This is a genomic window from Streptomyces sp. NPDC127119 (assembly GCF_042677425.1).
Classification (GTDB): Bacteria; Actinomycetota; Actinomycetes; order Streptomycetales; family Streptomycetaceae; genus Streptomyces.
In genome coordinates this window covers 1-57,671 of sequence record NZ_JBHXTO010000044.1, presented here as the reverse complement: position 1 = coordinate 57,671, position 57,671 = coordinate 1, and the positions used below count along the sequence as shown (strand labels likewise).

Sequence of the window (57,671 nt, the reverse complement as noted above, 5' to 3'; positions counted from 1 at the left end):
CGACGCGTCCGACGGACTCCCGCGGCGGGTGCGCCAGGCCAGCCTCGCCCCGCAACTGCGTGCAGAACGCGCCGAAGAGCCCGCGCACCCGGCACGTCACCGGGACGACGCCGAGCGCACCCCCGAAGCGGTACGGGACCGGATGACCGCGTACCGCGCCGGTTGGGCTCGCGGCGGCGGCCGTTCCCCCGGTCCCCGCGCCACGCCCGGCCCCGCAGAGGGCAGCGACAGCAGCGAAGGAGACCTCGCATGATCCAGGATCCGGATACGGGGGCCGCGGCACAGTCCGGCGAACTCGACTGGCTGCTGGACGACTTGGTGCTGCGGGTCGCCGAGGTGCGGCATGCTGTCGTGCTCTCCAACGACGGGCTCGCGGTGGGCGCGTCCACCGGCCTGGGACGCGAGGACGCGGAGCACCTCGCTGCGGTCTCCTCCGGTTTCCACAGCCTGGCCAAGGGCGCGGGCCGCCACTTCGGCGCCGGCGGAGTACGCCAGACCATGGTCGAGATGGACGACGGTTTCCTGTTCGTGGTGGCCGCCGGAGACGGGTCCTGCCTCGCCGTCCTGAGCGGCGTGACGGCCGACATCGGCCTGATCGCCTACGAGATGGCACGCCTGGTCAGACGGGTGGGTGAGCATCTCCACTCGGCTCCCCGCGCGGGCGTCCGTCCGCCCGCGGCAGGGTGAGCGGGGGACGGAGTTCATGACCGAGGACCGGGCAGCCACGCCCGAGCAGCCGGGCAGCCAGTGGTACGACAGCGAGGCCGGGCCGCTCGTCCGCCCCTACGCCATGACGGGCGGACGCACCGAGTCGCGACCCGCGGGGGTGCGCTTCGACCTGATAGCGCTTGTCACGCTCGACACCGGGGCGCCCGGGACCGGCGCGGACACCGCGCTCGGTCCGGAGCACCGGGCCCTGGTCGAACTCTGCCGGGCCGAAACCCAGTCCGTCGCCGAACTGGCCGCGGACACCGATCTGCCCGTGGGCGTGGTGCGCGTGCTCCTGGGCGATCTGCTGGAACTGGGCTGCGTGACGGTCAGCCGCCCTGTGCCGCCCGCGCACCTGCCCGACGAGCGCATTCTGCGCGAGGTCATTGACGGACTGAGGGCCCTGTAGCCGTCGACCGATACCGGCTGATCCGAGAGAAGTGAGCGATGGTCCCTGAACACTCCGATGACACCAGCGATGACACCAGCGATGACAACAGCGATGACACCAGCGGTGAGACGGCCGCCCTGGCGCTGAAGATCCTCGTCGCCGGCGGCTTCGGCGTCGGCAAGACCACCCTGGTGGGCGCGGTCAGCGAGATCAGACCGCTGCGCACCGAGGAACTGCTGAGTGAGGCCGGCCGGTCGGTCGACGACACCGGCGGGGTGGACCGGAAGGTGACGACGACCGTCGCCATGGACTTCGGGCGCATCACCATCAGGTCCGGCCTGTCGCTCTACCTGTTCGGAACGCCGGGCCAGGACAGATTCTGGTTCCTGTGGGACGAGCTGGCACAGGGAGCCCTCGGTGCCGTCGTCCTTGCGGACACCCGCCGGCTTGAGGACTGCTTTCCGGCGGTGGACTACTTCGAACACCGGCACATCCCCTTCGTGGTGGCGGTCAACTGCTTCACGGACGCACGCACGTACGGCGCCCACGAAGTGTCACGGGCTCTCGATCTCGACCGGGGAACCCCCGTGGTGCTCTGCGACGCCCGTGACCGCGACTCAGGAAAGGAGGTGCTGGTACGTCTCGTCGAGTACGCCGGGCGGATGCACACCGCCCGGCTCCTCGACTCGGTCGGCTGACGGACTCGGTCGGCCGGAGAACCTGATCGGCTGGAGGACCTGGAGGACCTGGAGGACTTCGAGGACTTGGTCGGTCCGGCCGGAGGACTTGGTCGGCCGACGCGCGGCCGCCCAAGCGCTCAAGCTGCGCCACTCAACCCATGAGCCTCAACCCGTGGGACTCAGCCCTGTGCGACTCAACCTGTACCGGGGGTCAGTCGGAGACCGAGCCCTCCGCGAGAACCTTCTCGATTCTCACCCTTACGAGGAGTTCGCCGGGTACGCCGTTCCGGGCCGCGAACTCCTCGGCGCGCTCCTCGCCCATGTACCGGCTGCCGATCCGTCCTGCCCAGAGCCGGACGTCGTCGAGGTCCTCCGAGATCTGGGCCTGCCCTTGTACGACGACGTACGCGAACGGCGGCCGGTCGTCGTCCACGCACAGGGCCACCCGGCCGTCCCGAGCCAGATTCCGCCCCTTGACGGTGTCCTTCCCCGTGTTGAAGACCAGGTCGTCGCCGTCGAGCACGAACCAGATCGGCGCCACATGCGGGCGCCCGTCGGCCCGGACGGTCGACAACTTGCCAGTGCGGGTTCCGTGCGAGACGAACGCCCGCCATTCCTCATCGGTCATCTTGTGTGCCATGCCCCTATCCTCCTTGCCCGGACGGCGACGGTGGTGAAGGCTGGTCGATCGGATCCTCCGGCCCAGGGGGACCACACATCACGGGGAGACGGATCATGGCGGAGAATCGGGGACTCGACTGGCTGCTCGACGATCTGACCCAGCGTGTCGAGCACATACGCCACGCACTCGTGCTGTCCAACGACGGGCTGGTGACCGGGGCGAGCACAGGTCTGCGGCGGGAGGACGCCGAGCATCTTGCCGCCGTCTCTTCCGGACTGCACAGCCTGGCCAAGGGCTCGGGCAGGCACTTCGGCGCGGGCCGGGTCCGCCAGACCATGATCGAATTCGATGACGCGGTCCTCTTCGTCACGGCGGCCGGCACCGGCAGCTGCCTGTGCGTGCTCAGTGCGGCGGAAGCCGACATCGGCCAGGTCGCGTACGAGATGACTCTGCTCGTCAATCGCGTCGGCGAGCACCTGCACGTCGATGCCCGACATCCGGAACACTCGCCCTCCATAGACATCTGACCGGCACAGACGTCATCGCGCTCGAAGTTATCCACAGGCTCGGCGCAAGGCGCGGCGGACCGGCTACGGTTTTTCTCGAAGCAAGCGCACGCAAAACACAGGCGAAGCGCACACCGCTGCACGGGGGAGAACCATCATGTCCGGCAACACCATCACGCAGTCCGTCATGCCAACGGTCACGCAGTCCGTCATCTCCGGTCCGAACGGGCCTGTCGGTGTGGCCCCTACACAAACCTCGACACTCGCTCAGAGCCGCGCCGCGCGGGAGCTGGGGTTCAAGCGGGGCGAGTTCGACCTCGCCGTACGGCTCGGGCGCATCCGCACAGTGCCTGACGAAGGCGGCGGAGGCCATCGCGTCACCCGCGCGGAGATCGACAGGGTGCGGGCCGCGGCAGGCTTCCCAGAGGCTCTGCGGGAACGCGTCAAAGCAGTCGGCACGTCGGAGGGCGCGGCCCTCATGGGCGTCACGACCGCCCGGTTCACGCGCTTCGCCCGCCTGGGCCTCGTAGTGCCCGTAAAGTTCTATTTGAACCGGTATCGCGCAGTCGTGTGGCTGTATCTGGCTGAAGAACTGCGGCAGTTCGCCAACGACAAGAAGCATGCGTCTCTGCTGAGCGGCCGTGTGCCCGAGAACCTGCGCGGCCAACTGGAGACGGGTCTGGACCTGCGGGCCCGGAACTGGCGAGGCCGGCACCTCGGGTTCCTGCTTCGCCAGAACGAGGACCCGTGGGCACGTGCCGCGGTCGTGGCGTCGCTGCTCGACCCCGTCCAGGTGGCCGAGATCGTTCCCGACCCGTACGAGCGGGCCTACATGGACCGGTACCGGCCCGAACAGACCACCCACGGTGCGCCCGACTCGCCTGCCGCGCACATCACGGCCCGGATCATGACAGCGACGGATCCGGACGAGATCAGCTGGCTCCGCGCCGATCTGGCGAACGGGCTGGAGGAGGCACGCGACCGCCGGGCCGCCCCGCGGCCGACGACGGAGCCCCGGACTTCGGAGGTGCAGTACGACCGTCCGGCGCTTCTTGGCGAACACCGCACGCCGGTCGATCAGCGCACGCCTGTCGATCACCGGCAGCCCGTCGACCTGCGAGAGGCCGCCAAGCTGCGGCACCCGGCCGGAATGCGACGTCCGGCCGGGCAGCGGCGCCCGGGCGAGCGGCTGCGTCCGGCCGAAGCGCGGCAGCATCCGGTCGGACGGCATCCGGTCGGACGGCATCCGGCCGAAGAGCGACACCCGGCCGAAGTGCGGCGTCCGGCCGAAGTGCGGCAGTTGACCGACGCGCGGCAGTTGGCTGACGCGCGAACTCGGGCAGGAGCAGTACGACAAGCAGGAGCAGTACGGCAGGCAGGACCACGACAGCAGGCAGGCTCACGGCGACCTGCCGAGGCACGGCCCGTGATCGATGAACCGGGACGCCCCGGACGGCTCCTCGGCTGGCTGCGGCGCAGAAACCTCTGACCGGCCGGTACCCGGTCAGTCCTCCAGCTTGCGGAACAGCCCTTCCTGGACGACGGAAACGAGCAGGCGTCCCTCCTGGTCGTAGATGCGCCCCCGGGCCAGCCCTCGGCCACCCGTCACGATCGGGGACTCCTGGTCGTACAGGAACCACTCGTCGGCGCGGAACGGCCGGTGGAACCACATGGCGTGGTCCAGGGAGGCCATGTCGAAACCGCGCCGGCCCCACAGGGGCTCCACCGGGATACGGACGGCGTCCAGGAGCGTCATGTCGCTCGCGTAGGTGAGCGCGCAGGTGTGGACGAGCGGGTCGTCGCCCAGAGGCCCGACGGCGCGCATCCATACGGCGCTGCGCGGCTCGGCGTTCTCGATCTCCTCCGGTGTCCAGCGCAACCGGTCCGCGTAGCGGATGTCGAAGGGCTGGCGCCGGGCCATGCGCTCCAGCGTCTCGGGGAGCGCGCCCAGATGTTCCTTGATCTCCTGAGTGACGCTCGGGAGCGACTCGGGATCCGGGACCTCACGAGCCGGCGGCAGCTGGTGCTCGAAGCTCCCTTCCTCAGGCTTGTGAAAGGAGGCGGTCAGATTGAAGATCGTGCGGCCCTGCTGCACGGCGGTGACGCGGCGCGTGGTGAACGACCGCCCGTCCCGTACCCGTTCGACCTGGTACACGATGGGCACGCCCGGCCGGCCCGGGCGCAGGAAGTACGCGTGCAGGGAGTGCACGGGCCGTTCCGGGTCCGTGGTGCGGCCGGCGGCGACGAGGGCCTGGCCCGCGACCTGCCCGCCGAAGACCCGCTGCAGCGATTCCTGCGGGCTGGGGCCACGGAAGATGTTGACCTCGATCTGCTCCAGGTCGAGCAGATCGACGAGTCGTTCCGCTGGGTTCGTCATGAGTCACGTTCTCCTGTGGTCACAGCTGGCCGACGGCGGTGACCTTGACGATGGCACGTCCCTCGGCGTCGGAGGCCACGAGGTCGATCTCCGCGCTGATGCCCCAGTCGTGGTCGCCGTTCGGGTCGGCGAACGTCTGACGGACCCGCCACAGACCGTTCTCCGGTTGCTCGTCGATGATCAGGAGCTTGGGACCGCGTGCGTCGGGGCCGGTGCCGAGGTCGTCGTACTCGTCCCAGTAGTCGTCCATGGCCGCGCCCCAGGCATCGGCGTCCCAGCCCGCCTCGGAGTCGAGCTCTCCGAGTTCGGCGACGTTGTCGAGGGCGGCGAGTTCGACGCGCCGGAACATGGCGTTGCGGACGAGTACCCGGAAGGCGCGCCCGTTGGCCGTGACCGGCTTGACCTGGTCGGCCTTCTCCTGGGCCTCCTCGGCCGTCATCACCTCGGGGTTGGCGAGCTGCTCCCACTCGTCGAGGAGGCTGGAGTCGACCTGACGCACCATCTCGCCGAGCCAGGCGATCAGGTCCTCCAGGTCCTCCGACTTCAGGTCGTCCGGGACGGTGTGGTCAAGGGCCTTGTAGGCGCTCGCCAGGTAGCGGAGCACGATGCCCTCGGTGCGGGCGAGTTCGTAGTGGGACACGAACTCGGTGAAGGTCATGGCCCGTTCGTACATGTCACGGATGACGGACTTCGGGGAGAGCGGATGGTCGCCCACCCACGGGTGGCTCTTGCGGTAGGTGTCGTATCCGTGGAAGAGCAGCTCTTCCAGCGGCTTGGGGTACGACACGTCCTGGAGCCGCTCCATGCGCTCCTCGTACTCGATGCCCTCCGCCTTCATCGCCCCCACGGCCTCGCCGCGGGCCTTGTTCTGCTGGGCGGCGAGGATCTGCCGCGGGTCGTCCAGGGTGGACTCCACGACGGACACCATGTCCAGGGCGTACGAGGGCGATTCCGGGTCCAGGAGGTCGAACGCGGCGAGAGCGAAGGTCGACAGCGGCTGATTGAGGGCGAAGTTCTGCTGCAGGTCGACGGTCAGACGCACGATGCGTCCTTCGGCGTCCGGTGTGTCGAGCTTCTCCACGACTCCGCCGTCGAGAAGCGACCGGTAGATGGCGATCGCCCGCCTGATGTGCCGCAGTTGCTGCTTGCGCGGCTCGTGGTTGTCCTCCAGCAGATGACGCATCGCGGCGAAGGCGTTGCCGGGCCGCGCGATCACGGACAGAAGCATCGTGTGAGTGACCCGGAAACGCGAGGTCAGCGGCTCCGGATCGGACGAGATCAGCTTCTCGAAGGTGCCGTCCGTCCAGCCCACGAAACCTTCCGGGGCCTTCTTGCGCACCACCTTGCGACGCTTCTTCGGGTCGTCGCCAGCCTTGGCAAGGGCCTTCTCGTTCTCCACGACGTGTTCGGGGGCCTGCGCCACGACGAAGCCCGCCGTGTCGAAGCCGGCCCGCCCGGCCCGGCCCGCGATCTGGTGGAACTCCCGCGCGCGCAGGGTCCGTACGCGCGTGCCGTCGTACTTCGCCAGAGCGGTGAACAGCACGGTGCGGATGGGCACGTTGACGCCGACGCCCAGAGTGTCCGTGCCGCAGATGACCTTCAGGAGACCGGCCTGCGCCAGTTTCTCGACCAGTCGGCGGTACTTGGGCAGCATGCCGGCGTGGTGCACACCGATGCCGTGCCGTACGTAACGGGAGAGGTTGCGGCCGAACTTGGTGGTGAACCGGAAGTTGCCGATCAGCGCGGCGATCTGGTCCTTCTCCTCGCGCGTGCACATGTTGATGCTCATCAGCGCCTGCGCCCGCTCCACGGCCTGCGCCTGGGTGAAGTGCACGATGTAGACGGGCGCCTGCCTCGTCTCCAGGAGCTCGGTGAGCGTCTCGGTGAGCGGCGTCAGCTTGTACTCGTAGGAGAGTGGGACGGGACGGGTCGCCGAGCGGACCACCGAGGTGGGACGCCCGGTCCGCCGGGTCAGGTCCTCCTCGAACATGGAGACGTCGCCGAGCGTCGCCGACATCAGGATGAACTGCGCCTGTGGCAGTTCGAGGATCGGGATCTGCCAGGCCCAGCCGCGGTCGGCCTCGGCGTAGAAGTGGAACTCGTCCATCACGACCTGGCCGACGTCGGCACGCTTGCCGTCGCGCAGCGCGATCGAGGCAAGGACCTCGGCGGTGCAGCAGATGACCGGGGCGTCGGAGTTCACGGACGCGTCGCCGGTCAGCATGCCGACGTTCTCGGTGCCGAACATCTTGCACAGCTCGAAGAACTTCTCCGAGACGAGTGCCTTGATCGGCGCGGTGTAGAAGGTGACCTCGTCACGGGCGAGCGCCGCGAAGTGCGCACCCGCGGCGATCATGCTCTTGCCGGACCCGGTGGGGGTCGACACGATCACGTTCGCACCCGAGACCACCTCGATCAGCGCTTCCTCCTGGTGGGGATAGAGCGTGAGACCGCGTTCCCCGGCCCACGACTCGAAGGCTTCGTAGAGGGCGTCGGGATCTGCGGTCTGCGGCAGCTGATCGATAAGGGTCACACCCCCATCTTGCCTGTCATCCCACCCGATGAGGGAATCGGATGCGAGGCCGAAGATCACGAACGCTACGCTGTGTCGCCGACCAGGTGTCAGCTCACGGGGACAACTGGCAGTCAGTACATGAGGAATGGGGCGGGGCACGGCCATGATGGGACCAGCACACTCACTGTCCGGGGCGGCGGCCTGGCTGGGCGTCGGAGCGGCGGCGGCGGCCTCGGGCCACACGATGCCGTGGCCGGTGCTCCTGGCCGGGGCGCTGATCTGCGCGGGCGCCGCCCTCGCCCCGGATCTGGACCACAAGGCCGCCACCATCTCGCGGGCCTTCGGACCGGTGTCACGGGGCCTGTGCGAGATCGTCGACAAGCTCTCGTACGCCGTCTACAAGGGCACGAGGAAGCCGGGCGATCCGCGGCGCTCGGGTGGGCACCGGACGCTGACACACACCTGGCTGTGGGCGGTGCTCATCGGCGGCGGAGCCTCGGTGGCCGCGATCACCGGAGGCCGCTGGGCGGTTCTGGGACTTCTGTTCGTGCACATGGTGCTCGCCATCGAAGGGCTGCTCTGGCGGGCGACGCGTGGGTCCAGCGCCGACGTCCTGGTGTGGCTGCTGGCCGCGACGAGTGCGTGGATCATCGCGGGGGTGCTGGACAAGCCGGGCAACGGGGCCGACTGGCTCTTCACCGCGCCGGGCCAGGAGTACCTGTGGCTCGGCCTGCCGATCGTCCTCGGTGCGCTGGTGCACGACATCGGGGACGCGCTGACTGTGTCGGGCTGCCCGATCCTGTGGCCGATCCCGGTCGGCCGCAAGCGGTGGTACCCGATCGGGCCGCCCAAGGCCCTGCGGTTCCGGGCCGGCAGTTGGGTGGAGCTGAAGGTGCTGATGCCAGCGTTCATGGTGCTGGGCGGAGTGGGCGGCGCGGCCGCGCTCAACTTCATCTGAAGCCGACGCGTCGGAGCGGCCGCGCCACCGGGACGAGTGGCGCGGCCGGTGGACGGGGCGCGGAAGGCGGACAGGCTGCGGCTGTCATCCGCCGCCGGGAGGCACCCGTTCCGGCCGGGTCAGGAGGCGTCGCCCTCGCCCGACGCCTTGTCCTGGCCTCCGCCGCCGTACCGCTTCTCGAAGCGGGCGACCCGTCCCTCGGTGTCCACGGTCCTGGCCGTGCCCGTGTAGAAGGGGTGGCTCTCCGAGGAGATCTCCACATCCACGACGGGGTACGTCCGGCCGTCGTCCCACTCGATGGTCTGGTCGCTGGCGGCCGTGGACCGGGTCAGGAAGGCGTATCCGGCGGCGCGGTCGCGGAAGACGACGGAGTGGTAGTCGGGGTGTTTGTCCTGCTGCATGAGTGCTCCTTGCGTGGGGGAGGGGTGCGCGGACAGGGCAGCGGGAAGGACGCGGTCAGCCGGACAGGGAGTCCTCGTCGACGATGTGCATGGCGGCCTCCTCCGCCGAGGCGGCGGCTCCGTCTATGCCCACGTCGGTGGCGATCAGCCCGCTCTCCCCGTCCTCGTGCGCTCCTTCTCCGGGGGCCACGAGACGTCCGGAGCGGAGGGCGCCCACTTCGTTGTCGAGGGGTTCGCCGTCCGAGTCGGGGCAGTCTCCGATGCCGTCGCCGTCGGGTGCCGCGACATCCGGGAGTTCTTCGGCGAGACGTTCGTCGAGGGTTTCGCCGCGGTGGCGCTCGGCCGCTGTCACGTCTTTGCGTTCCACCGCCCAGGGGCGTTCCGGAGGTGACCAGCCGCGGTCCAGAGGGTCGCTCACACCGTCGGTTTCGAGTGTGTCCTCGGCGTCGAGCAGTCCGGCGTCGTCCTGAACCTCGGATCCGTCGGGCTGGTAGACATCGTCTCCCCAACCGTCGGCGCTGTCCACGGGTACCTCCAGGTGGTGCGGGCCGGCCTGCTGTCACCGCGTTCGGCGGCGGGTACGCGGACCGCTCGGCCCCGGCCTCGCCCGTACGGAACACGTGGAACCGGGCGGTTCCCGGGCGCTCCCCGAGCCGGTGCCGACCTCCACACTTCCACCCACCTGCGACACCGCGCAACGTCACGGAGCCCGACCGGGCGCGTCGGCCCGCTCGGGCACCCGGCCGGCCAAACCCGCCCGACGTCGGCCCGCAGGCCCGGACGGACCACCTGTGGACGGATCACCCCCGGACAGCCCGTCCCCGGACAGCCCGTCCACGGACAGCCCGTCCACGGACGGGCCGGCCGTGGGCGGACCTCCCACGGCCGGCCCGCCCGCGTGCCCGTTCACCCGTGCCAGGACCGCCACAGCGCCGCGTACGCGCCGTTCGCGGCGACCAGCTGGTCGTGGCTGCCGAGCTCGCTGATGCGGCCGTTCTCGACGACGGCGATGACGTCCGCGTCGTGGGCGGTGTGCAACCGGTGGGCGATGGCGACCACCGTGCGGCCGTCGAGGACCCGGGCCAGGAAGCGCTCCAGGTGCCGGGCCGCCCGCGGGTCGAGGAGCGAGGTGGCCTCGTCCAGGACCAGCGTGTGCGGGTCCGCGAGCACCAGGCGTGCGAGCGCGATCTGCTGGGCCTGGGCGGGCGTGAGTGCGACACCGCCCGAGCCGACCTCGGTGTCGAGACCGTCGGCCAGCGCCCGCGCCCACCCGCCGGCGTCGACCGCGCCGAGGGCGGCCCACAGCTCGGCGTCATCGGCACCCGTGCGGGCGAGGAGGAGGTTGTCGCGCAGGGCGCCCACGAACACGTGGTGCTCCTGGTTGACCAGGGCCACGTGGGAGCGGACCCGTTCCGCGGACATCCGGGAGAGTTCGGCGCCACCCAGGGTGACCTGGCCCGTGCGGGGTGCGTAGATCCCGGCGAGCAGCCTGCCCAGCGTGGACTTGCCCGCGCCGGACGGGCCGACCAGGGCCATCCGGGTGCCGGGCGCGACCTCCAGGGAGACCTTGCGCAGCACGTCGACGCCCGCCCGGTAGCCGAAGTGCACCTCGTCGGCGTGCACGTCACGCCCGTCGGGGGCCAGCGCCTTGTCACCCGCGTCCGGCTCGATCTCGCGGACGCCCACCAGCCGTGCCAGCGACACATGGGCCACCTGCAGCTCGTCGTACCAGCGCAGGATCAGGCCCACCGGGTCGACGAGCATCTGCGCGATCAGGGCGCCCGTCGTCAGCTGGCCCACGTCGATCCAGCCCTGGAGGACGAAGTATCCGCCGATCATGAGGACCGAGCCGAGGACCGTGGTGTGGGTGGCGTTGATGGCGGGGAAGAGCACCGACCGCAGCCAGAGGGTGTACCGCTCCCAGGCGGTCCACTCCTTGACCCGCTGGTCCGACAGGTCGATGCGGCGTTCGCCCAGGCGGTGCGCCTCGACGGTGCGCCCGGCGTCCACGGTCTCGGCGAGGACGGCGGCCACGGCGGCGTAACCGGCGGCCTCGGAGCGGTAGCCGGACGCGGCGCGCTTGAAGTACCAGCGGCAGCCGATCACCAGGATCGGGACGGCGACCAGTACCGCGGGCGCGAGCGGTGGCGCGGTCACGACCAGGCCGCCGAGCAGCAGCGCCACCCACACCACGGCGATGGCCAGCTGGGGCACGGCCTCGCGCATGGCGTTGGCCAGCCGGTCGATGTCCGTGGTGATGCGGGAGAGCAGATCACCCGTACCGGCCCGTTCCAGGACGCCGGGCGGCAGCCCCACGGCCCGTACGAGGAAGTCCTCGCGCAGGTCGGCCAGCATCCGCTCGCCGAGCATGGCCCCGCGCAGTTGCACCTGGTGCACGAACACGGCCTGGACGACCAGGGCGACGGCGAACAGTGCGGCGGTGCGCTCCAGGTGCAGTTCGCGCGCGGCGGTCGCGCCTTCGGAGACGTGCTGGACCAGGGAGCCCAGCAGATAGGGGCCCACCATCGAGGAGACGACGGCGACCGTGTTGACGGTGACGAGCACCAGGAAGGTCCGGCGATGTCGTTGGAACAGTTCGGCCACGTAGGCGCGTACGGTCGCGGGGGCTCCGACGGGCAGGGTCTCCGCCGTCTTCGGGGCCGCCGGATCGTAGGCCGGTGGCGCCACGCCGATCATGCCGTCTCCTCGATTTCTTCCAGTTCCTGCAGCTGGTTCAGTTCCTGTTCGGCGGCCTCGTCGTCGGTCTCACGGGTCACCACGGCGCGGTATCGCGCGTCGCTGTGCAGCAGTTCGCGGTGCACGCCGACCGCCGCGACCTCGCCCTCGTGGACGAGCACGACCCGGTCCGCCCGGTCCAGGAGCAGCGGCGACGAGGTGAGGACCACCGTCGTGCGTCCCTGTCGCAGGGAGCGGATCCCGTCGGCGATCCGCGCCTCGGTGTGCGAGTCGACCGCGGACGTCGGTTCGTCCAGGACCAGTACGCCCGGGGCGGTGACCAGCGACCGGGCCAGCGCGAGACGCTGGCGCTGGCCGCCGGACAGGGACCGGCCGCGTTCGGTGATCCGGGAGTCCATCGGGTCGTCGGCGTCCAGCGAACCCTGGGCGAGCGCGTCCAGGACATCGCCGCACTGGGCCGCCGACAGTGCCTCCTCGGGGCTGACGTCTCCCGACGAGGGCACGTCGAGCAGTTCGCGCAGCGTGCCGGAGAGCAGGACCGGATCCTTGTCCTGGACGAGGACGGCACTGCGGGCGGAGCCGAGGGGCAGTTCGTCGAGCGGTACGCCTCCGACCAGCGCGGACGGCAGTTCCGAGGACTCCGCCGTATGACCGCCGAGCCGTTCGGCCAGTTCACCCGCGGCGTCCGGGTCACCGCACACCACGGCGGTGAGCCGTCCCGCGGGCGCGAGCAGACCGGTCGCGGGGTCGTACAGGTCCCCGGTCGGTACGACGGCCTCGCGCGATCCCTCGCCGTCCGTGGCCCGTTCGAGGGACAGCACCCGTGCCGCGCGCCTGGCGGACGGCCGGGAGAAGGAGTACGCCATCGCGATCTCGGTGAAGTGCCGCAGCGGATAGGTGAGGATCATGACCGCGCTGTAGACGGTGACCATCTCGCCGACGGTGATCCGGCCCTCGCGGGCCAGGTTCACGCCGTGCCAGACGACGACGATCAGCAGCAGCCCGGGGAGGAACACCTGGATCGCGTGGATCAGTGCCCACATGCGGGCGCTGCGCACGGCGGCGTGCCGGACCTCCTGCGAGGCACGGCGGTAGCGGTCGAGGAACAGTTCCTCGCCGCCGATCCCGCGCAGTACGCGCAGGCCAGCGACGGTGTCCGAGGCCAGTTCGGTGGCGCGTCCCGCCTTCTCGCGCTGGAAGTCGGCGCGGCGGGTGGCCCGGGGGAGCAGCGGCAGCACCGACAGCGCCAGGACGGGCAGGCCCACGGCGACGACGACGCCGAGCGCCGGCTGGTAGACGACGAGGGCGACACAGACGAGCACGACGGTCACGGCGGCCGCGGTGAACCGCGACACGGCTTCCACGAACCAACCGATCTTCTCGACGTCGCCCGTCGAGACCGCCACGATCTCGCCGGCCGCGACGCGGCGCGTCAGCGCGGAGCCCAGCAGAGCGGTCCGGCGGGCCAGCAACTGCTGCACGCGCGCGGCAGCGGTGATCCAGTTGGTGACCGCGGCCCGGTGCAGCATGGTGTCGCCCAGCGCGATACCGAAGCCGCACAGGGCGAGCAGCCCGCCCGCGAGGGCCAGCCGCCCGCCGGAGCGGTCCACGACGGCCTGGACGGCGAATCCGACGCAGAAGGGCAGTGCGGACACGGACAGGAAGTGCAGCAGCCCCCAGACCAGGGCCTTCATCTGTCCGCCGAGCTGATTCCGGCCGAGCCATACCAGGAATCGGGGCCCCGAGCGTGCGTCCGGCACACCCGGGTCGGGATACGGAAGGTCTTGAATCTGCATGACGTCCCAAAGGGCTCGTAGTACGGAGGTGGGGAGACAACAAACCGTGCAAGGTTCGCGTCGCAGCGTGTCCGCAGGCAAACGCTTTTCCGCCGTGGGGCAAAGATTCGGCCCGGACCGCCCGGATATGACCGGTAGGTCGAGGGGGTGGGCACGGTCGTCCGCGTCGTGGTGCGACGATGGACGGTATGCACATCAGCGGAGGGATGCGGACGACGGCCATAGCCGCGGTTCTGGGCGCCGTGGTCATGCCACTGGCGGCCTGCGGCGGTTCGGACGACGGCGGCGGGAAGAAGAGCAACGGGCAGGCGGGGGACGGGTCCCGGCCCGAGCAGGCGCGCACGGTCGACCTCAAGCGCATCCCCGACGTGGGGAACACGCTGCAGAAGCAGATCCCCGCGAACTCCCGGCAGGTCGTCGCGGTCTACGGACAGGGCAAGGACTCGGCGAAGTCCACGATCGTCCTCTACACCAAGTCCGGATCCACCTGGGACAAGACCCGCAGCTGGGAAGGGCACAACGGCAAGAAGGGCTGGACGACCGACCACAACGAGGGCGACAAGCGCAGCCCTGTCGGCGTGTTCACGCTCAGCGACTCGGGCGGTGTCCTCGACGACCCCGGCGCCAAGCTCCCGTACACGCAGTCCTCGGGCTTCCAGGCCCCGCACTACTGGGCCAAGTCGCACTGGAACGACTTCGACTACGTGATCGCCATCGACTACAACCGCGTCAAGGGCACCTCGCCGAACGACCCGACCCGTCCCCAGGGCCAGTCCAAGGGCGGCAGCATCTGGCTGCACATGGACCACGGCAGCGGTACGTCGGCCTGCGTGAGCCTGTCCAAGTCGGGCATGCAGTACCTGCTGCGCACCCTCGACCCGGACCGGCACCCGGTCGTCGTGATGGGCGACAAGGCGGACCTCAAGGCCTGACAGCCCCTCACCACGGGCCCGCCCCTCAGTAGTAGGGGCGCAGCGAAGGCCATAAGCGGGACCACGGTTTCGTGGTCCCCGAACACAGCAGTACCGCCGCGCCCTGCTCCTCGTTCTCCACCTCGTCGTTCTCCACCTGCACGCCGTCGCCGTCCGGAGCCCCGTCCCCGTTGTCCACGCGCGCGATCTGCCGGCAGTCGGTGAAGTACCGCTTCGTGCCGCCCGCGTCCTCCTGACGGACGACGAGCACCGGTCCGTCCATCGAGTCGGACGGCGGCCCCCAGTCGGCGTAGTTCATATGGCCGGCCGGGACCCGCAGCCCGGCCACCGAGTCCCCGCACCGTTCGGTGGCGGCCTGTGTGATCAGAGGCGTCAGCGGCGGCTGGCGACGTACCCCAGGCCCGCCGTGCCCCGAGGCAGCATTGCGGGCCGGGCCGACTCCCCGTAGAACACCGCTCATGAGAAGACGGATCATCATGTCCATGCTCGCCGGGGCGACCCTCGTGGCGAGCACCCTCCTCGGAGCGGGCCCGGCCCAGGCCGCCCGGCCGACGGAAGCCCCGCCGACGCACTCCCCGACGGCCACCCAGCTCGCTGCCCCGCCCGCCGATCCGCCCGCCGAGTTCGGCAGCGACTGGCACGACCCGCTGACCGCCGCCCCGCCCGCCACCAGGCCCGCCGGCGCGTCCTGCGAAGTGACCGTCGCCGAGGCGCAGTTCCGCGACTTCACGCCGTACAAGGGCACGTACGCGCCCCCGCGCGGCTGCGGCGACCGCTGGAGCAAGGTCGTGCTGCGCCTCGACGGCAAGGTCAAGGGGCGCCAGTACGACCGGCTGGGGTATCTCCACATCGGCGGTGTCGAGGTCTTCCGCACGTCCACTCCGCAGCCCTCGCCCGACGGCATCGAGTGGTCGGTGGAGAAGGACGTCACGCGCTACAGCGACACGTTCCGCGGCGGTCACGACGTCGAGATGCTGATCGGGAACGTCGTCGACGACACCTACACGGGCGTCTTCGACGTCAAGGTGACCCTGACCTTCTACCCCGCCCCTCCCTTCGAGAAGTCGGCCGCGGGCAGAGCCACCGCGACCCCCGACCGCGTCCTCACCCTCCAGGACGGCACCCTCACCACGCCCCGCAACAGCGAACGCATCGTCGCCGAGGTGTACGCCACCGGGTCGGGCGGCGGCTGCGAGGAGTACTGGTATCTGACCGTGCCCGATGCCGCCCCGTACTCCTGCAAGGCGGACGGCGGCCCCTACCGCGAGGTGCAGATAGCGGTCGACGGCAAACTGGCGGGCATCGCCGCGCCGTTCCCCACCGTCTGGACCGGCGGTTGGTCCAACCCCTTCCTCTGGTACGTCGTCCCGGGCCCGCGCGCCTTCGACATCAAGCCCGTCGAGTACGACCTGACCCCGTTCGCGGGGCTGCTCAACGACGGCCGCCCGCACCGGATCGACGTCTCCGTGGTGGGCGTTCCCGAGGGACAGAGCGGCTGGAGCACCCCGGTGAACGTCCTCGTCTGGCAGGACGCGAAGAGCACGCACGTCACCGGGAAGCTCACCGCCCACAGGACCGGCGCCCTCACGAACTCCGCCACGTACACGCCCGGTTCCGAGCACCGGCTCGACACGGACGCCGGGCACCGGCTGACGGTGTCCGGGTACGTCGACACCTCGCACGGCCGTGTCGCGACCACGATCGACCGTGAGCTGGCCAGTACCTCCGTGCACCGCTGGACCGACGGCGAGAACACGGACGCGCTCGACGGGACCTGGACCGACGACGAGAAGGTCACCGTGGACGGGCGCGGGCCGGCCGTGACGACCCGTACGGACCGCACGTACACCATGGACGGCACCACGACGCTCGGCGCGGGCGACCGGCTGCGGACCGTGCTGTCCCTGGGGGACCGGGCATCCGTCGTGGAGACCCGCGGTGGCCGGCGCACCGCGTGGTCCCGGCTCGACGACAGCTACACGGGCGACGCGACCTACACCGCGAACGTGCCGCGCGACCAGCGGCACGCCGTCGCCACGACGAGCGAGCGCTACCGGCTGTCCGGCTCGGACGGGTGCTACGACCGGCGCCTGACGACCGTGCAGGGTGTGCTCACCGGCCGCGCGGACCTCACCCGTTCTGCCGAAGGCCGTCCTGAGGCTTCGGCGAGTCCATGCCCGGCCGCTTCTTCTTCCACAACCCGCGGGTGAAGTCCGGGATCGCCTGCGGTGCCCCGTGCGCCTTGATGGAGGCGTGGCTCAGTGGCACCGGAGCGGTCCAGGTGGCGGCGTCGTAGACGTCGAAGTCCGGTACCAGCCCGAGCCGGATGGACTGCATCAGCCGGAACAGCATGATGTAGTCCATCCCGCCGTGTCCGCCGGGCGGGTCGGAGTGCTCCTTCCACAGCCAGTGGTCCCACTCCGTGTACGCCGAGAAGTCGCCCCAGGCGTCGTCTGTGTGGTCCGGCTCTATATAGATCCGCTCCGGGTAGTCCTCGAACACACCCTTCGTGCCACCGAGGCTGTTGATCCGCGAGTAGGGATGTGGCGTCGACACATCGTGTTCGAGCCGGATCACCCGTCCCTTGGCGGTCTGTACGAGGCTGATGGTCCGGTCGCTCTCGATGTACGTCTCCTTCCAGCTCGGGTCGCCCGGCGGCATGTGCTCGGCGCGGTACTCGGCGAGGCCCAGCGAGGGTGTGCCGAAGCTGGAGATGTGGGTGACGCGGTCACCTCGGTTGACGTCCATGTAGTTGGCGACCGGGCCGAAGCCGTGGTTCGGGTAGAGGTCGCCGCGCAGCCGGGTGTGCCACAGCCGCCGCCAGGGACCTTCGTAGTAGTCCGGGTCGAACATCAGGCCGCGCAGATCGTGGTTGTAGGCCCCGGCGCCGTGCAGCAGCCGGCCGAACTTCCCCGCGTGCGCCATGCGCAGGACCCGCATCTCGTTGCGGCCGTAGCAGCAGTTCTCCAGTTGCATGCAGTGTCTGCGGGTGCGTTCGGAGAGGCCGACGAGTTCCCAGAGCTGGTCGAGCCGCATCGCGACCGGACACTCCACGCCGACGTGCTTGCCGTTCAGCATGGCCGTGCGCGCCATCTCGAAATGCAGGTCCCAGGGCGTCGCCACGTACACGAAGTCGAGGTCACCGCGCGCGCAGAGGTCGACGAAGTCGTGCTCGCCCTTCGTGTACGTCGCCGGGGCGGGCTGTCCCGCGGCCACCACCTTGGCCGCGGCTCTCGCGGTCTTGTCCTTGACCGGATCGCACAGTGCGACGACACGGACGCCGTCGAGGGCCAGGAACAGGTCGATCATGCCGCCGCCGCGGTTACCGAGCCCGATGATCCCGACCCGCACGGTCCCGCGCCCCTCGAACGGCACGCCGATCATGGTTCTGCCCTGCGCGGTGGGTGCGGCGGGTTCGCCGTCCGCGGTCGCGGCCACCGGTGTCCCGGACGCGGCGGCGTGCGCCGTGCCGCCACCCGCCGCGAGCGTACCGAGGCCCAGCCCCAGCCCGAGGCCCAGTCCCGTTCCGGTGACGCCCGCCGTGCGCAGTACCGAGCGCCGGGAGCGGCCCCCGCGATTCTCGTCGGCTTCGGCTTCGGCTTCCGCTGCGAGTTCCGCTTCTAGTTCGGCTTCGGATTCCGGTGTCGCGTTCTCGTCGTGCATCGGACCTCCTCGGTGGGGGGAGCGCGGGTTCACCGCGCTGTCACCCTCCTAGGGGGTCGGCCGGGGGACAAGGGACGGAAGTGGCCAGGGAGTTGGACTTTCCGCACCGGGCCGTCAGCAGTCGCGCCCCGCCCCTCGGGCAGTGGCGTCGGCAGCGGCATGGGCGGCGGCGTGGGCGTCGGCGGCGGTATCGCCCCCGTCGGCTGCGGCGGAAGTGCCGTCGACCAGGGTGTCCAGCAGCCCGCCCAGCACCGCGCGCTGCTCGTCCGAGAGGGGCGCCAGGATGTCCTCCGCGGCCTCCCGGCGTGCGCCGTGCAGCTCCCGCAGCACCCGCCCGCCGTCCTCCGTCAGCTCGATGCGGATGACGCGCCGGTTGGTGGGGTCCGGTACGCGCCGTACCTTGCCGCTCGCCTCCAGCCCGTCGACCAGGGTGGTGACGGCCCGCGGCACCACCTCGAGCCGCTCGGCCAGGTCGGCCATGCGCGGCGGTGAGCCGTAGTGGGCGAGGGTGCGCAGCAGCCGGGACTGGGCCGGGGTGATGCCGAGCCCCCGCGTCTGGAGATGGCGCTTCTGGATGCGGTGCACACGGCGGGTCAACCGCAGCAGCTGCTCGGCGAGCAGGCCGTCGGCGTCGGGGGTGTCCATGCCGGGAACAATATCAGGACCTAGTTCATTGTGAGTATAGGTAACAATGAGCTATGCTCCGTCAATCCTCTTCTTCTCACTTCCGTAGGAGCCCATTGCCCCGCGACGACATCACCTGGACGCCGCCACCCGTCGAGGCAGGACAGCCCCGGCAGGTGCGCCGCATCCTCGCACTCTTCCGTCCCTACCGCGGCCGGCTGGCCGTCGTCGGCCTGCTGGTCGGCGCGGCGTCCCTGGTCTCGGTCGCCACGCCCTTCCTGCTCAAGGAGATCCTCGACACCGCGATCCCGCAGGGTCGCACCGGCCTGCTGAGCCTGCTCGCGCTGGGCATGATCCTCAGTGCCGTGCTCGGCGGTGTCTTCGGTGTCCTGCAGACCCTGATCTCCACCACGGTCGGCCAGCGTGTCATGCACGACCTGCGCACGGCCGTCTACGACCGGCTGCAGCGCATGTCGCTCGCCTTCTTCACGAGGACGCGTACCGGCGAGGTCCAGTCGCGCATCGCGAACGACATCGGCGGGATGCAGGCGACGGTCACCTCGACCGCCACCTCCCTGGTCTCCAACCTCACCAGCGTCGTCGCCACGATCGTCGCGATGGTCGCCCTCGACTGGCGGCTGACCGTCGTCTCGCTGCTCCTGCTGCCGGTGTTCGTGTGGATCAGCCGCCGCGTCGGCAACGAACGCAAGAAGATCACCACCCAGCGCCAGAAGCAGATGGCGGTCATGGCCGCCACGGTCACCGAGTCGCTCTCCGTGAGCGGCATCGTGCTCGGGCGCACGATGGGCCGCTCCGACTCCCTCACCCGCTCCTTCGCGGAGGAGTCCGAGAGCCTTGTCGACCTGGAGGTGCGGTCGAGCATGGCCGGCCGCTGGCGGATGGCCGTCATCGGCATCGTCATGTCCGCCATGCCGGCCGTCATCTACTGGGCCGCGGGAATGGCCCTCCAGCTCGGCGGCCCCTCGGTCTCCATCGGCACCCTGGTGGCGTTCGTCTCGCTCCAGCAGGGACTGTTCCGTCCGGCCGTCAGCCTGCTGTCCACGGGCGTCCAGATCCAGGCCTCGCTCGCGCTGTTCCAGCGCATCTTCGAGTACCTCGACCTGCCCATCGACATCACCGAGTCCGAGCAGCCGGTCCACCTCGACCGGGTCAAGGGCGAAGTGCGCTTCGAAGGCGTCGAATTCCGGTACGACGACAAGAGCGGCCCGATCCTCGACGGCATCGACCTCACCGTGCCCGCAGGCACCAGCCTCGCCGTCGTCGGCCAGACCGGCGCCGGGAAGTCCACGCTCAGCCACCTCGTCCCGCGTCTGTACGACGTCACGGGCGGCCGCGTCACCCTCGACGGCGTGGACGTGCGCGACCTGGACTTCGACACCCTCGCGCGGGGGATAGGCGTCGTCTCGCAGGAGACGTACCTCTTCCACGCCACGGTCGCCGACAACCTGCGGTTCGCCAAGCCGGACGCCACCGACGAGGAACTGCGTGCCGCCGCGAAGGCCGCGCAGATCGACGACCACATCGCGTCCCTGCCCGACGGCTACGACACGGTGGTGGGGGAGCGCGGGCACCGGTTCTCCGGTGGTGAGAAGCAGCGCCTCGCCATCGCCCGCACCATCCTGCGGGACCCGCCGGTCCTGATCCTCGACGAGGCGACCAGCGCCCTGGACACCCGCACCGAGCGAGCCGTCCAGGAGGCCATCGACGCGCTGTCGGCCAATCGGACGACCATCACCATCGCGCACCGGCTGTCCACCATTAGGGGCGCCGACCAGATCGTGGTCCTCGACCGCGGGCACACCGCCGAACGGGGCACGCACGAGGAGCTGTTGGAGCGGGACGGGCGTTACGCCGCCCTGGTCCGCAGGGACGCCCAACTGGAGCCAACAAGATGAAGATATGTCGAGTTTAGGACGATATGCGGGTTAACGTGCCCGCATGCAGAACTACACTCCGCCCACTCCGCCACGGAGAACGATCCGACTGACGCGCCGGGGCCGGACCGCCCTCATCGCGACCGGCGCCGTCGTGGCGGTCACCGCCGTGGCGGTGCCGCTGCTGAGCACGGACGACAAGAAGGAACCCCAGGCCCTGGTGATCCCGGAGGGCTGGCGCACCGGCCAGGTCTACACGGCCATGGACAAGGCCCTCGCCCTGCCCGCGGGCTCCAGCAAGAAGTCCCTGGAGAAGGCCCGCCTCAAGCTGCCGAACGACGCGAGCGGCAACCCCGAGGGCTACCTCTTCCCCGCGACCTATCCCATCGACAAGAAGTCGACCCCGGTCTCCCTGCTCTCGTACATGGTCGACACGGCGAACAAGAAGTTCGGCGGGGGCACGGTCACGGCCGGGGCCGAGCGCAACGCGATGAACGTCTACCAGACCGTCACCGTCGCGAGCATCGTGCAGGCGGAGGCGGCCACCAAGGCGGACATGGGCAGGGTGGCCCGGGTGATCTACAACCGGCTCGACCGGGGCATGCCGCTGCAGATGGACTCCACCATCAACTACGCGCTCAACCGCAGCACCCTGCGGACCAGCGAGAACGACACACAGCTGGAGAGCCCGTACAACACGTACGCGCGGATGGGGCTGCCGCCGACGCCGATCGCGAATCCCGGTGAGGAGGCCATGCGTGCCGCGGTCGCGCCGACCCAGGGCGACTGGCTGTACTTCGTCACGGTCAAGCCGGGCGACACACGCTTCACGGCCGACTACGAGGCGCACAAGAGGAACGTCGCCGAGTTCAACCGTGCGCACAAGGGCGCCTCGGCGTCATCGGGCTGAGCCGGGCCGCGACCACGGCGTGGTAGGTGCTCACGGGGCCCGCCGCGCCCCTCCGGGGGCGCGGGAAGTCGTCGCGGGACCGCTCACGTCGTCGCACGGACGGAGCCGACCCATGAACAGGCCGACTCATGTACGCGGCCGACCCATGAACAGGCCGACTCAGTCGCGCGGCCGACCCGTGTACGCGGTCTGCCCACGTACGCATCCTGCGGCGGGTCAGCCGGTGGCTTCCACCGCGACGGGGCCGGCCGGGGCGTCCGCCAGCAGCCGCCTGATGTCCCGGACCGCCGCCCGCCCGGCACGGTTGGCGCCGATGGTGCTCGCCGACGGCCCGTACCCGACCAGATGGATCCGTGGATCGACGGCCGCCCGGGTCCCTTCGATACGGATGCCTCCGCCGGGCTCACGCAGCCGCAGCGGGGCCAGATGCTCGACCGCAGCGCGGAAACCGGTCGCCCACAGAATGACGTCCGCGGCCACGTGCCGTCCGTCGTCCCACTCCACGCCGTCCGGGGTGATCCGGTCGAACATCGGGAGTCGGTCCAGGACCCCGTCCGCGAGTCCCTGCCGGATCGCGTCGTTGAGCGGCAGCCCGGTCACCGAGACGACACTCCTCGGGGGCAGCCCCTGACGGACCCGCTCCTCCACCATGGCGACCGCCTCCCGGCCCACGTCCTCGCTGAACGGCCCCTCCCGGAAGACCGGCGGCCGTCGCGTCACCCAGGTGGTCCCGACCGCGTACGGGGCGATCTCCAGCAGATGCTGCGTACCGGACGCGCCCCCGCCCACCACGACGACGCGCTGCCCGGCGAAGTCCTGCGGGCCGGCGTACTGGGCGGTGTGCAGCTGCCGCCCCCGGAAGGTCTCCTGGCCGGGATAGCGCGGCCAGAACGGCCGGTCCCAGGTGCCCGTCGCGTTGATCAGCGCCCGCGTGGACCACGTACCGTCCGACGTCTCGACGAGGAGCCGGCCCGCGTCGCCCTCGCGTACGGCCTTTACGTCGACCGGCCGCCGTACGCGCAGGTCGAAGGCGTGCTCGTAGGCGTCGAAGTACTCGGCGACGACCTCGGAGGACGGCCGGTCGGGATCCGCGTCCGTCAGTTCCATGCCGGGCAGCGCGTGCATGCCGTGCACCTTGCCGTACGTCAGGGACGGCCACCGGAACTGCCAGGCGCCGCCCGGCCGCGGCGCGTGGTCCAGGACCACGAAGTCCCGCTCAGGCTTGAAGCCGGTGCGCCGCAGGTGGTAGGCGCTGGACAGACCGGCCTGGCCGGCGCCCACGACGACGACATCGACTTCCCGTACCTGGTCCTGAACCTGGTCCTGAACCTGGTCCCGTACCTGCGCTCCGGTGTTGTTCACGCTTCTACCAACTGTGCGGGCGGCGCGGATCTTCCCGGGCGGGCCGGTTCAGGCGGCCGGTTCGGTGTCCAGGCGCTCCAGCAGTCCGGCGCACAGCTCGGCGAACCTCGGATCGGTGCGGTCGCGCGGCCGGTCCAGCTCGACCGGGATCTCGTACGCGATGACGCCCGCGTCCATCACGAGGACACGGTCGGCGAGCGACACCGCCTCCTCCACGTCGGACGTGGCCAGCAGGACGGCACAGCCGTGCCGCTGCCACAGTTCGCCGACGAGCCGCTGTGCCCCGGCCCGGGCGGGCGCGTCCAGGGCGCCGAACGGCTCGTCCAGCAGCAGGAGATCGGGGTCGCCCGCCAACGCGCGCTCCAGCGGCACGCGTTGGACCTCGTCGCCGGAGGGCGCTCCGGGACGGGAACCGGCACGGCTGGGGAGACCGACCTCGGTCGCCGTCCGTTCGGCGGCGGCGCCTCGGCGTCTGCCGGGTCGTCCGAGCAGTACCGTGCGGCACACCTTTCTCCACGGCGTCAGCGGAGGCGCCTGGGAGGCGACGACCTTGCGGCGCGGTACGAACACGGTGCCCTCGATGGCACGGTCGAGCCCGGCGAGGATGCGCAACAGGGTGGACTTGCCGCAACCGCTTCGGCCCAGGAGCACCACGAACTCGCCGGGGCCGATCGAGAGTTGAAGGCCGTCGATGACCGCCCGGCCGTCGAAGGCGCGGGTCAGTCCTTCCACGCGTACTGCCGGGACGGATGTCGTCGCCCTGTGCTTCCGGTCGCCTGTCCATGCGCTGCCGGAGCCGGAGCCGGAGCCGGAGTCGGAGTCGGAGTCGGAGTCGGAGTCGGAGTCGGAGTCGGCGGAAGCCTGTTGCGGGCCCACCGCCCGGTGAACGTCGGTCGCCATCGCGGCACCAGCCTTTCGAGAGGAACCGAGGAATCGAGGAACCGAGGCTCCAGGGGGAGCGCGCCCGGACCGTCAGGGGCGGTGGGACCGCGCTTCAGCGGACCGGCTTCCGGCCCAGGTCAGGCGGGCGCAGGGAAGCGGAGGCGCGCTGTGGCGCGGCGGGGGGAAAGCGGGTGGGAAGGCGTCAGCGGCCGGTGCGACACGCGGCAGAGGCCACCCGCAGCAGGTCGATGTGACCGCGCGTGGTGAGCAGAGCTGAACGCAACATGCCGCCGAACGTAGCCAGCTCGGTCGCTCACGGTCAATGGCGTCTTGCGGAGTAAGCATCCCGTCTCAAGGGCCGGTCGGCGGAGGCGTCATGGGTGTGGAGCCCTGCCCATGGGTGCGGAATGGGTGAGGATTGGTTCATGTCCGATGCCTTCACCACCCGTGTCCTGAACATCTCCTCCGGCTCCACGGAAGCGGTCGTCGACCTCACCCGTGAGTGCGAGGCCTTCCTGCGGGAGGCGGCGGGCGGCCGTGACGGCCTGCTCAATGTCTTCGTGCCCCACGCCACCGCCGGCGTGGCCGTCCTGGAGACGGGAGCGGGCAGCGACGAGGACCTGCTCGCCGCCCTCCACACCCTGCTCCCCGCGGACGACCGCTGGCAGCACCGTCACGGGAGCCCCGGGCACGGCCGCGACCACGTCCTCCCGGCGCTCGTCCCCCCGCACGCCACACTGCCGGTACTGGCCGGGCGGCTGGAACTGGGGACGTGGCAGTCGGTGTGCCTGGTCGACACCAACAAGGACAACCCCGACCGCACGGTCCGGCTGAGCTTCCTGGGATGAGATTCCCGGCGCGCCCAGTGTCAGGGTCGCGTCGCGAGTGATCGCGGCCCGTCTCAGAAGTGTCTCAGGGCTGTCATGGCGTGAGCTGTGCCGTGAGGGCATTCCGTGTTGTGGGTGACGGACCGCGAAACAGCCGCGGTCGCAGCACGGGGAAGGGCACAACTGCCATGAAGAGCAAGCGCTTTGCGATGATCGCCGTATCCGCTGTCACGGGTGCGCTTCTGCTGACCGCCTGCAACGGGGAGGACAGCGTGAACGGCGCCGACCCCGCCGGGAGCGCCGAGGCCAGTGCCCCGGCCACCGGTGGGCACGCCTCGTCCGGTACGGAGCACGGCGGAGCGCAGGGCGTCGGCAAGTGGGAGAAGAACGCGGAGGACGCGACCTTCTTCGGTTCGGTGATGACCGGTGCAGACGAGGTCCCCGTCGAGGGCGGTCCCGCGGTGGGGGACAAGGACGGGCACGCGCTCGCCCTGATGCGGATCCAGGGCGACCAGGTGTCCTACGCGTTCACCTTCAGCGGGGTCCAGACGCCGACCCTGGGCCACCTCCACAAGGGTGTCAAGGGGGTCAACGGCGATGTGAAGATCCCCTTCTTCACGAAGAAGCTGGAGGACGGCAAGAAGTTCGTCTTCGGCACGGTCACCGTCGACGACAAGGACTTGCTGGCGGGCATCAAGGCCAACCCCGGGAACTGGTACTTCAACCTCCACACCGCTGAGTTCCCGGGCGGGGCCGTCCGCGGCCAGGCCTACAAGCTCCCTTCCGGTGTCGACGTTCCCGACACCATGAACGAGGACACCCTCACCGCTGTCATCAAGGACGCATAGTCGTTCGGAGGCGAGGGCCTGGGGTGGTTCGGGAGCGAGAGCCCGGGAGCCTTTCGGGGCCCCGGGCCCTCGCCGACCGCGCGCGGAGGGCGCCCACGCCGCGCCGCACGCGAGGGGTGTCGGTATCGCGCCGCGCGCGGTGTGCGTCCCCGATGGCCGGGCAGGGGAGAATGGGGCGGTACGCAACGGACCCAATGGTCGACCTTGCTGATGGCTTAAGGAGCGGGACATGCAGGACGCGCGAGCAGGGCAGGTCGCCGGACCCGGTGACCTCGTCGATGTGGCCCGCCTGGTCACGGCGTACTACGCGCTGCACCCCGACCCGGCCGAGCCCGGGCAGCGGGTCGCGTTCGGGACCTCGGGGCACCGCGGCTCGTCGCTCGCGACGGCGTTCAACGAGGACCACATCGCGGCCACCAGCCAGGCCATCTGCGAGTACCGCACCGCACAGGGCACCGACGGCCCCCTCTTCCTGGGCGCCGACACCCACGCCCTGTCCGAGCCCGCGCGGGTCACGGCCCTTGAGGTGTTCGCCGCCAACGACGTGAGCGTCCTCATCGACCAGGGCGACGGCTACACGCCCACCCCGGCCGTCTCGCACGCCATCCTCACCCACAACCGGGGCCGCACCTCCGGCCTCGCCGACGGTGTGGTGGTCACCCCCTCGCACAACCCGCCCGCCGACGGCGGCTTCAAGTACAACCCCCCGAACGGCGGACCGGCCGGCTCCGAGGCGACCTCCTGGATCCAGGACCGCGCCAACGAGATCATCTCCGCGGGCATGAAGGACGTACGCCGCATCCCCTGCACCCGCGCCCTGGCCGCACCCGGCACCGGCCGGTACGACTTCCTCGGCACCTATGTCGCCGACCTGCCGAACGTGCTGGACCTGGACGCGATCCGGGCCGCCGGCGTGCGCATCGGCGCCGATCCGCTGGGCGGCGCCTCGGTCGCCTACTGGGGCCGGATCGCCGAGCAGCACCGGCTCGACCTGACAGTGGTCAACCCGCTCGCCGACCCCACCTGGCGTTTCATGACGCTGGACTGGGACGGCAAGATCCGGATGGACTGCTCCTCGCCGTACGCCATGGCCTCGCTCATCGAGCAGCGCGACCGGTTCGACATCGCCACCGGCAACGACGCCGACGCCGACCGGCACGGCATCGTCACCCCGGACGGCGGTCTGCTCAACCCCAACCACTACCTGGCCGTGGCGATCTCCTATCTGTTCTCGCACCGCAAGGAGTGGCCCGCCGAGGCAGGGATCGGCAAGACCCTCGTGTCGTCCGGGATGATCGACCGGGTCGCGGCGGACGTCGGCCGGACACTGGTCGAGGTCCCGGTCGGCTTCAAGTGGTTCGTGGACGGCCTGTCCGACGGGACGCTCGGCTTCGGCGGTGAGGAATCGGCGGGCGCGTCCTTCCTGCGCCGCGACGGCTCGGTGTGGACCACCGACAAGGACGGCATCATCCTGGCCCTGCTCGCCTCCGAGATCACGGCCGTCACCGGCGAGACACCCTCCCAGCACTACGCGCGGCTCACCGAGCGTTTCGGTGCCCCCGCCTACGCGCGCATCGACGCCCCGGCCTCCCGCGAGGAGAAGGCGCTGCTCGCGAAGCTGTCCCCGCGCCAGGTCACCGCCGACACCCTCGCGGGCGAGCCGGTCACCTCGGTCCTCACCGAGGCACCCGGCAACGGCGCCGCCCTCGGCGGGGTCAAGGTGTCCACCGCCAACGCCTGGTTCGCGGCCCGCCCTTCGGGCACCGAGGACGTCTACAAGATCTACGCGGAGTCCTTCTCGGGCCCGGACCACCTGAAGCAGATCCAGGAGGAGGCCAAGGCCATGGTGCTCGCGGCCCTGAACACCTGACACCTGGCACCCCACACCTGGCATCTGACACCTGCTCGGGCTCCCGCTGCCCGACTTCCAGTGGTGCGCGCTCACTCCCACACCACGATGTTCCGCCGTACCGGCACCGACGTCGCGTCCGTGGCGAACAGTTCGGGGGAGTGGGCGCGGATGCGCTCGATGTCGTCGAAGACGGCTCGCAGGTGCGTGCGCATGGCCGTGCGGGCGAGCGGGACGTCCCCGCCGACGATCGCGTCGAAGATCTCGCGGTGCTGGGCGACGAACACGGCCGGTGACACGTTCTCGTGGAGGCCGAGCCGGCGGGCCCGGTCCAGATGGCCCTTGGCGGCGGCGACGGTCGTCCAGACGTTCCCGTGTCCGCTCAGCCGCATCAGGCCCTGGTGGAACGCCTCGTCCAGATCGAAGAACTCCTCCAGGCCGAGGTCCGCCCGCCGCTGCCGGCCGAGGTTGTCCCGCAGTTCCTCGACGACCGCGGGGTCGAGCTCCGCGGGCAGATCGTCCAGCGAGGCGAGTTCCACCGCCTCCCGCAGGAACTGCGCGTCGGCGACCTGTCCCGGGTCGACCCGGGACACGAACGATCCGATCTTGGGGAAGACCTGCACCAGGCCCTCCTGGGCCAGCAGGATCAGGCTCTCCCGCACCGGCGTGCGGCTGACGCCCATCGACGCGGCGAGTTCGTTCTCCGAGAGGGCCGCGCCCGGAGCGAGTTCGAGGGTCAGGACCATCTGGCGCAGTTTCAGATAGATGTCGCGCCGGTTCGTCCGCCCGTTCGTTTGAGCCATGGGCCCATCGTACGTAGAACTGCGGCACAAGTATTGCCGTACTGCGATACGGATGCTTGTATACAAGTACTTCGCGACCGATCGCGACCAAGGAGTGCCTGTGAGCAGCATCGAGAACGTCGAGGTCTTCGTCGCCTCCCCCGGCCGGACCTTCGTCACGCTCCGGATCACCACCACGGACGGGGTGACCGGCCTCGGCGACGCCACGCTCAACGGCCGGGAACTGGCCGTCGCCAGCTATCTCCGCGACCACGTGGTCCCGCTGCTGATCGGCAAGGACCCGTCCCGTATCGAGGACATGTGGCAGTACCTCTACAAGGGCGCCTACTGGCGGCGCGGGCCCGTCACGATGACCGCGATCGCCGCCGTGGACACCGCCCTGTGGGACATCCTGGGCAAGACCGCGGGTCTGCCCGTCCACAAGCTCCTCGGCGGCCGGTCGCGCGACGGCGTACTCGTCTACTCGCACGCCAGCGGCACCGACGTGCCCTCGCTCCTCGACGACGTCCAGCGCTATCTGGAACTCGGCTACAAGGCCGTACGCGCCCAGTGCGCCGTGCCCGATGTCGGGGGCACGTACGGGGTGCGCAAGGGGAAGGTCTACGAGCCCGCCGCGACCGAGCTGCCCGACGAACAGCCCTGGGACACCGAGGCCTATCTCGACTTCGCGCCCAGGTACCTGGAAGCGGTGCGGGAGCGCTTCGGCTTCGGCTTCCACCTCCTGCACGACGTGCACCACCGGCTCACCCCGAACGAGGCCGCCCGGTTCGGCAGGAGCGTCGAGCCCTCCCGGCTGTTCTGGATGGAGGACCCGACCCCGGCCGAGAACCAGGAGTCCTTCCGGCTGATCCGGCAGCACACCACGACACCCATCGCGGTCGGCGAGGTGATGAACTCGATCTGGGACGTCCAGCACCTCATCACCGAGCAGCTCATCGACTACGTGCGCACCACCGTCGTCCACGCGGGCGGCATCACGCATCTGCGCCGGATCTTCGACCTCGCCGCGCTCCATCAGGTACGGACCGGCTCCCACGGGGCGACCGACCTCTCGCCCGTGAGCATGGCCGCCGCCGTGCACCTCGACGTCGCCGTGCCGAACTTCGGCATCCAGGAGCACATGGGCCACCCCGACGAGACCGCCGAGGTGTTCCGCACGGGGGTGACGTTCGCCGACGGCATGCTGTACCCCTCCGACGAGCCCGGCCTCGGCGTCGAGTACGACGAGAAGGCGGCCGAGCGCTTCCCCTACCAGCGGCGTTACCTCCCGGTCGCCCGCCGGCTCGACGGGTCGGTGCACGACTGGTGAGCGCCGACGACCAGTTGAGCCGCACGGCACTGCCCCGGCTCGCGCCCGGACTGCGGCCCGCCGTCGACCCGGCCGAACTGCGCACCCGTGTCGTCCACTTCGGTCTCGGCGCCTTCCACCGGGCCCACCAGGCCGTGTACACCGAACAGGCCGCCGCCCGCTCCGGTGAACCCTGGGGCATCACCGCGGTCGCGCCCCGCTCGGCCGACACAGTGCGCGCCCTGCGGGACCAGGACTGTCTGTACTCGCTCACCGAACGCCGTCCGGACGGACACCGCACACGCGTCGTGGGCTCGGTCGTCGGCGCGCTGGCCATGGGACCCGACGCCGGGGCCGTCGACGCCCTGCTCGCCGACCCCGAGGTGACGGTCGTGACGCTGACCGTGACGGAGAAGGGCTATCACCGAGCGGCGGCGACCGGCGGTCTCGACCTCACGGCCGGGCCCGTCGCCGCCGACCTCGCGGCCGGTCCCGACGGGCCGCTCACCACGGTCGTCGGGCGGCTCGCCACCGGCCTCGCCGCCCGGATGCGGGCCGGTGCGCCCCCGGTCGCCGTCGTGTCCTGCGACAACATGGCGGGCAACGGCGCCGCACTGGCCCGGGTCGTCCACGACTTCGTCCGCGCGTCGGCCTGGCCCGACCGCTCGGAGATCCTGGACCGGATGGCCGTCGCCGTCGCCTTCCCCGCGACCGTCGTGGACCGGATCGTGCCCGCCACCGGCGAAGCCGACCTGGCGACGGCCGCCGCCGCGCTCGGCGTTCGGGACGCGCTCGCCGTGACGGGTGAGCCGTACCGCCAGTGGGTCCTTGAGGACTCCTTCGACGCTCCCCGGCCGCCGTGGGAGCTCGACGGAGCCCTGTTCGTCCCGGACGTGGCGCCCTACCAGCTCACCAAACTGCGGCTGCTGAACGGCTCCCACTCCGCCCTCGCCCACCTCGGCCTGGCCGCCGGACTCACCACGATCGCCGACACCATGGCGACGGACTGGGGCGAACGTCTCGTACGGGCGCTGTGCGCGGAGGTCGCACCCACGCTCCCCGCGGGCGGCCCGGACCCCGTCGCGTACGCCGACGACCTCGTCGTACGTTTCCGCAATCCCGCCATGCGCCATCTGCTGCGGCAGATCGGCTCCGACGGATCGCTGAAGGTCACGGAACGCTGGCTGCCCGCGCTGAGGGAACTGCGCGCCCGGACCGCGACCGCCCCGGGCGGCCGGGTGACCCCGGTGCTCGAACTCGCCCTCGCCGGCTGGGCGCACGGCACCCGCCGGGCCGCCGCGGACGCCTCCACCGGTACCGGTGACACCCCCCGCTCCAGTGCCCCCTCGGATCCCGCCGCCGAAGCGCTCGCCGCCTGCTGGGCGCCCGCGACCCGCCCCGCCGAGACCGTACGCGCACTGCTGCGCGTCCTCGGCGCCACGGATCTGGCGGACGACGACTCCCTCACGTCGGCCGTCGCGGACCGGCTCCCCGCCCTGGCCGCCGGACGCGTCGAGATCTGACCGCGAAGTCCCACGTACCGCCCCCGTACGTGTTCCCCGCCCCCCGTCCCCAACAGCTTCCTCGGTTACGAACAACGGAGTTCACGATGAAGGACAGCGTCATAGCCGCTCAGCAGACGCCTTCCGCCCAGCGCAGCACCCGCGATCTCACCCGCGCCGCCGTCTCGGGCTGGCTCGGTACGGCCATGGAGTTCATGGACTTCCAGCTCTACTCGCTGGCCGCCGCGATCGTCTTCAACAAGATCTTCTTCCCGGACGTCAGCCCGGCCATCGGACTCATCGCCGCGATGGCCACGTACGGCGTCGGATACGTGGCCCGGCTCGCCGGAGCCGTCTACTTCGGGCGGATGGGCGACCGGCTCGGCCGCAAGAAGGTCCTGTACATCACCATCCTGCTGATGGGTGCCTCCACCACCCTGATCGGCGCCCTGCCCACGTACGCCACCATCGGCATCCTCGCGCCGATCCTGCTCGTCGCCCTGCGGCTGGTGCAGGGGTTCGGCGCGGGCGCCGAGATCGCCGGGGCCACCGTCATGCTGGCCGAGTACGCGCCCGTCAAGCGGCGCGGCCTGATCTCCTCGCTGGTGTCGCTCGGCACGAACTCCGGGACGCTCGCCGCGTCGGGCCTGTGGGCCATCCTGCTCGCCGTGCTCAGCGAGGATCAACTGCTCTCCTGGGGCTGGCGGTTGCCCTTCCTGCTGAGCTTCGGCCTGATGATCTTCGCGGTCTGGGTGCGGCGCAGCCTCAAGGAGAGCCCGGTCTTCGAGGAGCGACCCGATGTCGTCGACGGTGTGGCGCTGGCGCGTGACGAGGTCGAGTCCGTCATCGCCACGGCCGACGAGCAGCAGGGCAGTGTCCTGGCGGCGGGCATCCGGCAGCGCAAGGGCAAGGCGTTCTTCCTCGCGCTGGGCCTGCGCTTCGGCCAGGCGGGCAACTCCGGTCTGATGCAGACGTTCCTCGTCGGCTACATCGCCACCAACCTCGCGGTCGGCCGGTCCGTACCGACGGACGCCATTGTGTACGGCTCGCTGGCGGGCTTCGCCACCGTGCCGCTGATCGGTCTGCTGGGCGACCGCTTCGGACGCCGTTCGATCTACCTCGCGCTCTCCGCCCTGACCGTCGTCCTCGCCTTCCCTGTGATGCTCCTCATCACCTCCGGATCGACCCCGGGCGTGATGCTCGGCATGGTCCTCGGTCTGAACGTCGGAGTCCTCGGACTGTTCTCGCTCGAAAGCGTCACGATGGCCGAACTCTTCGGCTCCCGCACCCGGTTCACCCAGCTCGCGCTCTCTAAGGAGATCGGCGGCATCCTCGCCACCGCGATCGGCCCGGTCCTCGCGGCCACGCTCACCGCCGTCACCGACAGCTGGTGGCCCATCGCCGCCATGCTCATCGTCTACTCGCTCATCACCTTCGTCAGCGCGTACCTCGCCCCCGAGACACGCGGACGCGACCTGGTCCGGCTGGAGGACGCCGTATGAAGACGATCACCCCCCGCATGAGGGCGGTCGTGGTGCACGGCCCCGACGACGTACGCGTCGACGAGCGGGCCCGGCCCGTACCCGGCGCGGGCGAGGTGCTGCTGGCCGTGGAGTGGGGCGGGATCTGCGGATCCGACATCGCGTACTGGAAGAAGGGCGCGTCCGGCACCGCATCGCTCGCCCATCCGCTGGTGCTCGGGCACGAGTTCGCCGGCCGGATCGCCGCACTCGGCGACGCAGTCACCGGACTCGGCGTGGGACAGGCGGTCACCGTCCACCCGGCCCGCCTCGTCGGCGACGGCGTCCTGCCCGAACGGCTCGCCGGACGGACGAACCTCTACCCGCGCGTCCGCTACTTCGGCTCGGCCGCCTTCGACCCGCACACCGACGGCGGCTTCAGCGAGTACCGCACGGTCGACGCGGCCCAGATCCGGCCGCTGCCGGCCGGCGTCAGCACCGAACAGGGCGCCCTCGCCGAGCCGTTGGCCGTCGCGCTGCACGCCGTCGGCCGGGTCCCGGAACTGCGCGGCCGTACGGTCCTGGTCAACGGCTGCGGTCCGATCGGCTCGCTGGTCGTCGCCGCGGCCCGCTACCGCGGTGCGGGCCGGGTGATCGCCGCGGACCTGTCGGCGTCCTCGCTCGCCGTGGCCCGCGCCATGGGCGCCGACGAGACACGCGACCTCTCCGCAGGCGAGGTGCTGCCCGAGGACGTGGACGTGGTCTTCGAGGCGTCCGGTGCCCCGGCCGCGCTCGGCCCGGTGCTGAGGGCCACCGCCCGCGGCGGCACCCTCGTCCAGGTCGGCAACCTGCCCGGTACGGCCGTGGCGGCGGCCCTCGGCGACCTGGTGACCCGCGAGATCACCTGGATCGGTTCGTACCGCTTCGTCGAGGAGATCGACGACGCGCTGCGCGCACTCGCGGACGGGCTGGACGTGACTCCGCTGATCACCCACCGCTTCCCGCTGGAACGGGCCGAGGAGGCGCTCACCGTCGCCGCCGACCCGGGCAGCGGAAGCAGCAAGGTCATGCTGCGGCTGAGCTCCGCCTGAGCCGCTGAGGCGCTGAGCCGCCCAACCGCTGAACCGCAAAACCGCTGCCTCGCTCGAACCGCCAACCATGGGCGCCGTACGCCACAGCCGCCCCCTTCCGGCCCCCTCCACCCCTCCCAGTGCGTTCCCAGCCCTCCGAGCCCTCCCAGCCACGTCCGCCGTCCCCCGTCCGCCATCCGCCAGGAGAAGCCCGTGTCCCTGCCGCCCCCTCCCCGCGCCGCCGACCGTCATGAGCGGGCGGCCGACGTCATGTGCGTCGGCGAGACGATGGCCGTCCTCGGCCCGCCGGACGCCGGCCCGCTCGCCGAGCAGTCCGTGCTGAGCATGGCCGTCGGCGGTGCCGAGTCCAACGTCGCCTGTGCCCTCGCCGGACTCGGGCGCCGGGCCGCCTGGCTGAGCCGGCTCGGCGACGACCCGTTCGGCCGCCGCATCCTGGCCGAACTGACCGCGCGCGGCGTGGACGTGAGCGCCGTGGAGACCGATCCGGAGCGACCGACCGGCGTCTACTTCAAGGACCCGGCCCCGGACCCGGAATCCGGCCCGGGCCACACCCGTACGTACTACTACCGAGGCGGTTCCGCGGCCTCCGCGATGGGGCCGGACCTCGCTCGGCATCCCGCGCTCCGCCGGGCCCGGATCCTGCATCTGTCGGGGGTGGCCGCGGCCCTCTCCGACAGTTGCGCGCGTCTGCTGGAGGCGCTGCTCGTCGGCCGGGACGGCCGTGCCACGCCCGGTCCGCTCGTCTCCTTCGACGTGAACCACCGCCCCGCCCTCTGGCGCCGGGGAGGGCACGACGCCACGGACGCCGCACGCAGTCTGCTGGCGCTCGCCCGTGCCGCGGACATCGTGTTCGTCGGCCGGGACGAGGCCGAGGAACTGTGGGGCACCGCCCGCCCGGACGACATCGCGGAACTGCTCGCGCCCGCACCCGCCGTGGTCGTCAAGGACGCCGAGCACGGAGCGACCTCGTACGCGGGTGGTCTGCGGACGTTCGTGCCTTCCCTGCCCACCAAGGTGGTCGAACCGGTCGGCGCGGGCGACGCGTTCGCGGCCGGCTATGTGACGGGAGTGCTGGAGGAGCGCGACGAACGCTCCCGGCTGCGCCTCGGCCACCTGGCGGCCGCCGCCGCGCTGCGGACCCGGGACGACGTGCCCGACATGCCGTCGCGTACGGAGACCGACCGCTGCCTCGCCCTGGACGAGGACGCGTGGGCCGCCACGGTCCGACGCTGAGAAGACACCGAATGAGCCAACGAGTGGCCGAACAGAGTGCGTTGGGGCCGGTGGTGCACATGAGCCGAGGTGTGAGGAATAACGTGGGCGCCCAGGACCGGCGTTCGACGGTTCCGTGATCCGCACCCCGCCCGCGCACACGTACGCACAGGAGCGTCCATGACTGACCAGGCAGAGAACTCCGAGCCGGAGGCGCTCTCCAGGATCGACACCTCCGTGCCGCAGTCGGCCCGGATCTGGAACTACTGGCTGGGCGGGAAGGACAACTACGAAGTCGACCGCGTGGCCGGCGACGCGTTCCGCGCCGTCTTCCCCGGTATCGAGACCGGAGCGCGTGCCGCCCGGTACTTCCTCGCCCGTGCCGTCCGTCATCTGGCCGCGGAGGAGGGCATCCGGCAGTTCCTGGACATCGGCACCGGGCTGCCCAACGTGGACAACACCCACCAGATCGCTCAGCGGGTGGCGCCCGAGAGCCGGATCGTCTACGTCGACAACGACAAGCTGGTGCTGGCCCACGCCCGCGCGCTGCTCACCAGCACCCCGGAGGGTGTCACCAACTACGTCGACGCCGATCTGCGCGATCCGGGCACGATCGTGCGGGAAGCCGCCAAGACGCTCGACTTCGACCGGCCGGTCGCCCTGATGCTGATGGGCATCCTGGGCCACATCGAGGACTACGACGAGGCCCGCTCGATCGTGCGGCAGCTGGTGGACGCGCTGCCGTCCGGCAGCTACCTCGTGCAGTACGACAGCACCGACACCAGCAAGGCGTACGTCGAGGCCATCCAGCAGTACAACGAGGGCGGCTCGATCCCGTACATCCTGCGCAGCCCGGAGCAGATCGAGGGCTTCTTCGACGGTCTGGAGCTGCTCGAACCGGGTGTGGCGTCCTGCTCGCGCTGGCGTCCCGACACCGAGGCCCTGGGCCTGCCCGCCGAGGTGCACCAGTACGGCGGTGTCGGCCTCAAGCGCTGAGCCGGACCCGTCGGCCGGTGAGCGCCGGCCGACGCCGACGAGCGCCGGCCGACGGCTCACCGGCGAGGTCAGGTCTCCTGGAGGATGCGGTGGAGGAGCGTGGGCGTCTCCTCCGGTGACTCGGCTTCGAGCCCCAGGCGGTTCATGACGTCCCAGTAGCGCTCGATCTCGGCCGGCTTGTCGGGATAGAGAGCGGTGGCCAGCTGTTCGAGGCAGACCACGTCGGGCAGTTGACCGCCGGGCAGGCGCAGGACGGTGACCGGACCGCCCTCGGCCGCGTAACCGCCGGCGAGGAACGGGATGATCTGCACGGTGACCTGCGGGAGCCGGCAGATCTCGATGAGATGCCTGAGCTGGGCGCGCATCGTGTCGAGGCCGCCCACCGGGCGCCGGAGCGCCGCCTCGTCGATCACCGCCCACAGCTGGGCGGGCGGATTCCGGTGCAGAACCCGCCGGCGCTCCATGCGCAGCGTGACGCGCCGCTCGATCTCCTGCGCGTCCGCGTCCGGGTGGCCGAGCCGGAGGGAGGCGCGCGCGTAGGCGGGGGTCTGCAGGAGAGCGGGTACGCGCTGGACCTCGAAGCAGCGGATGACGCTCGCCGCCTGTTCGGCCCCCAGGTAGGTCTGCAGCCACGGGGGCACCACATCGCTGTAGTAGTGCCACCAGGCGGGGGTGTTGGCCTCTTCGGCCAACGCCAGCAGGGTGGCGCGCTCGTCCTCGTCCGTCACTCCGTACTGCGTGAGCAGATCGGCCACGTCCCGCAGTTTGCAGCCGTGCCGGCCCGCCTCCAGACGGCTGATCTTGGACCGGGAGGCGCGGATGACGTGCCCCGCGGCCTCACGGGAGATTCCCTTCTCCTCCCGCAGTGAGCGCAGCCGTGCGCCCAGCAGCAGACGCGGCATCACGGGACCGGCCGACTGGCCGTCCTGAACTCTGTGGTCGGAGACACTGCTGTCGAACGGTGAACCTACGGCCTCTGTGGTGCCCATGGGCAGTCTCCCTGCGCTGAACGCAACTCTGCGCGCATCCGAACACTGTGCCCGGCCATCTTAGAGGCTGTCCTGTACATGATCTTGAACTCGGGAGTCGGCTCCTGTCTCACGCGCACCTGCCAGGGGGTCCGGTCCGACGGTGTGGCCGAGCAGGTGCAGGGGCCCCGCCGTCACGCCCGCACGTTCGGTGGCCTGCCAGTAGGCGAGGGCCGCCGCTTCGTCCACCAGGCCCTGTACGAGCGGTAGTTGAGGATCTGCCGCGCGCAGGAGGGATTCCGTGCGGCAGGAGGCGAGGGTTCCTGCCAGCCATGGCTGGGCGAGGTATCCGGCCGCCGCCGCTGCAGGCAGCCCTTCGGCGGTCTCGCGGGTGAGGTCGCCGAGGTGGAGGAGCCCGCCGCCCAGGACGAGTACGTCCCGGCGCTCCCGCATCCGGGCCAGCGCCCGCCCGGTGTCGAAGCAGTGCGGGAAGGAGTCGTCGACCACGATCGTGCCGGGTGCCAGCCGGTCGACGTCCAGGAGCGTGTGGGTGCTGCTCACCGCTGTGACCAGCAGGTCGGCCCCGTAGACGGTGTCGGGCAGTCCGGGCCGGGAATCCACCACCTCCACCGCGACGGCCAGGCCGCGCTCCTTCAACTGCTCTGCCAGTTGCCGCAGCCGTGGACCGCTGCCGGGCGCGTCGCAGAGCAGCAGGCGCCGTTGCGGGCGGGTGGCCCGGGTGAGCAGCAGGTCCAGGGAGGCCGTGCCGATCGAGCCCAGTCCGACGAAGGCGACGTCGAGGTCCGCGAGGCCCTTTCCGGTGGCGTCGAGTGCCGCGTGCACGGTCCGGACGACCGAGACGACGGTCGCCGCGTGCCCGGTCGTCACGGCGGCCGATCCCGGTCCGAGGTTCGCGGACCGCAGTACGTCGAAGCCGTAGCCGGTCAGCGAGGGGATCATGCCCGCCAGGGAGACGCACCGGGCTCCGCGCGAGGAGGCGAGCGCCACCGCGCGGGCGGTGTGCGCCACGAGGGCCGGGTCGCGGGCGAGTTCGTCGGAGAAGAGGGGTACGCAGACGAAGCCCGACCTGCCGAGGGGGGTGTGGACCGTCTCCAGCAGGCGTGGGGCGTTGTCGGGGAACAGCATCGCGCGCAGGTCTTCCCGGGGCAGGGCGTCCTCGGGCAGGCCCGCGAGCCGGGCGAGGTGGCCGGGGGTGGGCAGGTAGCCGACCAGGGCGGCGTCCATCGATCCCGGGGACCCTGCCGGCCGGCTCGCGCTGCGTGGCCGCACGGCATGCGGGTTCGCGGCGCGGGTGAGGCGTTCCCGGAGCGCCCCTGCGAAGTCCTCCAGCGCGGCGAGGGAAAAGGCCGCGGCGGCCCCTCGTACCGTCACACGCAGTCCGGCGCCCTCCGGGCGTGCGGCCAGGAACACGTCCGTCGCGGACGACGGCGGGGCGAACGCGCCGTCCCCGTCCTCCCACGACGCCGTCAACGACTGCCCGTGCGGAGCGGCGAGGACGGAGAAGTCGAGATAGGTGAAGAAGAACTGCGAGGTCAGGGGCAGTCCGTCGGCGTTGCGGGGCACGATGTCCTCGTGCCTGCGCGCCTGTTCGGCCTCGGCGACGATCCGCTTCAGGGCCGCGCCGAACTCCTCCGCCTGTCCGCCGGCCCGTGCAACCGCCGGCCGTACGGGAACGGCAGTGGCGAACGGACCGAAGACCCGGTGCGCGTCGAGGGTCAGACCCCGGTCGCGACCGCTCACCGCCAGGCCGACGATCAGGTCCGCCTGACCCGTGAGCTGCGCCAACTGCTGGTGGTACGCGGTCAGCAGCGGCGCGTACAGGGTGGCTCCCGCCTTCGCCGCAAGCGCCCGCAGGGCCGCTGTCTGCCCGGCGTCGAGTGCGAACCCCGCCGACACGAAGTCCGTGCCGTCGTCCTTGTCGGTGACGCGCAGGACGGGCTGACGGTAAGGGGCGTCGACCAGGGCCCGGCGCTCCGCCGCATCCGGCGCGGTGCCGGTCTCCGGCTCTGCCGACAGCAGCGCGTGGTCACGGAAGGTCGCGCGGGGTGCGGGTGGTCCGGGAGCGTTCCCCGCGGCCAACTGGTCGTAGACCGACGTCAGTTCCTGTACGAGGAGTGCGGCGCTGTATCCGTCGCCGATGAGGTGGTGCGCGTGGACGAGGAGGACGTGTTCGTGCTCGGTGAGGGTGAGGACCCGGAGCCGGAGCAGCGGCCAGGCCCATGGTTCGAAGCGCCGCCGCGCCTCGGCCGCCGCGCGTTCGTCGACCTCGGTGGGGCCGGTGAGGGTCTCGAAGGTGACCGGCAGGCGCAGGGAGGGCGGGAGTTCCTGCTGGACGGGCGGTCGGGCGCCGGCGGGGAAGACGGTACGCAACATGCCATGGCGTTCCACCAGCAGGTCGACCGCCGCCTGGAAGACCTCCGGGTCGAGCGGGCCGGACAGCCGCAGCCGTGCGGGCCAGGAACCGCTTCCTCCCGGTGAGAGGGCTTCGGCGAGGAGGAAACCGCGCTGGGCCGGTGTGACGGGGAAGGGCGCCGCGTGGCCCGTTGTGGCGGTCGGTGCGGTCGGTGCGGTCGGTGCGGGCGCCGGGTGCCGCTCTGTGCCGCTCGCGTCCACCGCGGCGGCCAGCTTCACGAGGGTGCGGTTGTCGTAGACCACGGTCGGGCGCGGCAGGTGGGGCCTGACCTCGCCGAGCCGGACGAACACCTGGAGGATGAGCAGTGAATCGCCGCCCAGGTCGAAGAAGTCGTCCTCGCGGGAGACGGAGTCGACGTCCAGCAACTCGGTCCATATCGCGGCCAATTGACGCTCAGTGTCAGTGGCGGGGAGAGCCTTGCCGCCGACGTCAGGCACCGGAGCCGTGGGGGAATCGGCAAGCGCACGGCGGTCGATCTTGCCGGTGCCGCTGAGCGGCAGTCGGTCCATCACCGTGATCCGCGCCGGGACCATGTACGGCGGCAGGAGACCGGCCAAGTGGCGTCGCACGTGCGGCGGTTCGGGCTGTCCGGCGCCCGGTCGGGCGGTGACGAACGCCAGCAGCCGCCCCTCGCGTGCGACCACCGACGCCTGTGCGATCCCGGGATGCGTCTGGAGAGCTGCCTCGACCTCTCCTGTCTCGACGCGGTTGCCGCGGATCTTCACCTGGTCGTCGGTTCGTCCCAGGAACTCCAGAACGCCGTCCGCGCGCAGCCGGACCCGGTCGCCGCTGCGATACCAGCGGTGTCCGTCCCGCACGGTGAACGCCCGTGCGGTCAAATCGGGTTGGCCCAGATAGCCGGGGGTCAGTCCGATTCCCCCGATCAGCAGTTCGCCCGGTTCCTCCGGGCGGCAGGGTGTGCCGTCGGCGTCGACCACCGCCAGGTCGGTGCCGGTGACCGGCCGTCCGATCGGCAGGGTCCGCACGTCGTCGGCCGGACGCGTGGTGATGAGGTGGCAGGTGGCGTTGACGGTCGTCTCGGTGGGGCCGTACAGGTTGGCGATGCGCTGTCCGTCGCCGAACAGGTCGAACCACCGGCGTACATGCGCGGCGGACAGGGCCTCCCCGCCGACGTGCACCCACCGCAGCGCCGACAGGTCCGGCCGCCCCGCTCCCCGCCGTACGCGCTGCTCGGCGGCCGACAGCAACTGCTCCCACAGCGTCGGGACGGAACTCCACACGGTGATCCGTGTCCGTTCCGCGTACGCCAGCAGCAGCTCGGGATCGCGCAGCAGCTCCCGGGGTACGGGCACCACGGTGCCGCCGACCAGCAGGGGTGCGAGAAGTTGGCGTACCGAGGCGTCGAAGCACGGCGACGCGGTCTGCGCGAGGCGGTCGTCGGGGCCGTAGCCGAACGTCCCGATGGCCCAGTCGAGGTAGTTCTCCATCGCCTCGTGGGTGATGGGCACGGCCTTGGGGCGGCCGGTGGAGCCCGAGGTGAAGATGACGTACGCGATCGCGTCGGGAGCCGAGACGGGCGCGGGGACGGGCACTGCGGTGTCGGTCCGCGGGTCCGGCGAGCCGTCGGCGCGGACCGCACGCACTCCGTCGTTGCCGAGCAACTTCGTTACTCGCACGGTCGGTTCATGGCACACCACGGTGGAGACGTCCGCGCGTTTCAGCTGGTCCGCCAGGCGGGCGGGCGGGTACGTCGCGTCCAGCGGGACCCAGCCGGCCCCGGCGCGCAGGATGCCGACCACACCGATCACGGTGTCCGGGCCGGGCTCGGTGAGCAGCCCGACCAGGTCACCCGCGCGTACACCTTCGGCGTGCAGGCGGGTCGCCAGGAGCTGGGAGGCGCGGTCGAGTGCCGCGTAGGTGAGGATCGTGCCGTCGGCTTCCACCGCGGTGGCGTCGGGTGTGGAGCGGGACTGGCGGAGGAGTCGGCCGACGACACCGTGTGATGTCCCGGCCACCCGAGGAGACTCGGTGAACGGCGTGCACATTGCGGCCAGTTCGTCGCGGTACTCCCCGTCCAGACGCGCCACCGTGCTCGGCGCGAACAGGGGCAACGGGAAGTTCCACGACATGCGCAGCGTCGACTCGTCCGCCCAGCACAGCAGGCTCAGCCGGGTCGCGGCCGAGCCGGTACCGGCCGCGTCGGCCCGTACCTCGACCGGGCAGTCGGCCGCCATGCGTGCCGGGAAGCGGGCGAAGCTGAAGCCCGCCGGGCTCGCCGTACGGGGGCCGCCGCCCGGCAGGAGGGCGGCCAGGTCGAGGCTGCTCAGCCCGGAGTGCTGTTCGCTCTCCAGCCAGATCCGGCGCAGCCGTTGCGCGAGCGCGACGACCGGTTCGTCGGGGGTGGTGTTGCAGAGCAGGGGGAGAGTGTCGGCGAGCGGGCCGATGAGCCGGTCGACGTCGGGGAAGCGATCCTCGCGTCGGCCGCGGGCCACGTTGACCGCGATGTCCCGCCGGCCGGTCCAGCGCGACAGGCAGCGCACGTACGCGGCGAGCAGCAGGTGGAACAGGGACACGTCGTGTGCGGCGGCCAGCCGTTCCAGTCCGGCGGTGAGGGCCGCGTCGAGTGAGCCGTAGTGCTGTACGAGCGGGCCCGACGGGGGTGCGTCGGGATCGCCGTCGTAGGGCAGCCGCAGCCGGTCGCCCCGCCCGGCCCCGTGTGCCGCCAGGCGCCCGGTCCAGTAGCGGCGGTCGGCGTCCGACGCGGTGGTCACGGAAGAGCGAGTGGTGCGGGCGTACTGCGCGAAGCTCGGCGCGTCCGGCGTCGGCCGCGGGTGTTCTCCTCGCCACAGCGCGGTGTACGAGGCCCACAGTTCCTCGGCCAGGACGTTGAGGCTGTATCCGTCCGCCGCGGCGTGGTGGACCACCAGCAGCAGATGGGCGACACCTGCTTCCTGAACGAGCAGCACGGCCCTCACGGGCGGCTCGGTCGCCAGGTCGAAGGGCCGGTTGCAGAGGGCCGTTTCGAGGTCGGTCACCTGCTCGGCGGCGCACTCGCGGACCTCGTACCAGGTCGACAGCGGAGCGGCCGGAGCCAGCCGCTGCACGGGACCTGTGGATCCCGTGCCCGGATCGTCGATGCGCAGGCGCAGCATGCCGTGCCGGTCGGCCAGACCGGCCAGCGCCTGACCCAGTACGTGCGTGTCCAGAGGACCGCGGACCGTCAGCCGCAGATGACCGCGGGCCGGGACGCCGGGATGCAGCCGGCTGCTGGTGTGCAGGGCCAGTTGTACGGGGGTGAGGGCGAAGGGGGCCGAGTCCGTGACGGGTACGGGGGCGGACGCCTCCGCCTCCGCCTCTGCCTCCGTGGCAACCGGGGCGCTGTCTGCGTCCAGGTGGGCGGCCAGCTCCCGTACGGTCCGGTACTCGAAGAAGAGCGTGGCGGGCAGCGACCGTCCCGTCCTGCGTTCGAGTCGCTTGACCAGGTCGACCGCGCCCAGCGAGTCCAGCCCCAGGGAGAGGAACGGCGCGTCGTCGTCGACGCTGGACGCAGGGACGCTCAGCGACTGTGCCAGGAGTTCCCGCAGCGTTGCGGCGGTGCCGGACAGGGACGGGACGGTGTCGGCAGCAGGACGTGGCTCGTCCAATGGCGTGCGTGTACCCGGCAGTTGGGCGCGAGATCGGTTCGGCCTGTCCGTCGGCCGGTCTGTCGGCCGGTCGGCGAGGACCAGTTGGGCCTGATCCGTGCCGCACGCGGTCCGCAGCGCCGCCAACGCCGGGGCGGTCGCCAGGAGTCGGCCGCCTCCGTCGGGAAGGGCATCGGCCGCGAACGCGGCGGCCAGACCCGTCCCGGCGAACGGTCCGAAGTTCACCGACAGCCACGGCCGCCCCGCCTGCCGCTCGGCGCCCGCGAAGGAGTCGAGGAAGGCGTTGGCGGCGGCGTAGGCGCCGAGCGCTCCGGCCAGCCCCGGCAGTACCGAGGAGACGGAGGAGAACGCCACGCACACCTGGGGGCTGTGGCCGTGCCTGGTGAGGGCCTCGGACAGCAGCAGGGTGCCGAGCGTCTTCACGCCCAGCGCCTCCATCGTCTCCTCCACCTTGGTCCCGCGCAGGCTTCCGGGACGTACGACTCCGGCCGCGTGGAAGACGGCGTCCGGCGCGGGCAGTTCGGCGATCAGCGCCTCGACGTCGTCCCGCGAGGTGAGGTCGGCCCGGTGGTAGCGGGCGTCGGCGCCGAGTTCGGTGAGGTCTTCCAGCAGGCCCGCGGGCGGGTGCGGGGAACGGCCCGTGAGCAGCAGTACCGGTCGGCCGCGCCCGGCGAGTTCACGGGCGAGCGCGGAGCCGAGGCCCCCGGCGCCGCCCGTGATCAGGAAGGTGCCGTCGGCGGGCAGCCGGTCAGGGACGCCGGACGGTTCCGCCGCTCGCGGGGCGATGGTCCGTACCAGCCGCTGTCCGTCCCGCCAGGCGACGGCACCGGCCGCCCGGGGTGCCGTCACCTCGCTGAGGACGGCTTGCAGGCGCTGCTCGGGGTCGTCGAGGGAGGAGAGGTCGACCCAGTTGGCCAGGGCTCCGGTGGACTCCGACGGCACGGCCGACGTCAGGCCGCCCAGTACCGCCTGGACCGGGTTCGGCCGTTCGCGACCGTGCCCGGTGGCGTGCGCGTCCTCGGTCACGACGAGCAGACGACCGGCCCCGGTCAGGTCGAACAGGGTCAGCGCCTCGTGGAACGCCGTGACCAGCTCGCGCTGGATCCGCTCGATGTCGGCGGACGTGCCATGAGCGGCGGGCCCGGCCAGCAGGATCACCGCCTGCGGACGGGCTTCGGGGTCCGCGTCCGTCTGCACACCCTGGTCCGCGAGGCGCTGGGTGAGGTCGTACACGGCCGTCGAGTCCGGGCCGGTCACCAGTACGGGGCCGCACGCGTTCTGCGGCGACCGGGGCGTCTCCTGCCAGGTGACGTGATGCAGCAGGCCGGGCCGCGCCGCCTCGGGCCAGTGGCGGCGCCGCTGGTAGGGGTAGGGCGGCAGAGGAATCCGCCGACGGCCCGCGGCGCTGTCGAGTGGTTCCGTACGGTCCGGTGACGCGCCGCGTGCCCACAGGTGTGCCGTGGTCTCCAGCAACTGGCGTGCCCCGCCCGGGACATCGCCCTTCCGTGCTCCGGAACGCTCCGGCCCAAGAGGCGCGGAGATCACGAGGACGTCCCTGCCGGAGCCGTTCCTGCCCGCGGGCTCCCGCGCGGCGGCGGTCGCCCGTACGAGACCGGCGAGGTCGTCCCGCGACCCCAGTTCCACGAACGTGTCGTAGCCCTCGTCGAGCAGCCGGGTCACCGCCTGCCCGAACAGCACCGGCCGCAGGGCGTGTGCGCGCAGATGGTCCGGGTCCAGGCGTGGCTGCCACTCGGCTGTGAGCGTGCTCAGCACGGGAGTGCCGGGAGCTGTGACCTTCAACCGGGCTGCTGCGGTAACCAGTGCGGCGGCGATCGGTTTCATCAGCGGTGAGTGGAAGGCGCGGGAGACGTTCAGCGCGCGTACGGAGGCGCCTCGCGCGGAGAGTTCCCGTGCGGCCCGCTCGACCGCGTCGGGGCCGCCGGAGAGCACCAGCCTGCCGGGGCCGTTGTACGCGGCGACCGCCAGTTCCTCGGGAGCCGCCGCGAGCAGCGCCGCCACCTGCTCCTCGTCGGCCCCGCGCACCGACGCCATCGCGCCCGGCGGGGTCGCCGTGCCCATGAGGCGTCCGCGTTCCGCCGCGAAGGCGAGCGTGTCGGCGAACGACAGCGTTCCGCCGACGCACGCTGCGGTCAGTTCCCCGACGCTGTGTCCGACCACCGCGTCCGGCCGTACGCCCCAGGCACGCAACTGCCGGGCGAGCGCGACCCCGTGGGCCACCAGCAGCGGCTGGGCCACCTCGGTGGCGGCCTGGGCGCCTGCCTCCACCTCGGGGTCGACGCACCAGGCCGTCAACTCCCGCCCGTGCACCGCGCCGACGTGGGCCGACGCCTCGTCGAGCGTGTCGCGGTACACCGGTGCGGTGGCGTACAGGGCATCACCCTGGCCCGGTCGCAGCGAGCCCTGGCCGGGGAACACGAAGACGGTCCGCGGCCGGTTCGTCACCGTCCCGCCGACCACGCCCGGCAGCCGGTCGCCACCGCGAGCCGTGGCAGTGGCGACGGCGTCGGCGAGGCGTTCGCGCAGGTCACCCTCGGCCACGACGGCGAGGCGATGCACACCCTCGTCGCGGGCCATGGCCGCCGCCCGGCACACGTCACCCTCGTCCGACTCCGGGTGCTCGTGGAGATGGTCGAGGAGCCGGGACGCCCAGGCGTCCAACCCGGCCGCGCTGTTCGCCGAGAGAGCCAGCAGGTGCGGGCCGCTGTCGCCGCCGGTCGGTTCGTGGGCCGTGCGGGGCGATGCCTGTTCCAGGACGGCGTGCGCGTTGGTGCCGCCGAAGCCGAAGGCGTTGACACCGGCCCTGCGAGGGCCGGCCGACCACCACGTGTCTGCGTCAGTGACCAGCGAGAATCCGGACCGGGCGACGGCGGGCGAGGGCGGCGAGTGGTGCAAGGAGGCGGGCAGCCGGCCGTGCCGCAAGGCCAGGACCACCTTCACCAGCGACGGCAGGGCAGCCGCGTTCAGGAGGTGTCCGACGTTCGTCTTCACGGAGCCCAGCAACCGCGGTCGGCCGTCCGCGCGGGGCGGGAAGGCGTGGGCCAGGGACCGCAGTTCGATGGGGTCCCCGACGGCCGTCCCCGTCCCGTGCGCCTCGACATACGTCACCGATGCCGGATCGACGCCGCAGACCTCGTACGCGCGCGTGATGACCTCGCGCTGGCGCAGGGGATTGGGGGCCATCAGGCTCAGTGAGGTGCCGTCGTTGTTGACGGCGGTGCCGCGTACGAGGGCGAGGACGTCGTCGCCGTCCCGGTGGGCGTCCTGCGCGCGCCGCAGGACGAGGGCCGCGCCGCCCTCGCCGGGTACGAATCCGTCGGCGGCCGTGCTGAAGGCGCGGCTGCGGCCGGTGGGGGAGAGGGCCTGGGCGGCTTCCAGGGCCTCGTACCCGTCGGGGGTGAGGTGCAGGTTGACTCCGCCGACGACGGCGAGGTCGCACTCGCCGTCCGCGAGGCTGCGACGGGCCAGGTGCAGCGCCACCAGGCCCGACGAGCACGCGGTGTCCACGGCGAGGGCCGGGCCGTCCAGGTCGAGGCAGTGCGAGACGCGGGCGGCGACGAGGTTGGGGAGATTGCCCGTCAGCGCTGTCGCGGACGGGACGAGGGCGGGGGAGGAGTCGGCGAGGACCTGGCGGTAGCCGCTGTCCCCGACCGCGGCGAAGACGCCGACCCGTACGCCGCGTCGGCGGGGTCCGGCGTAACCGGCGCGTTCCAGGGCCTCGTGGGCGAGTTCGAGGAAGATCCGGGCCTGCGGGTCGAGCGTACGGGCCTCTTCGTCGCCGATGCCGAAGTGGGCGGCGTCGAAGGCGTCCGGGTCGTCGAGGAAGGCGCCCCAACGGCCGGGCCGGGCGGTGCCGGCGGTGTCAGTAGTGGTGCCAGTGGTGTCAGTGGTGCCCCAACGGTCCTGTGGCAGCTCGGTGACGACGTCACGGCCTGCCGTCAGCAGCTCCCAGAACTCCTCCGGCGTGCTCGCGCCGGGAAAGCGGCAGGCCATCGCCACGATAGCTGTAGCCGTCGCGGACGACGCGTCGTGCGGCGAGGGCGGAACCGACGGCTCGTCCGTAGGCGACGTGTGCGGCGCCCTGGTTTCTTCCGCCGTGTCCAGCAGATGGTCGGTGAGCGCCGCGACGGTGTCCTGGCGCATCACGGTCGGGCCCAGGGTGACCCCCAGGGACTCTTCCAACTGGGCCAGTGCCTCCATGGCCTTCAGCGAGGTGCCGCCCAGCTCGGAGAAGCGGTCCCGGTCGCGGAAGGACGCCTCCGGCAGACGCAGTGCCTGGGCCCAGGCACTGCGCACCACTTGCCGCATGGCGGGGTACGAGCGGGGAGCCGCGGGGGCTCCGGAAGCCTCATGGATCTCGTAGGACTGGGGCGGGGACGAGGACGATGCCGAGGGCAGGTACGCGCCCTCCTCGAACCGCGCCCGCATCCGCTGCCGTTGCAGCTTGCCGCTCGTCGTGCGCGGGAACGCCGACGGCGGCAGCGCGAGTACGCGTACGTCGTCGTGCCCCAGCGCGGTACGGATCCGGCGCGCGACCCCGTCCAGCACCTCGGCGGCACCGCGTGGGGGCCGGGCCCACGGCACGAAGACCACCACCCGCTCGGCGCCGGTCACCGGGTCGGTCGAGCCGATCACCGCCGGGCTGCCCGGCGGCAGTCCGGGGCTCGCGCCCGCGACCTCCTCCATGTCCGGGGCGTGGAAGGTACGGCCGTTGAGGAAGAGGACATCCTTGTGACGGCCGCTGACGCACAGCCGGCCGTCCCGCAGGAACCCCAGGTCACCGGTCCGCAGCCACCCGTCCTCGGCGAAGGACAGCGCCGTCGTCTCCGGGAGCCGGTGGTAACCGCGGGCGAGTTGCGGACCCCGTACCTCGATGTGACCCACCCGCCGGTCGCCCAGCGGCCGGCGGGCGTCGTCGGTGATCCGGACGGAACAGCCCGGCACGGGCGGGCCGACGTCCATCACCTCCACGACGTCACCACCCGGCTCGCGTTCCACGACCACGCCCCGGGCGAGCGCGGCCCGCTCCAGGGTGACGGGAACCGCCACCTCGCCCAATGGCGGGAACGTGACCGCCAAGGTCGCCTCGGCCAGCCCGTACACGGGTGTCGCCGCCCGCGGGTCCAGCCGGGCGGGACGCATCCTGGCGGTGAAGTCCCTCCACACCGTCGCGGAGATGGGTTCGGCCCCGACCAGGATCAGCCGTACGGGACTCAGATCGAGTCCGGCGAGTACGTCGTCGGGTACGCGCCGGACGGTCAGCGCGAGCGCGAAGTTGGCGGCCGACAGGACCGTGCCCCGGTGCCGGGCGGTCACGTCCAGCCACAGACGCGGGTTCTTCGCGAACGACAGCGGGCCGATCTTCACCTGCTTCGTCCGCGAGGCCAGCGGTGCCAGATGGGTGCCGATGAGACCCATGTCGTGGAAGTACGGCATCCAGCTGACCAGGACGTCCTGCTCGGACAGGGCCGAGACGGCCACTATCTGCCGCAGGTTGGCCACCACGGCGGCGTGGGTCAGTTCCACGCCCTTGGGCGCGCCGGTGCTGCCGGACGAGAACTGCAGGAACGCCAGGTCGTCGGGTGCGGGCGTCGCGGGTGCGGCCGGAGTGGGGCACTCCCGCAGGGTCTCCAGCCGCAACACCTCGACAGGGCCCGGCAGTTCGCCGGCCACGTCCGCGCAGGCCGCGTCCACCACGACGGGCGGACGGCCGAGGTGCTCCCACACAGGGCCGACCCGCCGCGCGTCGGGCGCGAGCGGCACCGGTACGACGCCGGCCGCCAGCGCACCCCAGAACATCGGCTGGAAGTCCTCGCTGCGGTCCGCGAGCAGTGGCACACAGGTGCCCGGGGCGACTCCCGCCGCACGGAGGCCGCCCGCGACCCGGAGGGACTCTTCGAGGAGCTGCCGGAAGGTGACGGCCACTTCGCCGCCGTCCCCGCGGACGTGGACGACGACTTGTCCAGGTGCCCGGTGGGCGGCGTCCAGCAGCACGTCCAGGAGGGTTTCAGGAGGAGTCATGAGTCCGTTCGTTCGTGCGTGGGCGAGCTGTTGGTGCTTGAGCGAAGCGTCCGCGCGCGAAGAAGGGGAGGCGGCGCGCTGCGGGGAGACAAGTATGAGCAGTACATGGGCCCCCGCAAGTCGCAGGCCACAGGTCGCACGTCGCAGGCCGCGAGTCGCAGGCCGCAAGCCACAGGCCCCCGCGGCCGTCCCCGGTTCGGGGGCGGGCGCAGGGGCCTGATGGCGGGCTACGAGGCGGTCAGCCGGGTGACGGCCGCACAGGGGGCGGCGACCGCTGCGGTCAGGTCGACCAGATGACTCCGCCGTTGTGGAGGATGACCACCTTCGCGTCGGCTCGCAGGATCAGCTGGGCGTTCGCGTGGCCGTGGCTCTTGGAGGCCCAGATCGGGCGGTCGTCGCCGTTGTGGATGACGAGGTTGCCGTCCTCCTGGAAGATCGCCCGGTGGTTGCTGCCGAAGGTCATGGACGCCCAGATCGGCTTGTTCTTCTCGTTGTAGACGACGAGGTTGCCGTCGCCCTGCATGATCATGCGGATGCGGTTGGTGCTCCAGGACTGGCCCGCCTGCAGGACGGTGGTCGCGTAGACGGTCTTGGTGCCCCAGTTCGGCTTCGGGGCCGCCTTCGGCTTGTCCTTGGCCGGGGACTTCGACTTCTTCGCGGCCGGGCTGCTCGTCTTCGTCTCCGGCACGGGCGCGACGGCCTTGGGGACGACCTGCGGAGCCTCGGTCTTCTTCGGCTTCTCCTTGCGCGGGGACGAACTGGGCTTCTCGGCCACGTAGTCGTCGAGGCCGGCGGGGGCGGAGCTCGCGTTCAGGACGGTGTCGGAACCGTCGGCGGCCAGCCCCTTGGTGTCGGGGCGCCCGTCGTCCTGCGCGCTCCCGGCCAGCAGCAGCGGTATGGCGATCAGGACGGCGCCGGCGATCGCGGCCCCGGCCAGGACCGGCTTGCGGGGGCGTCCGTTGTTGACGCCGGTGCCGGTCTTCGTGCCCGGCGGGGTCGTCGCGACGGCCGTCGCCACGGCGACGCCCTCCGTGCGCGCCTCAGGTGTCCCGGTGGTCTCCGCCGTGGACGAGGGCTCCACAGGGGCGGTGGGGGTGGGGGAACCGGCCGGGGTGGACGGCGTGGCGGGAGCGCCGGCGGTCTGCCCGGCCGGCGCGGTGCCGGTCTCGGCGTCCGGCTCGGTGGCGCTCTCCGGGTCCGGGGTGGTGCCCTTCTTCCCTGCCGGGGCGGCGCCTGAGTTCGCCTCGGAGGCTTCCGGGGCTTCCGGGGCCTCGGAGGTCTCGGCAGTGGTCCGAGCGGCCTCGGCAGGTGCCGGCGCTCGTTCGTCCGGTGCCGACGACGACGCGGGTGGGGACGCGGGTGCGGACTCGGCCTCCTCCGCGCCGGCGGCGGCCCCCTCCGCTTTCGCGCCGGGGGTGTGGTGCTGGGGGGACATGCGGTACTCCTCCTCGGTGGCGGAGCTGTCGGTGGTGGGCACCGGCCCGAACAACGGCTGGGCCGATCCGACGCCCTCCTGAGCTGCGAGGCCTTCCCGTACGGTCCTGGCTTGGACGTCCGGAGGGAAGGCAGGTGTACAAGGCGGTACAGGGCACTTGTACGTGGACGGGTCCGATGGCAGATCCAACCTAGCCCGTCCCAGGGGCGACAGCAGCACCCTCAGCCCCAACCGCCCCTGCGCTTTGTCCACCCACGCCTCACTGCTCCCGGAAAGTTCTCCATCCGGACAGCAAACGGGCACACGGTCGCCCGATACGGGTCGGCCCCAACGCCCCACGCGTGGGGCTCGTGTGGCATCCTGTTGGCTCCCCGATCTGATCGATATCGGCATCGGCGTGCGCGCGTGTGGTGCGGCACCCAGGAATCCGTACGGACCGAAGAGTTCAGGTGAAGATGCGGCCCGGAGAACGGCAGGAGGGCAGGCACGACGCCTTGCCCGTGATGCCCGACGGCTCCGGCGGGACCGCCGTCCCCGAATCACCTGTCGCCGACGTCACGGACGCATCGGACGCGACGAACACCGTGAACACCTCGGACAACCCCGACATACCCGAAGCCGTACGGGCCGCCGCCCGCCGGGCTCCCGGTCACTGGATCGGGGTGGTCGACCCGGAGTGGACCGAGGAGCGCACCCCGCCGGAGTGGGCGGTCCTGGGGGAGTGGCAGTCGGACGAGAGCGGGGGCGTGGGCGAGTACCGCGCCAACCCGGCGTACCGGCCCTCGGCCCAGGTGCTCGGCTGGCCGGAGCCCACCGACCCGGTGGACGCGGCGGCGCAACGGGCCGCCACCGGTTACGGCTCGGTGGACGAGGCACTCGCTGCGCTCGCCGAGGCGGAGGTGACCGTGGTGCGCGCGCCGGACGGCGGGCCGCTCACGGGCACCGGGCAGGACGGGGCGCCGGTGGTGCTGTTGTTCACCTCACCGGCACACGAGTTCATGTCCCCGGTACTTCGTCATGGCAGGCTTCCGGCGCGGCAACTGGCAAGATCACTGAGTGGTTCGGGCACCCAGCTGATGGTCAACGCCGGAGCCGCGGCCCCCTTGCTGGTCCCGGCGGACAGTCTTCTCGGTCCCGAACGCGGACCGGGCGTCGAGGAGGCCGCCGCGGCGGACGCCGTGACGACGGAGGGTTCTGGGGCCGCATCCTCGGATGCCGCCTCCGATGTCTCCTCCGGCGAACCCTCCACCGACAGTTCTCCTGAACTTCACCCCCACAGCCCCCACATCGCAGGGAGGACCCCGTGACACGTTCGACCCAGCAGCCCCCTGCCTCCCCGAGTGCGGATGCCGGTTCTGGTTCCGGTGCCGCTTCTGGTGGCGAGGAGACGGCCGCGACCGCCGCCCCCGCCCCTGCCGCCGTCGCCGCGCCCGAGCCCCGGTCCAAGGCGGGCCGCACGCCCGAGGCCGAGCGCACGCCCGAGGCGGAGCGCACGCCCGAGCCCGCGGCGGCGAAGGCCGGTACGAAGTCCGGTGAGGCCGAAGGGATGGCCCCCCAGGGCAGGACCGGCGGGCCCGAAGCCGGGAACGAGCCGCAAGCCGGGGCCGGGACCGAGCCCGAAGCCGGGAACGACTCCGAGGGCGGGACCGACTCCGAGGCCGACCCCGGTGCCGCCGCCGCGGCCAAGAGCCGTCTCCCCGCGCTCGTACGGACCATGACGGCGACCGCGATCGACCGGCCGCAGCAGCAGACCGGGCCCGTGGGCCGGCCGGGCAAGGCCGTGCTGGCCGGGGCCGCCGTCGCGGGCGCGCTGCTCGTGTCCGTGCCGTTGCTGATGCTCGGCGGGGACGACGACAAGGACCGCAGGGGACCGGCGTCCGCCGGAACCGTGCTCGGTGGCAACGCCCAGGACGTACCCGGTGAGTTCGCGCAGACCTCCCCGGACGCCGGGTCCGCGGGCGACGGGAAGAAGGACCCCGTCGAGCAGGGCAAGTCGGCCCAGAACGCCGCCACGTCCGCCCCGGCGAAGAGCGAGGGCAAGGACAAGGGCGAGGGCAAGGAGGGCGGCGGGGCCGGGAAGGACGCCGCCGGGAAGGACTCCGGCCAGAAGGACGAGCCGGCGAAGCAGAGCGGCGGGAAGACGACGTCCGGTGGGGGCAAGAGTCAGGGCACGAAGGCCGGATCGGGTGTGACCCTCAGCGCCCCCGTCTCCCTGCGCAGTCATCTCTCGGGCAAGTGCATCGACGTACCGGGCAGTGATTTCGGCGACGGCAAGAAGCTGTTCGTGTGGGACTGCAACGGCGGGGCCGCCCAGAAATGGCAGTTCGCCTCCGACGGCACCGTCCGCATCAAGGGCCTCTGCCTGGACGTGGCCAATGCGAACTACAACGACGGCACTCCCATCCAGATCGCCCGGTGCAGTGGCAACGCCGCCCAGAAGTTCGTGCTGAACGCCAGCCACGACCTGGTCAACACCGTCGTCGGCAAGTGCGTCGACATCAAGGACAACAACCGGGGCAGCGGTGCCTGGCTGCAGCTGTGGAGCTGCGCGGGGACCGACAACCAGAAGTGGAGCGTCTGAGACAAGGCGCCCGCAGCCCGAGAGGGTCCCGGAGAGCCCGGGAGCACCCCTCTCGGCACCCGCCCGCCCCAGGGCGAGGCATGATGGCACCGTCGGTTTCACCGACACGCGCCCCCGGTGAGGGGGCGCCCGTAGATGAAGCCCCCGTGGCAAGGAGGTTGGTGCGTGTCGCGCCAGGTACTGACGGTCGGTCCGGGGGACCGGGATCGCTACCGGACGATCGGTGAGGCACTCTCGGCTGCCCGTACCGGCGCGCTGATCAGCGTCCGGCCCGGGACGTACGCGGAGAACCTGGTGATCAACACCAGGGTCACCCTCACTGCCGAAGAGGGCCGGGGCACCGTGGAGATCCGGCCGCGCTCGGGCAGTGTGCTCGCGCTGCGCGCCGATGCCGTGATGGTCTCCGAACTCACCCTGCGCGGCGGCGACGCCGAGCAGCCCGCCGTGGACGTGCGGCGCGGACAGGCCGCGTTCGACGGCTGCGAGATCATCGGCTCCGCCTGGACGGCGCTGCTGGCCGGGGGCACCGGCTCGATCGCGCTGCGCGAGTGCCGGGTGAGCAACTCGCAGGGCGCGGGCATCGTGGTCACCTCGACCACGCCCACCACCGTGGAGTCCTGCACCTTCGAGCACCTGGGCACCAGCGGCCTGGTCCTCGCGGAGCAGGGCGAGGCACGGGTCCGCGGCTGCACGGTCCGCGACGCCCGCGGCAACGGCCTGCTCGCCAACGGCGAATCCCGCGGCACCGTCGAGGACTGCGACATCTCCTCCACCGACAAACCCTCCATCGCCCTGGAGGAGAACAGCTCCCTCTCGGTGATCCGCACGGTGGTCCACGACACCAGCACCGGTGTGCACCTGAGCAGCGCGGGCCGTACGACGCTGGAGGACGTCCGCGTCACCGGCTCGTCCGGGAACGGGATCGTCCTGGCCAAGGGCACCGACCCGACACTGCGCCGCTGCCGTGTCTCGCGCACCCGCGGACACGGCGTGCTGGTCACCGACCGGTCGCGCGGCACCTTCGAGGACTGCTGGGTGGACGGCGCGCAAGGCGCCGCCCTGCGGGTCGCCGGGGCGGCCTCCCCGGCCCTGACCGGCCTGACGGTCCGCGACTGCGACCAGACCGGGCTGCTCCTCGAGGAGGACTCGGCGGCGGAACTCGACCACCTTGAGGTGATCGGCGGCTCGCCCGCCATCGCTGTGCGCGGCGGCGCCAACCCGCTGCTGCGCCGGGCCAGACTGGTGGAGCCCTCCGGCGACGGCATCGTGCTCTCCAAGGACGCCCGGGGCCGCGCCGAGGACTGCGAGATCGTCCGGCCGAAGGGCGCGGGCGTACGCGTCGCCTCCGGCAGCACCCTCTACCTGGCCGGTGGCGGAGTCTCCGACACGACCACCAACGGCCTGGTCGTCGACGACGGCGGCAACGTCACCGTCCGCGACTTCCGTATCGAGATATCCGGCGAGGAGGGCGTGGTCGTCGCCGCGGGCGGCGAACTGACCGCCAACCGCACCTCGGTGCACGCCCCCAGAGGCCATGGATTCCTGCTGCGCGAGGGCGCGCTCGCCTCGCTCAGCGGCTGCGAGGTCTCCGGCGGCGCCCAGGACGGCTTCCGGATCGAGTCCACCGCGCCGGTCTCCCTGGTGAACTGCCTCGCCCGGGAGAACGAGGGCGGCGGCCTGGTGCAGACCGCTCCCGGTGAGCGGCTGGCCGTGGAGGGCCTGAACAGCAACGGCAACGGCAAGCGGGACGCCTGGGGTTCCGGCAGCGCCGAGAACACCGACCCCGCGGGCTCCGGCGCCGCGGACGGGCCCGCGGCGGACCGCCCGGAAGGCCCGCTCGGCGCCCTGAACGCGCTGATCGGCCTGGAGAACGTCAAGCAGCAGGTCCGTACGCTGGTCAACCTGACCCAGCTCGCCCAGCGCCGCGAACAGCTCGGCATGTCTGCCCCGCCGATGAGCCGCCACCTGATCTTCGCCGGCCCGCCCGGTACCGGTAAGACCACCGTGGCCCGCCTCTACGGGTCGATCCTGGCCGAGCTGGGTTCGCTGCGCAGCGGGCACCTCGTGGAGGTCTCCCGCGCCGACCTGGTCGCGCAGGTCGTCGGCGGTACCGCCATCAAGACCACCGAGACCTTCCAGCGGGCACTCGGCGGCGTGCTGTTCGTCGACGAGGCGTACACGCTGACCTCGGACAGCAACAACGGCGGCGCCGACTTCGGCCGCGAGGCGGTGGACACCCTGCTGAAGCTGATGGAGGACCACCGCGACGACGTGGTGGTGGTCGCCGCCGGCTACTCCCGCGAGATGGACTCCTTCCTCGCCTCCAACCCGGGTCTGGCCTCGCGTTTCTCGCGGACCGTCGAGTTCGAGAACTACTCGGTGCCCGAACTGGTCGCGATCATGGAGAACATGTGCGCCCAGCACCAGTACGAACTGGGGGAGGGCACCGAGGCCGCGCTCGCCGCGCACTTCGAGGCGATGCCACGGGACGCGGGCTTCGGCAACGGCCGCGCCGCGCGAGGGGTGTTCGAGGAGATGGTGGACAGACAGGCGGTCCGGCTCGCCTCCCAGCAGCAGGTCGGTGAGCGTGATCTGCGGCTGCTGCTGCCCGACGACGTCTCCGCGACCGCCGTCACCGGTGCCGCCGAGAGCGCGGCCCCGGCCGACGACCCGCTGACCCGCCTCGGCGACATGATCGGCCTGTCCGAGGTGAAGCGCGAGGTCGCGGACCTGGTCAACCTCATCACCACGGCCCGTCACCGGGCCGCCGCCGGGCTGCCGGTGCCCTCGCTCAGCAACCACCTGGTCTTCACCGGCCCGCCCGGTACGGGCAAGACGACCGTCGCCCGGCTCTACGGGGAGATCCTCACCCAGCTCGGCATACTCCAGCGGGGTCAGCTGGTCGAGGCGGCCCGCGCCGACCTGGTCGGCCGCTACATCGGCCACACCGCCCAGCTCACCCGAGAGGTCTTCGAGAAGGCCCGCGGCGGCGTGCTGTTCATCGACGAGGCGTACACCCTCACCCCGAAGGGCGGCGGCGCCGACTTCGGCCAGGAAGCCGTGGACACCCTGCTGAAACTCATGGAGGACCACCGCGACGAGGTGGTCGTCATCGTCGCCGGCTACACCGACGAGATGGAGCGCTTCCTCGCCTCCAACCCGGGCCTGTCCTCGCGCTTCCCGCGCCGGATCGGCTTCGCCGACTACTCCTCCGAGGAACTGGTCACCATCGTGCGGACACAGGCCGCGAACATGGGGTACGAGTGCGGCCCCGGCACCGGCCCGCTGCTCAAGGAGTACTTCGAATCGCTGCCCCGGGACCGGTCCTTCGGCAACGCCCGCCTGGCCCGCCAGGTGGTCGAGACGATGGTCACCAGCCAGGCACGACGGCTCAGTTCGCTGGCCGCTCCTACCCTGGACGACCTGCGCATCCTCCTTCCCGGTGACGTCGTGACCGTGGCGCCGAAGGCGATGCCCCGATGAGGGCCTCCGCCCGCGAGGCGGCCCGTCTGCTGTCAGGGGTCGGCTGCGTCGCCGCCCTGCTGCTGCCCACGGCCGTCACGGCCCAGGCGGCGCCCCTGACGCGCGTTCCGGCGGCCGACGGGAAGAAGGGCCAGGAACTGCCCGGCATGCCCTCCTCGATCGACTCGGACGCGCCCTGCACGCCCGCCTCCCGCGAGAAGGCGAAGAAGCAGGACTGGTCGCGCCAGCGCCTCGATCTGGACCGGCTGCACGGCTACAGCACCGGTGCCGGGGTGACCGTCGCCCTGATCGACACCGGGGTGGACACCGGGGCCGAGGGCCTCGACGGCCGGGTCACCGCCCAGGGCACGGCAGGTGACGACTGCGTCGGCCACGGGACCTTCCTGGCCGGACTGATCGCCGGGGCCGGCCGGGGCGGCGCACAGCTGACCGGTGTCGCCCCGGGCGCGAAGATCCTGGCTCTACGGGGCACCGACCAGCGCGGCCAGGCGAGTTCCGCCCTGGTCGTGGCGGCCGTACGCGCGGCGACCGAGGCCGATGCCGACGTCATCGCCGTCTCCGTGGCTCTGCCACGCCGTGACGCGGAACTGACGCGTGCGGTCGCCGACGCACGGCGGGCGGGGGCGGTGGTGGTGGCCGCGGCCACGCCGGATCCGCCCCGGGGGGCCGGAGCCTCCGACGAGATCGCGCCCCGCAGCTACTGGCCGGCCGCTGAACCCGGCGTCCTGTCGGTCGCCGACATGCTTCCCGCCGGAGCCCGCCCGGACAACGCCCTGGCCACCAGCGGTGTCGATCTGGCGGCGCCCGGCGCGGGGGTGGTCTCCGGCGGGCCGCGCGGTGACGGGCACTACCTCGGTGCGGGTGCGTCGGTGGCCGCCGCCTACGCGGCCGGGGCCGCCGCGGTGGTCCGGGCCGCCCGGCCCGACGACTCGGCCGACGACGTCGCTCGCCGGCTGACCGCGACCGCGTATCCGGCGGACACCCCGCAGCTCGATGCCTACGCCGCCGTCACCACGGTCCTCAGCGACTCCGACGCGGCCGCTGGGGGCGAGCGGGCCGCTGATCCCGTCACCGTGCGGGACACCACCGCGGCCGATCGGGCCACCGACCGGGCCACGCTCTTCGTGGTCCTCGGGACCGGGGGTGTGCTCGCCGTGCTGTGGGGTGCCGTTGCTCTGCCGAGGGCTCGGGCGCGGGGGTGGCGGGCCGCCGGGCCTTCCGCGAAGCGGGTTGTCGTGGACGCGGACGGGGACTGACGGCGGGTTGTCGGGTGCGGGTCGCGCCCCTCAAGGCAAAAAGATTGCGCCGTTCCCCGCGCCCCTGAAAAGGGG

39 protein-coding genes and 2 pseudogenes (1 of these 41 running past the window's edge) are annotated in these 57,671 nt (G+C 71.7%); 24 read left to right on the top strand and 17 right to left on the bottom strand.

Going from position 1 to position 57,671, the window contains the following annotated elements; all coding sequences use genetic code 11:
* The 4 genes in view from ACFVH5_RS20555 to ACFVH5_RS20540 are tightly spaced (at most 38 nt apart) and all read left to right on the top strand, a layout consistent with a single transcriptional unit that may run on beyond the window.
* A protein-coding gene (locus ACFVH5_RS20555) for a nitrate- and nitrite sensing domain-containing protein (protein WP_385835076.1) crosses the window boundary here: on the top strand, positions 1-253 show its end. 2,435 nt of this gene lie to the left of the window's left edge; the window shows 253 of its 2,688 coding nt (coding positions 2,436-2,688); the start codon falls outside the window, past its left edge; the stop codon is at positions 251-253.
* On the top strand, positions 250-687 hold the full coding sequence (locus ACFVH5_RS20550) for a roadblock/LC7 domain-containing protein (protein WP_385835075.1): 438 nt from the start codon (positions 250-252) through the stop codon (positions 685-687). The genes ACFVH5_RS20555 and ACFVH5_RS20550 overlap by 4 nt, the downstream gene beginning before the upstream one ends.
* A 16-nt stretch (positions 688-703) precedes the next feature.
* The gene (locus tag ACFVH5_RS20545) at positions 704-1,117 is read left to right on the top strand and encodes a DUF742 domain-containing protein (RefSeq protein WP_385835074.1); all 414 of its coding nucleotides are present in this window, start codon (positions 704-706) and stop codon (positions 1,115-1,117) included.
* 38 nt (positions 1,118-1,155) lie between these two features.
* On the top strand, positions 1,156-1,797 hold the full coding sequence (locus ACFVH5_RS20540) for an ATP/GTP-binding protein (RefSeq protein WP_385835073.1): 642 nt from the start codon (positions 1,156-1,158) through the stop codon (positions 1,795-1,797).
* Between the two features lie 193 nt (positions 1,798-1,990).
* On the opposite strand, the gene ACFVH5_RS20535 is transcribed toward ACFVH5_RS20540, so the two are convergent.
* Entirely contained in the window at positions 1,991-2,419 is a 429-nt protein-coding gene (locus ACFVH5_RS20535; protein WP_385835072.1) for a PPOX class F420-dependent oxidoreductase, read from the bottom strand.
* Between the two features lie 95 nt (positions 2,420-2,514).
* On the opposite strand from ACFVH5_RS20535, the gene ACFVH5_RS20530 reads away from it, so the two are divergent.
* On the top strand, positions 2,515-2,928 hold the full coding sequence (locus ACFVH5_RS20530; RefSeq protein ID WP_107018871.1) for a roadblock/LC7 domain-containing protein: 414 nt from the start codon (positions 2,515-2,517) through the stop codon (positions 2,926-2,928).
* 136 nt (positions 2,929-3,064) lie between these two features.
* Positions 3,065-3,916, top strand: a pseudogene (locus ACFVH5_RS20525) (DUF6397 family protein); the annotation flags it as partial.
* A gap of 495 nt (positions 3,917-4,411) precedes the next feature.
* Here ACFVH5_RS20525 and ACFVH5_RS20520 read toward each other — a convergent pair.
* On the bottom strand, positions 4,412-5,284 hold the full coding sequence (locus ACFVH5_RS20520) for an acyl-CoA thioesterase (protein WP_385835071.1): 873 nt from the start codon (positions 5,282-5,284) through the stop codon (positions 4,412-4,414).
* Between the two features lie 19 nt (positions 5,285-5,303).
* Positions 5,304-7,817 (bottom strand): DUF3516 domain-containing protein, encoded by a 2,514-nt coding sequence (locus ACFVH5_RS20515; RefSeq protein ID WP_384811291.1) that lies wholly within the window; start codon positions 7,815-7,817, stop codon positions 5,304-5,306.
* A gap of 145 nt (positions 7,818-7,962) precedes the next feature.
* Between ACFVH5_RS20515 and ACFVH5_RS20510 the strand changes: the two genes are divergently transcribed.
* Positions 7,963-8,757 (top strand): metal-dependent hydrolase, encoded by a 795-nt coding sequence (locus ACFVH5_RS20510; RefSeq protein ID WP_384811292.1) that lies wholly within the window; start codon positions 7,963-7,965, stop codon positions 8,755-8,757.
* Positions 8,758-8,876: 119 nt separating this feature from the next.
* Here the strand turns inward: ACFVH5_RS20510 and ACFVH5_RS20505 are convergent, their stop codons facing one another.
* The 4 genes from ACFVH5_RS20505 to ACFVH5_RS20490 form a co-directional block, all read right to left on the bottom strand.
* On the bottom strand, positions 8,877-9,158 hold the full coding sequence (locus ACFVH5_RS20505; protein WP_384811295.1) for a type B 50S ribosomal protein L31: 282 nt from the start codon (positions 9,156-9,158) through the stop codon (positions 8,877-8,879).
* A 55-nt stretch (positions 9,159-9,213) separates the two neighbouring features.
* Positions 9,214-9,684, bottom strand: a complete 471-nt coding sequence (locus ACFVH5_RS20500; protein ID WP_385835070.1) for a DUF5709 domain-containing protein — start codon at positions 9,682-9,684, stop codon at positions 9,214-9,216.
* 380 nt (positions 9,685-10,064) lie between these two features.
* Entirely contained in the window at positions 10,065-11,855 is a 1,791-nt protein-coding gene (locus ACFVH5_RS20495; RefSeq protein ID WP_385835069.1) for an ABC transporter ATP-binding protein, read from the bottom strand.
* Positions 11,852-13,651 (bottom strand): ABC transporter transmembrane domain-containing protein, encoded by a 1,800-nt coding sequence (locus ACFVH5_RS20490; protein ID WP_385835068.1) that lies wholly within the window; start codon positions 13,649-13,651, stop codon positions 11,852-11,854. The genes ACFVH5_RS20495 and ACFVH5_RS20490 overlap by 4 nt, the downstream gene beginning before the upstream one ends.
* Positions 13,652-13,839: 188 nt before the next feature.
* Here ACFVH5_RS20490 and ACFVH5_RS20485 point away from each other — a divergent pair, with 188 nt between their 5' ends.
* Positions 13,840-14,583, top strand: a complete 744-nt coding sequence (locus ACFVH5_RS20485; protein WP_385835067.1) for a hypothetical protein — start codon at positions 13,840-13,842, stop codon at positions 14,581-14,583.
* Between the two features lie 25 nt (positions 14,584-14,608).
* Here the strand turns inward: ACFVH5_RS20485 and ACFVH5_RS20480 are convergent, their stop codons facing one another.
* Positions 14,609-14,911: a hypothetical protein gene (locus tag ACFVH5_RS20480; protein WP_385835066.1), complete on the bottom strand. Its 303-nt coding sequence runs from the start codon at positions 14,909-14,911 to the stop codon at positions 14,609-14,611.
* Between the two features lie 130 nt (positions 14,912-15,041).
* Here ACFVH5_RS20480 and ACFVH5_RS20475 point away from each other — a divergent pair.
* Positions 15,042-16,700: pseudogene (locus ACFVH5_RS20475) on the top strand (peptide-N4-asparagine amidase); the annotation flags it as partial.
* A gap of 13 nt (positions 16,701-16,713) precedes the next feature.
* Here the strand turns inward: ACFVH5_RS20475 and ACFVH5_RS20470 are convergent.
* Positions 16,714-18,246, bottom strand: coding sequence for a Gfo/Idh/MocA family protein (locus ACFVH5_RS20470; RefSeq protein WP_385835065.1), 1,533 nt, complete (start codon positions 18,244-18,246; stop codon positions 16,714-16,716).
* A 114-nt stretch (positions 18,247-18,360) separates the two neighbouring features.
* Positions 18,361-18,891 (bottom strand): MarR family winged helix-turn-helix transcriptional regulator, encoded by a 531-nt coding sequence (locus ACFVH5_RS20465; RefSeq protein WP_385835064.1) that lies wholly within the window; start codon positions 18,889-18,891, stop codon positions 18,361-18,363.
* A gap of 95 nt (positions 18,892-18,986) precedes the next feature.
* Between ACFVH5_RS20465 and ACFVH5_RS20460 the strand changes: the two genes are divergently transcribed.
* Both ACFVH5_RS20460 and mltG read left to right on the top strand, forming a co-directional pair.
* Positions 18,987-20,786 carry an ABC transporter ATP-binding protein gene (locus tag ACFVH5_RS20460; protein ID WP_385835063.1) on the top strand — a complete coding sequence of 600 codons (1,800 nt, stop codon included), beginning with the start codon at positions 18,987-18,989 and terminating at the stop codon, positions 20,784-20,786.
* 43 nt (positions 20,787-20,829) lie between these two features.
* On the top strand, positions 20,830-21,675 hold the full coding sequence (mltG, locus tag ACFVH5_RS20455) for an endolytic transglycosylase MltG (protein WP_384811319.1): 846 nt from the start codon (positions 20,830-20,832) through the stop codon (positions 21,673-21,675).
* Positions 21,676-21,891: 216 nt separating this feature from the next.
* Here mltG and ACFVH5_RS20450 read toward each other — a convergent pair whose 3' ends face one another.
* From ACFVH5_RS20450 to ACFVH5_RS20440, 3 genes are all read right to left on the bottom strand, one after another.
* On the bottom strand, positions 21,892-23,037 hold the full coding sequence (locus ACFVH5_RS20450) for an NAD(P)-binding domain-containing protein (RefSeq protein ID WP_385835062.1): 1,146 nt from the start codon (positions 23,035-23,037) through the stop codon (positions 21,892-21,894).
* A 48-nt stretch (positions 23,038-23,085) separates the two neighbouring features.
* Positions 23,086-23,937, bottom strand: coding sequence for an ABC transporter ATP-binding protein (locus ACFVH5_RS20445; protein WP_385835061.1), 852 nt, complete (start codon positions 23,935-23,937; stop codon positions 23,086-23,088).
* A gap of 184 nt (positions 23,938-24,121) precedes the next feature.
* Positions 24,122-24,205, bottom strand: a complete 84-nt coding sequence (locus tag ACFVH5_RS20440; RefSeq protein WP_366784861.1) for a putative leader peptide — start codon at positions 24,203-24,205, stop codon at positions 24,122-24,124.
* 139 nt (positions 24,206-24,344) lie between these two features.
* Here ACFVH5_RS20440 and ACFVH5_RS20435 point away from each other — a divergent pair, with 139 nt between their 5' ends.
* The 3 genes from ACFVH5_RS20435 (at position 24,345) to pgm (ending at position 27,464) form a co-directional block, all read left to right on the top strand.
* On the top strand, positions 24,345-24,767 hold the full coding sequence (locus tag ACFVH5_RS20435; RefSeq protein ID WP_384811327.1) for a secondary thiamine-phosphate synthase enzyme YjbQ: 423 nt from the start codon (positions 24,345-24,347) through the stop codon (positions 24,765-24,767).
* 167 nt (positions 24,768-24,934) lie between these two features.
* A complete protein-coding gene (locus ACFVH5_RS20430) occupies positions 24,935-25,594 on the top strand; it encodes a CHRD domain-containing protein (protein WP_385835060.1) in 660 nt (219 codons plus the stop codon).
* A gap of 229 nt (positions 25,595-25,823) precedes the next feature.
* Complete coding sequence (gene pgm, locus ACFVH5_RS20425) at positions 25,824-27,464, top strand: phosphoglucomutase (alpha-D-glucose-1,6-bisphosphate-dependent) (RefSeq protein ID WP_385835059.1); 1,641 nt, start codon at positions 25,824-25,826, stop codon at positions 27,462-27,464.
* A gap of 71 nt (positions 27,465-27,535) precedes the next feature.
* Here the strand turns inward: pgm and ACFVH5_RS20420 are convergent, their stop codons facing one another.
* A complete protein-coding gene (locus tag ACFVH5_RS20420) occupies positions 27,536-28,246 on the bottom strand; it encodes a GntR family transcriptional regulator (RefSeq protein WP_385835058.1) in 711 nt (236 codons plus the stop codon).
* 52 nt (positions 28,247-28,298) lie between these two features.
* On the opposite strand from ACFVH5_RS20420, the gene manD reads away from it, so the two are divergent.
* From manD to ACFVH5_RS20390, 6 genes are all read left to right on the top strand, one after another.
* Positions 28,299-29,555: a D-mannonate dehydratase ManD gene (gene manD / locus ACFVH5_RS20415; protein WP_385835057.1), complete on the top strand. Its 1,257-nt coding sequence runs from the start codon at positions 28,299-28,301 to the stop codon at positions 29,553-29,555.
* On the top strand, positions 29,552-31,057 hold the full coding sequence (locus ACFVH5_RS20410) for a mannitol dehydrogenase family protein (RefSeq protein ID WP_385835056.1): 1,506 nt from the start codon (positions 29,552-29,554) through the stop codon (positions 31,055-31,057). Before manD ends, ACFVH5_RS20410 begins: the two co-directional genes overlap by 4 nt.
* Before the next feature lie 86 nt (positions 31,058-31,143).
* Positions 31,144-32,538, top strand: coding sequence for an MFS transporter (locus ACFVH5_RS20405; protein ID WP_385835055.1), 1,395 nt, complete (start codon positions 31,144-31,146; stop codon positions 32,536-32,538).
* Positions 32,535-33,587: an L-idonate 5-dehydrogenase gene (locus ACFVH5_RS20400; protein WP_385835054.1), complete on the top strand. Its 1,053-nt coding sequence runs from the start codon at positions 32,535-32,537 to the stop codon at positions 33,585-33,587. The genes ACFVH5_RS20405 and ACFVH5_RS20400 overlap by 4 nt, the downstream gene beginning before the upstream one ends.
* Before the next feature lie 192 nt (positions 33,588-33,779).
* Complete coding sequence (locus ACFVH5_RS20395) at positions 33,780-34,820, top strand: sugar kinase (protein ID WP_385835053.1); 1,041 nt, start codon at positions 33,780-33,782, stop codon at positions 34,818-34,820.
* 159 nt (positions 34,821-34,979) lie between these two features.
* Positions 34,980-35,795: an SAM-dependent methyltransferase gene (locus ACFVH5_RS20390; protein WP_385835052.1), complete on the top strand. Its 816-nt coding sequence runs from the start codon at positions 34,980-34,982 to the stop codon at positions 35,793-35,795.
* Positions 35,796-35,863: 68 nt separating this feature from the next.
* Here ACFVH5_RS20390 and ACFVH5_RS20385 read toward each other — a convergent pair whose 3' ends face one another.
* From ACFVH5_RS20385 to ACFVH5_RS20375, 3 genes are all read right to left on the bottom strand, one after another.
* A complete protein-coding gene (locus ACFVH5_RS20385; RefSeq protein ID WP_385835051.1) occupies positions 35,864-36,784 on the bottom strand; it encodes a helix-turn-helix domain-containing protein in 921 nt (306 codons plus the stop codon).
* A 60-nt stretch (positions 36,785-36,844) separates the two neighbouring features.
* A complete protein-coding gene (locus tag ACFVH5_RS20380) occupies positions 36,845-48,841 on the bottom strand; it encodes an amino acid adenylation domain-containing protein (protein WP_385835050.1) in 11,997 nt (3,998 codons plus the stop codon).
* 280 nt (positions 48,842-49,121) lie between these two features.
* Positions 49,122-50,276 carry a mannose-binding protein gene (locus tag ACFVH5_RS20375; RefSeq protein ID WP_385835078.1) on the bottom strand — a complete coding sequence of 385 codons (1,155 nt, stop codon included), beginning with the start codon at positions 50,274-50,276 and terminating at the stop codon, positions 49,122-49,124.
* Between the two features lie 455 nt (positions 50,277-50,731).
* Between ACFVH5_RS20375 and ACFVH5_RS20370 the strand changes: the two genes are divergently transcribed.
* The 4 genes from ACFVH5_RS20370 to ACFVH5_RS20355 all read left to right on the top strand — a co-directional run bounded on the left by ACFVH5_RS20370 (position 50,732) and on the right by ACFVH5_RS20355 (position 57,596).
* Positions 50,732-51,583, top strand: a complete 852-nt coding sequence (locus ACFVH5_RS20370) for a type VII secretion system-associated protein (RefSeq protein WP_385835077.1) — start codon at positions 50,732-50,734, stop codon at positions 51,581-51,583.
* Positions 51,580-52,857 carry a ricin-type beta-trefoil lectin domain protein gene (locus ACFVH5_RS20365; RefSeq protein ID WP_385835049.1) on the top strand — a complete coding sequence of 426 codons (1,278 nt, stop codon included), beginning with the start codon at positions 51,580-51,582 and terminating at the stop codon, positions 52,855-52,857. Before ACFVH5_RS20370 ends, ACFVH5_RS20365 begins: the two co-directional genes overlap by 4 nt.
* Positions 52,858-53,022: 165 nt before the next feature.
* The gene (locus ACFVH5_RS20360; RefSeq protein WP_385835048.1) at positions 53,023-56,340 is read left to right on the top strand and encodes a right-handed parallel beta-helix repeat-containing protein; all 3,318 of its coding nucleotides are present in this window, start codon (positions 53,023-53,025) and stop codon (positions 56,338-56,340) included.
* The gene (locus ACFVH5_RS20355) at positions 56,337-57,596 is read left to right on the top strand and encodes a S8 family serine peptidase (RefSeq protein ID WP_385835047.1); all 1,260 of its coding nucleotides are present in this window, start codon (positions 56,337-56,339) and stop codon (positions 57,594-57,596) included. The genes ACFVH5_RS20360 and ACFVH5_RS20355 overlap by 4 nt, the downstream gene beginning before the upstream one ends.
* Positions 57,597-57,671: the final 75 nt, after the last annotated feature.

Bases quoted from the DNA above. Each gene is read 5' to 3' on its own strand.
- ACFVH5_RS20550 (WP_385835075.1), top strand. From the start codon at position 250: ATGATCCAGGATCCGGATACGGGGGCCGCGGCACAGTCCGGCGAACTC.
- ACFVH5_RS20545 (WP_385835074.1), top strand. From the start codon at position 704: ATGACCGAGGACCGGGCAGCCACGCCCGAGCAGCCGGGCAGCCAGTGG.
- ACFVH5_RS20540 (WP_385835073.1), top strand. From the start codon at position 1,156: ATGGTCCCTGAACACTCCGATGACACCAGCGATGACACCAGCGATGAC.
- ACFVH5_RS20535 (WP_385835072.1), bottom strand. From the start codon at position 2,419: ATGGCACACAAGATGACCGATGAGGAATGGCGGGCGTTCGTCTCGCAC.
- ACFVH5_RS20530 (WP_107018871.1), top strand. From the start codon at position 2,515: ATGGCGGAGAATCGGGGACTCGACTGGCTGCTCGACGATCTGACCCAG.
- ACFVH5_RS20520 (WP_385835071.1), bottom strand. From the start codon at position 5,284: ATGACGAACCCAGCGGAACGACTCGTCGATCTGCTCGACCTGGAGCAG.
- ACFVH5_RS20510 (WP_384811292.1), top strand. From the start codon at position 7,963: ATGATGGGACCAGCACACTCACTGTCCGGGGCGGCGGCCTGGCTGGGC.
- ACFVH5_RS20505 (WP_384811295.1), bottom strand. From the start codon at position 9,158: ATGCAGCAGGACAAACACCCCGACTACCACTCCGTCGTCTTCCGCGAC.
- ACFVH5_RS20495 (WP_385835069.1), bottom strand. From the start codon at position 11,855: ATGATCGGCGTGGCGCCACCGGCCTACGATCCGGCGGCCCCGAAGACG.
- ACFVH5_RS20490 (WP_385835068.1), bottom strand. From the start codon at position 13,651: ATGCAGATTCAAGACCTTCCGTATCCCGACCCGGGTGTGCCGGACGCA.
- ACFVH5_RS20485 (WP_385835067.1), top strand. From the start codon at position 13,840: ATGCACATCAGCGGAGGGATGCGGACGACGGCCATAGCCGCGGTTCTG.
- ACFVH5_RS20470 (WP_385835065.1), bottom strand. From the start codon at position 18,246: ATGCACGACGAGAACGCGACACCGGAATCCGAAGCCGAACTAGAAGCG.
- ACFVH5_RS20465 (WP_385835064.1), bottom strand. From the start codon at position 18,891: ATGGACACCCCCGACGCCGACGGCCTGCTCGCCGAGCAGCTGCTGCGG.
- mltG (WP_384811319.1), top strand. From the start codon at position 20,830: ATGCAGAACTACACTCCGCCCACTCCGCCACGGAGAACGATCCGACTG.
- ACFVH5_RS20445 (WP_385835061.1), bottom strand. From the start codon at position 23,937: ATGGCGACCGACGTTCACCGGGCGGTGGGCCCGCAACAGGCTTCCGCC.
- ACFVH5_RS20440 (WP_366784861.1), bottom strand. From the start codon at position 24,205: ATGTTGCGTTCAGCTCTGCTCACCACGCGCGGTCACATCGACCTGCTG.
- ACFVH5_RS20435 (WP_384811327.1), top strand. From the start codon at position 24,345: ATGTCCGATGCCTTCACCACCCGTGTCCTGAACATCTCCTCCGGCTCC.
- ACFVH5_RS20430 (WP_385835060.1), top strand. From the start codon at position 24,935: ATGAAGAGCAAGCGCTTTGCGATGATCGCCGTATCCGCTGTCACGGGT.
- pgm (WP_385835059.1), top strand. From the start codon at position 25,824: ATGCAGGACGCGCGAGCAGGGCAGGTCGCCGGACCCGGTGACCTCGTC.
- ACFVH5_RS20420 (WP_385835058.1), bottom strand. From the start codon at position 28,246: ATGGCTCAAACGAACGGGCGGACGAACCGGCGCGACATCTATCTGAAA.
- manD (WP_385835057.1), top strand. From the start codon at position 28,299: ATGCTTGTATACAAGTACTTCGCGACCGATCGCGACCAAGGAGTGCCT.
- ACFVH5_RS20405 (WP_385835055.1), top strand. From the start codon at position 31,144: ATGAAGGACAGCGTCATAGCCGCTCAGCAGACGCCTTCCGCCCAGCGC.
- ACFVH5_RS20400 (WP_385835054.1), top strand. From the start codon at position 32,535: ATGAAGACGATCACCCCCCGCATGAGGGCGGTCGTGGTGCACGGCCCC.
- ACFVH5_RS20390 (WP_385835052.1), top strand. From the start codon at position 34,980: ATGACTGACCAGGCAGAGAACTCCGAGCCGGAGGCGCTCTCCAGGATC.
- ACFVH5_RS20385 (WP_385835051.1), bottom strand. From the start codon at position 36,784: ATGGGCACCACAGAGGCCGTAGGTTCACCGTTCGACAGCAGTGTCTCC.
- ACFVH5_RS20380 (WP_385835050.1), bottom strand. From the start codon at position 48,841: ATGACTCCTCCTGAAACCCTCCTGGACGTGCTGCTGGACGCCGCCCAC.
- ACFVH5_RS20375 (WP_385835078.1), bottom strand. From the start codon at position 50,276: ATGTCCCCCCAGCACCACACCCCCGGCGCGAAAGCGGAGGGGGCCGCC.
- ACFVH5_RS20370 (WP_385835077.1), top strand. From the start codon at position 50,732: ATGCGGCCCGGAGAACGGCAGGAGGGCAGGCACGACGCCTTGCCCGTG.
- ACFVH5_RS20355 (WP_385835047.1), top strand. From the start codon at position 56,337: ATGAGGGCCTCCGCCCGCGAGGCGGCCCGTCTGCTGTCAGGGGTCGGC.